This window comes from Streptomyces sp. 1222.5 (genome assembly GCF_900105245.1).
GTDB classification, from domain to species: Bacteria; Actinomycetota; Actinomycetes; order Streptomycetales; family Streptomycetaceae; genus Streptomyces; species Streptomyces albidocamelliae.
Genome location: NZ_FNSZ01000001.1, coordinates 5963149 through 6018282 on the forward strand (window position 1 = coordinate 5963149; position 55134 = coordinate 6018282).

The 55134-nt window shown below is 73.0% G+C and carries 55 protein-coding genes, 1 other RNA gene, 1 pseudogene and 1 riboswitch (2 of these 58 cut by a window edge); of the genes and pseudogenes, 27 read left to right on the top strand and 30 right to left on the bottom strand.

Features of this window, described 5'->3' with window-relative positions; genetic code table 11:
* The 3 genes from BLW57_RS26865 to BLW57_RS26875 form a co-directional block, all read right to left on the bottom strand.
* Positions 1-331 carry the start of a DUF2330 domain-containing protein gene (locus tag BLW57_RS26865; RefSeq protein ID WP_256339600.1) on the bottom strand. The gene continues 788 nt to the left of window position 1, outside the view, so the window shows 331 of its 1119 coding nt (coding positions 1-331); the start codon lies at positions 329-331; its stop codon lies off the left edge, out of view.
* 103 nt (positions 332-434) lie between these two features.
* Entirely contained in the window at positions 435-1808 is a 1374-nt protein-coding gene (gene proP / locus BLW57_RS26870; RefSeq protein ID WP_093477999.1) for a glycine betaine/L-proline transporter ProP, read from the bottom strand.
* Positions 1809-2094: 286 nt separating this feature from the next.
* Positions 2095-2496: an ATP-binding protein gene (locus BLW57_RS26875; RefSeq protein WP_256339601.1), complete on the bottom strand. Its 402-nt coding sequence runs from the start codon at positions 2494-2496 to the stop codon at positions 2095-2097.
* A 90-nt stretch (positions 2497-2586) separates the two neighbouring features.
* On the opposite strand from BLW57_RS26875, the gene BLW57_RS26880 reads away from it, so the two are divergent.
* Both BLW57_RS26880 and BLW57_RS26885 read left to right on the top strand, forming a co-directional pair.
* Positions 2587-3414, top strand: a complete 828-nt coding sequence (locus BLW57_RS26880; protein ID WP_093478001.1) for a helix-turn-helix domain-containing protein — start codon at positions 2587-2589, stop codon at positions 3412-3414.
* Positions 3395-3583, top strand: coding sequence for a DUF397 domain-containing protein (locus BLW57_RS26885; protein WP_093478002.1), 189 nt, complete (start codon positions 3395-3397; stop codon positions 3581-3583). The genes BLW57_RS26880 and BLW57_RS26885 overlap by 20 nt, the downstream gene beginning before the upstream one ends.
* Here the strand turns inward: BLW57_RS26885 and BLW57_RS26890 are convergent.
* Positions 3567-4736 carry a steroid 3-ketoacyl-CoA thiolase gene (locus BLW57_RS26890; protein WP_093478004.1) on the bottom strand — a complete coding sequence of 390 codons (1170 nt, stop codon included), beginning with the start codon at positions 4734-4736 and terminating at the stop codon, positions 3567-3569. The two genes, BLW57_RS26885 and BLW57_RS26890, sit on opposite strands and share 17 nt — an antisense overlap.
* Before the next feature lie 238 nt (positions 4737-4974).
* Here BLW57_RS26890 and BLW57_RS26895 point away from each other — a divergent pair, with 238 nt between their 5' ends.
* Positions 4975-6210, top strand: a complete 1236-nt coding sequence (locus BLW57_RS26895) for a cytochrome P450 (RefSeq protein WP_093478005.1) — start codon at positions 4975-4977, stop codon at positions 6208-6210.
* Between the two features lie 114 nt (positions 6211-6324).
* Here BLW57_RS26895 and BLW57_RS26900 read toward each other — a convergent pair whose 3' ends face one another.
* The 7 genes from BLW57_RS26900 to BLW57_RS26930 form a co-directional block, all read right to left on the bottom strand.
* Positions 6325-7011 (bottom strand): YoaK family protein, encoded by a 687-nt coding sequence (locus BLW57_RS26900; protein WP_093478007.1) that lies wholly within the window; start codon positions 7009-7011, stop codon positions 6325-6327.
* 249 nt (positions 7012-7260) lie between these two features.
* Positions 7261-7674 (bottom strand): aggregation-promoting factor C-terminal-like domain-containing protein, encoded by a 414-nt coding sequence (locus BLW57_RS26905; protein WP_093480904.1) that lies wholly within the window; start codon positions 7672-7674, stop codon positions 7261-7263.
* Between the two features lie 364 nt (positions 7675-8038).
* Positions 8039-8860: an ECF transporter S component gene (locus BLW57_RS26910; RefSeq protein ID WP_093478008.1), complete on the bottom strand. Its 822-nt coding sequence runs from the start codon at positions 8858-8860 to the stop codon at positions 8039-8041.
* Positions 8857-10575, bottom strand: a complete 1719-nt coding sequence (locus BLW57_RS26915) for an ABC transporter ATP-binding protein (protein WP_093478010.1) — start codon at positions 10573-10575, stop codon at positions 8857-8859. Before BLW57_RS26915 ends, BLW57_RS26910 begins: the two co-directional genes overlap by 4 nt.
* Positions 10572-11726: a CbiQ family ECF transporter T component gene (locus BLW57_RS26920; RefSeq protein WP_093478012.1), complete on the bottom strand. Its 1155-nt coding sequence runs from the start codon at positions 11724-11726 to the stop codon at positions 10572-10574. Before BLW57_RS26920 ends, BLW57_RS26915 begins: the two co-directional genes overlap by 4 nt.
* 31 nt (positions 11727-11757) lie before the next feature.
* Positions 11758-12420, bottom strand: coding sequence for an SCO2322 family protein (locus BLW57_RS26925; protein ID WP_093478013.1), 663 nt, complete (start codon positions 12418-12420; stop codon positions 11758-11760).
* The gene (locus BLW57_RS26930) at positions 12417-13628 is read right to left on the bottom strand and encodes a prenyltransferase/squalene oxidase repeat-containing protein (protein ID WP_093478015.1); all 1212 of its coding nucleotides are present in this window, start codon (positions 13626-13628) and stop codon (positions 12417-12419) included. The genes BLW57_RS26925 and BLW57_RS26930 overlap by 4 nt, the downstream gene beginning before the upstream one ends.
* 114 nt (positions 13629-13742) lie before the next feature.
* Positions 13743-13871: riboswitch (cobalamin riboswitch) on the bottom strand.
* A 402-nt stretch (positions 13872-14273) separates the two neighbouring features.
* Between BLW57_RS26930 and BLW57_RS26935 the strand changes: the two genes are divergently transcribed.
* On the top strand, positions 14274-14867 hold the full coding sequence (locus BLW57_RS26935) for a transcriptional regulator (protein ID WP_093478016.1): 594 nt from the start codon (positions 14274-14276) through the stop codon (positions 14865-14867).
* A gap of 49 nt (positions 14868-14916) precedes the next feature.
* Here BLW57_RS26935 and BLW57_RS26940 read toward each other — a convergent pair whose 3' ends face one another.
* Positions 14917-15945, bottom strand: a complete 1029-nt coding sequence (locus BLW57_RS26940) for an MBL fold metallo-hydrolase (protein ID WP_093478017.1) — start codon at positions 15943-15945, stop codon at positions 14917-14919.
* A gap of 174 nt (positions 15946-16119) precedes the next feature.
* Here BLW57_RS26940 and BLW57_RS26945 point away from each other — a divergent pair, with 174 nt between their 5' ends.
* The 3 genes from BLW57_RS26945 to BLW57_RS26955 all read left to right on the top strand — a co-directional run bounded on the left by BLW57_RS26945 (position 16120) and on the right by BLW57_RS26955 (position 18289).
* A complete protein-coding gene (locus tag BLW57_RS26945) occupies positions 16120-16449 on the top strand; it encodes a FliH/SctL family protein (protein ID WP_093478019.1) in 330 nt (109 codons plus the stop codon).
* A 152-nt stretch (positions 16450-16601) separates the two neighbouring features.
* Complete coding sequence (locus tag BLW57_RS26950; protein ID WP_093478020.1) at positions 16602-18053, top strand: aldehyde dehydrogenase; 1452 nt, start codon at positions 16602-16604, stop codon at positions 18051-18053.
* Positions 18054-18055: 2 nt separating this feature from the next.
* Positions 18056-18289 carry a ferredoxin gene (locus BLW57_RS26955; RefSeq protein ID WP_093478022.1) on the top strand — a complete coding sequence of 78 codons (234 nt, stop codon included), beginning with the start codon at positions 18056-18058 and terminating at the stop codon, positions 18287-18289.
* Between the two features lie 32 nt (positions 18290-18321).
* Here BLW57_RS26955 and BLW57_RS26960 read toward each other — a convergent pair whose 3' ends face one another.
* A complete protein-coding gene (locus tag BLW57_RS26960) occupies positions 18322-18942 on the bottom strand; it encodes a TetR family transcriptional regulator (RefSeq protein ID WP_073894128.1) in 621 nt (206 codons plus the stop codon).
* 220 nt (positions 18943-19162) lie between these two features.
* On the opposite strand from BLW57_RS26960, the gene BLW57_RS26965 reads away from it, so the two are divergent.
* From BLW57_RS26965 to BLW57_RS26975, 3 genes are read left to right on the top strand one after another with little or no spacing between them, the layout of a single operon-like run.
* On the top strand, positions 19163-20626 hold the full coding sequence (locus tag BLW57_RS26965) for a glycosyltransferase family 4 protein (protein ID WP_093478023.1): 1464 nt from the start codon (positions 19163-19165) through the stop codon (positions 20624-20626).
* Complete coding sequence (locus BLW57_RS26970; RefSeq protein WP_093478025.1) at positions 20620-21372, top strand: class I SAM-dependent methyltransferase; 753 nt, start codon at positions 20620-20622, stop codon at positions 21370-21372. Before BLW57_RS26965 ends, BLW57_RS26970 begins: the two co-directional genes overlap by 7 nt.
* Positions 21369-22439, top strand: a complete 1071-nt coding sequence (locus BLW57_RS26975) for a prenyltransferase/squalene oxidase repeat-containing protein (protein ID WP_093478026.1) — start codon at positions 21369-21371, stop codon at positions 22437-22439. Before BLW57_RS26970 ends, BLW57_RS26975 begins: the two co-directional genes overlap by 4 nt.
* A gap of 46 nt (positions 22440-22485) precedes the next feature.
* On the opposite strand, the gene BLW57_RS26980 is transcribed toward BLW57_RS26975, so the two are convergent.
* The gene (locus BLW57_RS26980) at positions 22486-22776 is read right to left on the bottom strand and encodes a hypothetical protein (RefSeq protein ID WP_093478028.1); all 291 of its coding nucleotides are present in this window, start codon (positions 22774-22776) and stop codon (positions 22486-22488) included.
* A gap of 142 nt (positions 22777-22918) precedes the next feature.
* On the opposite strand from BLW57_RS26980, the gene BLW57_RS26985 reads away from it, so the two are divergent.
* A complete protein-coding gene (locus BLW57_RS26985; RefSeq protein ID WP_093478029.1) occupies positions 22919-23491 on the top strand; it encodes a hypothetical protein in 573 nt (190 codons plus the stop codon).
* Here the strand turns inward: BLW57_RS26985 and BLW57_RS26990 are convergent.
* The 5 genes from BLW57_RS26990 to BLW57_RS27010 form a co-directional block, all read right to left on the bottom strand.
* Positions 23488-24498, bottom strand: a complete 1011-nt coding sequence (locus BLW57_RS26990; RefSeq protein WP_093478031.1) for an LLM class F420-dependent oxidoreductase — start codon at positions 24496-24498, stop codon at positions 23488-23490. The genes BLW57_RS26985 and BLW57_RS26990 overlap by 4 nt on opposite strands.
* A gap of 107 nt (positions 24499-24605) precedes the next feature.
* Positions 24606-25391, bottom strand: a complete 786-nt coding sequence (locus BLW57_RS26995; protein WP_093478032.1) for a DUF5336 domain-containing protein — start codon at positions 25389-25391, stop codon at positions 24606-24608.
* Positions 25392-25507: 116 nt separating this feature from the next.
* On the bottom strand, positions 25508-26482 hold the full coding sequence (locus BLW57_RS27000) for an N-acetylmuramoyl-L-alanine amidase (protein WP_176985732.1): 975 nt from the start codon (positions 26480-26482) through the stop codon (positions 25508-25510).
* A 203-nt stretch (positions 26483-26685) separates the two neighbouring features.
* Positions 26686-27336, bottom strand: a complete 651-nt coding sequence (locus BLW57_RS27005; protein WP_093478034.1) for a class I SAM-dependent methyltransferase — start codon at positions 27334-27336, stop codon at positions 26686-26688.
* Between the two features lie 110 nt (positions 27337-27446).
* Positions 27447-29189, bottom strand: a complete 1743-nt coding sequence (locus BLW57_RS27010) for an MFS transporter (RefSeq protein ID WP_093478035.1) — start codon at positions 29187-29189, stop codon at positions 27447-27449.
* 161 nt (positions 29190-29350) lie between these two features.
* Between BLW57_RS27010 and BLW57_RS27015 the strand changes: the two genes are divergently transcribed.
* The 4 genes from BLW57_RS27015 to BLW57_RS27030 all read left to right on the top strand — a co-directional run bounded on the left by BLW57_RS27015 (position 29351) and on the right by BLW57_RS27030 (position 33732).
* Positions 29351-30538, top strand: coding sequence for a thiolase C-terminal domain-containing protein (locus BLW57_RS27015; RefSeq protein WP_093478037.1), 1188 nt, complete (start codon positions 29351-29353; stop codon positions 30536-30538).
* Between the two features lie 344 nt (positions 30539-30882).
* Entirely contained in the window at positions 30883-32322 is a 1440-nt protein-coding gene (locus BLW57_RS27020) for an MFS transporter (protein WP_093478038.1), read from the top strand.
* A 52-nt stretch (positions 32323-32374) separates the two neighbouring features.
* On the top strand, positions 32375-32914 hold the full coding sequence (locus BLW57_RS27025) for a SigE family RNA polymerase sigma factor (protein ID WP_093478040.1): 540 nt from the start codon (positions 32375-32377) through the stop codon (positions 32912-32914).
* Entirely contained in the window at positions 32914-33732 is an 819-nt protein-coding gene (locus tag BLW57_RS27030) for a hypothetical protein (RefSeq protein ID WP_176985733.1), read from the top strand. Before BLW57_RS27025 ends, BLW57_RS27030 begins: the two co-directional genes overlap by 1 nt.
* A gap of 22 nt (positions 33733-33754) precedes the next feature.
* Here BLW57_RS27030 and BLW57_RS27035 read toward each other — a convergent pair whose 3' ends face one another.
* Positions 33755-34396, bottom strand: a complete 642-nt coding sequence (locus BLW57_RS27035) for a response regulator transcription factor (protein ID WP_093478043.1) — start codon at positions 34394-34396, stop codon at positions 33755-33757.
* Between the two features lie 121 nt (positions 34397-34517).
* Positions 34518-35762 (bottom strand): sensor histidine kinase, encoded by a 1245-nt coding sequence (locus BLW57_RS27040; protein ID WP_093478044.1) that lies wholly within the window; start codon positions 35760-35762, stop codon positions 34518-34520.
* A gap of 324 nt (positions 35763-36086) precedes the next feature.
* Here BLW57_RS27040 and BLW57_RS27045 point away from each other — a divergent pair, with 324 nt between their 5' ends.
* Genes BLW57_RS27045 through BLW57_RS27055 form a run of 3 tightly spaced genes read left to right on the top strand, consistent with a single transcriptional unit; the run spans position 36087 to position 39001 of the window.
* Positions 36087-36944, top strand: coding sequence for a MaoC/PaaZ C-terminal domain-containing protein (locus BLW57_RS27045; RefSeq protein WP_093478046.1), 858 nt, complete (start codon positions 36087-36089; stop codon positions 36942-36944).
* Positions 36945-36974: 30 nt separating this feature from the next.
* On the top strand, positions 36975-38051 hold the full coding sequence (locus BLW57_RS27050) for a Zn-dependent alcohol dehydrogenase (RefSeq protein WP_093478047.1): 1077 nt from the start codon (positions 36975-36977) through the stop codon (positions 38049-38051).
* Between the two features lie 11 nt (positions 38052-38062).
* A complete protein-coding gene (locus tag BLW57_RS27055) occupies positions 38063-39001 on the top strand; it encodes a 3-oxoacyl-ACP reductase (protein WP_093478049.1) in 939 nt (312 codons plus the stop codon).
* A 65-nt stretch (positions 39002-39066) separates the two neighbouring features.
* Here the strand turns inward: BLW57_RS27055 and BLW57_RS41525 are convergent, their stop codons facing one another.
* A complete protein-coding gene (locus BLW57_RS41525; protein ID WP_093478050.1) occupies positions 39067-39222 on the bottom strand; it encodes a hypothetical protein in 156 nt (51 codons plus the stop codon).
* Positions 39223-39318: 96 nt separating this feature from the next.
* A complete protein-coding gene (locus BLW57_RS27065) occupies positions 39319-40506 on the bottom strand; it encodes a hypothetical protein (protein WP_093478052.1) in 1188 nt (395 codons plus the stop codon).
* A gap of 186 nt (positions 40507-40692) precedes the next feature.
* Here BLW57_RS27065 and BLW57_RS27070 point away from each other — a divergent pair, with 186 nt between their 5' ends.
* Genes BLW57_RS27070 through BLW57_RS27080 form a run of 3 tightly spaced genes read left to right on the top strand, consistent with a single transcriptional unit; the run spans position 40693 to position 43726 of the window.
* Positions 40693-41532, top strand: coding sequence for a Nif3-like dinuclear metal center hexameric protein (locus BLW57_RS27070; RefSeq protein ID WP_093478053.1), 840 nt, complete (start codon positions 40693-40695; stop codon positions 41530-41532).
* A gap of 14 nt (positions 41533-41546) precedes the next feature.
* Complete coding sequence (locus tag BLW57_RS27075) at positions 41547-42290, top strand: zinc ribbon domain-containing protein (protein WP_093480906.1); 744 nt, start codon at positions 41547-41549, stop codon at positions 42288-42290.
* 20 nt (positions 42291-42310) lie between these two features.
* Positions 42311-43726: a bifunctional RNase H/acid phosphatase gene (locus tag BLW57_RS27080; protein WP_093478055.1), complete on the top strand. Its 1416-nt coding sequence runs from the start codon at positions 42311-42313 to the stop codon at positions 43724-43726.
* Here BLW57_RS27080 and eda read toward each other — a convergent pair.
* Both eda and yaaA read right to left on the bottom strand, forming a co-directional pair.
* Positions 43698-44360, bottom strand: coding sequence for a bifunctional 4-hydroxy-2-oxoglutarate aldolase/2-dehydro-3-deoxy-phosphogluconate aldolase (gene eda / locus BLW57_RS27085; protein WP_093478056.1), 663 nt, complete (start codon positions 44358-44360; stop codon positions 43698-43700). The genes BLW57_RS27080 and eda overlap by 29 nt on opposite strands.
* 72 nt (positions 44361-44432) lie before the next feature.
* A complete protein-coding gene (yaaA, locus tag BLW57_RS27090) occupies positions 44433-45215 on the bottom strand; it encodes a peroxide stress protein YaaA (RefSeq protein WP_093478058.1) in 783 nt (260 codons plus the stop codon).
* A gap of 74 nt (positions 45216-45289) precedes the next feature.
* On the opposite strand from yaaA, the gene BLW57_RS27095 reads away from it, so the two are divergent.
* The 6 genes and pseudogenes from BLW57_RS27095 (at position 45290) to rnpB (ending at position 50092) form a co-directional block, all read left to right on the top strand.
* Complete coding sequence (locus BLW57_RS27095) at positions 45290-46723, top strand: RNB domain-containing ribonuclease (protein ID WP_093478059.1); 1434 nt, start codon at positions 45290-45292, stop codon at positions 46721-46723.
* Between the two features lie 114 nt (positions 46724-46837).
* Positions 46838-47254 (top strand): DUF4260 family protein, encoded by a 417-nt coding sequence (locus BLW57_RS27100; RefSeq protein ID WP_093478061.1) that lies wholly within the window; start codon positions 46838-46840, stop codon positions 47252-47254.
* 115 nt (positions 47255-47369) lie between these two features.
* Positions 47370-47921, top strand: coding sequence for a TetR/AcrR family transcriptional regulator (locus tag BLW57_RS27105; RefSeq protein WP_093478062.1), 552 nt, complete (start codon positions 47370-47372; stop codon positions 47919-47921).
* A gap of 26 nt (positions 47922-47947) precedes the next feature.
* Positions 47948-48769 carry an AraC family transcriptional regulator gene (locus tag BLW57_RS27110; RefSeq protein WP_093478064.1) on the top strand — a complete coding sequence of 274 codons (822 nt, stop codon included), beginning with the start codon at positions 47948-47950 and terminating at the stop codon, positions 48767-48769.
* Positions 48770-48854: 85 nt separating this feature from the next.
* Positions 48855-49571, top strand: a pseudogene (locus BLW57_RS43145) (DMT family transporter); the annotation flags it as partial.
* A gap of 118 nt (positions 49572-49689) precedes the next feature.
* Positions 49690-50092: RNase P RNA component class A (rnpB, locus tag BLW57_RS27125), an RNA gene on the top strand.
* A gap of 203 nt (positions 50093-50295) precedes the next feature.
* On the opposite strand, the gene BLW57_RS27130 is transcribed toward rnpB, so the two are convergent.
* The 5 genes in view from BLW57_RS27130 to BLW57_RS27150 are tightly spaced (at most 36 nt apart) and all read right to left on the bottom strand, a layout consistent with a single transcriptional unit that may run on beyond the window.
* Positions 50296-51045: a hypothetical protein gene (locus BLW57_RS27130; protein ID WP_093478067.1), complete on the bottom strand. Its 750-nt coding sequence runs from the start codon at positions 51043-51045 to the stop codon at positions 50296-50298.
* Positions 51046-51081: 36 nt separating this feature from the next.
* Positions 51082-51555, bottom strand: a complete 474-nt coding sequence (locus BLW57_RS27135; RefSeq protein ID WP_256339602.1) for a hypothetical protein — start codon at positions 51553-51555, stop codon at positions 51082-51084.
* Positions 51552-52841, bottom strand: coding sequence for an MCE family protein (locus tag BLW57_RS27140; protein WP_093478070.1), 1290 nt, complete (start codon positions 52839-52841; stop codon positions 51552-51554). Before BLW57_RS27140 ends, BLW57_RS27135 begins: the two co-directional genes overlap by 4 nt.
* A complete protein-coding gene (locus BLW57_RS27145) occupies positions 52838-54130 on the bottom strand; it encodes an MCE family protein (protein WP_093478071.1) in 1293 nt (430 codons plus the stop codon). The genes BLW57_RS27140 and BLW57_RS27145 overlap by 4 nt, the downstream gene beginning before the upstream one ends.
* Positions 54127-55134 carry the 3' portion of an MCE family protein gene (locus BLW57_RS27150; RefSeq protein WP_176985736.1) on the bottom strand. It continues 102 nt past the right edge of the window, so only the last 1008 of its 1110 coding nucleotides appear in the window; the start codon falls outside the window, past its right edge — the gene reads right to left on this strand; its stop codon occupies positions 54127-54129. Before BLW57_RS27150 ends, BLW57_RS27145 begins: the two co-directional genes overlap by 4 nt.

Sequence of the window (55134 nt, forward strand, 5' to 3'; positions counted from 1 at the left end):
GCCAGAAGTGGTAGCGGGTGCGGTGCACGGGGGCGACGGCCTGGGCGAGCTGGTCGAAGAGGGCCGCGTCGCCCAGCCGGACGGTCGCCCGGTGCGGAACCGGCATGATCCAGGCGGCGTGCGCGGCGTCGCCGTCCACCGTCAGCCGCATGACGATCTGTTCGCGCCGGCCGTCCCAGCGCAGGACGGACTGCTCGTCGGACACGGCGATCCGCCGGGACGCATCCGGGATCATCGCGCCGCATCCGCAGGCGTACGCGGGGGCGATGAACCAGCTCAACTGGATGCCGAGCAGGGCGAGAACGGCGACGAGTATCCGGGCACGAGTCACAGCGCTACAGACGGTGCGCGTGGGGGAACGGTTCCGGCCCGTCCGACGACGACGGGCCCGCGGCCGGGGTACGGCCACGAGCCCGAAAAACGCTCGTCGTTGCCTACCGCTGTTCCACGGACGGCGCCGAGCCGGGCAGCGGACGGCCCGCCGACTCCGACATGCGCCACACCGCGAACCCGCCCACGACGGCCGCGGCCATCATGTAGTACGCGGGCATCATCATGTTGCCCGTCGCGCCGATCAGCGCGGTGACCACCAGCGGAGTCGTACCGCCGAACAGCGACACGGACACGTTGAAGCCGATGGACAGGGAGCCGTAGCGCACCCGGGTCGGGAAGAGCGCCGGCAGCGCGGCCGGCATGGCCGCGGTGAAGCAGACCAGCAGCAGACCGAGCGCGCCCATGCCGAGCGCGACCGCGACCAGGCTGCCCTGGCGGATCAGCAGGATCGCCGGGACGGACAGGAGCAGGAAGCCCGCACAGCCGGCCGCGATCACCGGACGGCGGCCCACCCGGTCGGTCAGGGCGCCCGCGAACGGCTGGACGATCATCATCAGCGCCATCACACCGAGCACGACCAGCAGCCCGTGCGTCTCGTCGTACTTCAGCTCGCTGGTGAGGTAGCTCGGCATGTACGACAGCAGCATGTAGTCGGTGACGTTGAAGACCAGCACCAGGCCCATGCACAGCAGCAGCGCCTTCCACTGGCCCGCCACCATCTCGCGCAGCGGCACCTTCGGCCGGGAGGCCTCCGCCTTCTCGACCTCCGCCGCGAACGCCGGGGTCTCCTCCAGCCGCATCCGCAGGTAGAGGCCGATGATGCCCATCGGGCCCGCGATCAGGAACGGGATGCGCCAGCCCCAGGAGAGCAGGTCGTCCGTGGACAGCAGCGCCGTCATCAGGGTGACCAGGCCCGCGCCGCCGATGTAACCGGCGAGCGTGCCGAACTCCAGCCAGCTGCCGAAGAAGCCGCGCTTCTTGTCCGGCGCGTACTCGGCGATGAACGTCGAGGCGCCCGCGTACTCGCCGCCGGTGGAGAAGCCCTGCACCAGCCGGGCGGCCAGCAGGAGCAGCGGCGCGCCGACGCCGATCGTCGCGTACGACGGGATCAGGCCGATGGCGAACGTGCCCGCCGCCATCGTGATCATCGTGAGGGCGAGCACCTTCTGGCGGCCCACGCGGTCGCCCAGCGGACCGAAGACCATGCCGCCCAGCGGGCGGACGAGGAAGGCCGCGGCGAAGGCGCCGAACGTCGACAACAGCTGGGCGGTCGGGTTGCCCGAAGGAAAGAAGACCTTGCCCAGGGTGACCGCGATGTAGCTGTAGACACCGAAGTCGAACCACTCCATCGCGTTGCCGAGCGCGGCCGCCTTCACGGCGCGCTTGACCAGCGCGGGGTCGGTGACGGTGACGTCCTGGGCGTTGCGGGCCCGGGGGATCTTCAGGGACGGGGAGACGGCTGTGACGGTCGCCAAAACGAGGCTCGCCTACCTTTCGACGGGGACAGGTACGCGGCCCGGACGGCGGCGATGACGTGCGACGGGCCGAAAATCGACCATAGGCCGACTTGCGCCCCTTACGTCGTGTATGCACATCGATGCATAGTGCAGCTAAAGGGCGTGTATGCAGGTACGTCTGCCCATCCGCGCGGCGGTATGCCATCCGCTTCCTGTGATCCTTGTCGCGCCGCCGCCGTGGAACCGCAGCGCCTGCGCGCTGCGGTTATCCGGGCAGACTCGCATATAAGGGACGGGACTCCCGTCAGAGGTTCCCGCACTCGAACCACACCGTCTTGCCGCCCCCGGCCCACGGTGTCACCCCCCACTTCCCGGTCAGGGCGTCGAGCAGGGCCAGTCCCCGCCCGCTCTCCGACTCAGGGTCCGGCGCGTCCGGCATCGAGGGGAGGCGGCGGAAACCGTCGGTGACCTCGACTCGCACCCCCGCCGTCCGCCGGGCCACCACGACCGTGCAGCGGCGGTCCGGGACGTGCCGCACGACGTTGGTCACCAGTTCGCTCACGCCCAGCTCCACGGCGAACGTCAGCTCCGCCAGCCCCCACTCGCGCAGCAGCGAGCGGACGATCCGGCGGATGTGGTGCACCGAGTGCTCGCCGACGGTGAGGTGCAGGCGGTACTGGGGGGTGCGCGGAATGTTGAGTTTCACGGTACGAGGCTGACCTCGCCTCACTACTCTCGGCTACAGATCGGATACAACGCGTCCGGCTGTGGACCGAGTTGTCTGGGAGGACCGTCCGTGGCCCACATCAACACCCTCGACCCCGGCGCCTCACCGCTCGACTACTACGGCTTCGAACTCCGCCGCCACCGGGAGGCGGCGGGGCTGACGCAGCGGCAACTGGGGGACATCGTCAATTACACGGGGTCGCTGGTGGGGCAGGTGGAGACGGCGCGGAAGGTGCCGACGCCCGAGTTCAGTGAACGGGTGGATATGGCGCTGGGGACGGGTGGCTTGCTATCGCGGCTGGTCGACCTGGTGCTGCGCAGCCAGCTTCCGGCATGGTTCCGGGAGGTGGCGGAGCTGGAGGCGCGGGCGATCGAGATCTGCACGTTCCAGACTCACGTGATCCATGGCCTGCTTCAGTCCGCGTCCTACGTTCGCTCGGTGCTCGGAGTCCTCGATCAGGTCAACCTCGGTGACCGTTCCGCTGTTCGGCTGGCTCGCCAGCGCATCTTTGAGAAGGGAGAGCCACCAGTCTTCTGGATGGTGCTCGGCGAGGCCGCGTTGTACCAGGAGATCGGCGGCCGCGAGGTCATGCGCGAGCAACTGGCCAAGCTGTTGTCCTTGGAGGGCGACCCTCGGATCAACGTGCAGATCCTGCCGTTCACAGCTGGGGAACACGCCGGACTGCAAGGCCCGTTCACCGTCTTCCGCTTTGCTGGCGATCCCCCCATCGTCTACACGGAGAGCTACAGCAGCGGGCATCCGACCGCGAATCCAAGCACCGTCAAGGACTGCTCGCTCCGATACGATCATCTTCGAGCCGCCGCGCTCTCGATCAAGGACTCGGCGGGGCTGATCCGGCGCGTGATGGAGGACCGCTATGGAGAGCAAGTGGCGTAAGTCCAGCTACAGCGGAGACCAGGGCGGCGAGTGCGTCGAGGTCGCCGAGTTGGCGGAAGCCGCTGTCGCCCTCCGCGACTCCAAGAACCCGGCGGGACCGATCCTCACGATCGCCCCCGCCACATTCACCCGCTTCGTCGACTGGGCGTCCGCTACATCCGCTGAATGATCGTCCCGGTGGCCAGGCCGCCGCCCGCGCACATCGTGATGAGCGCGAACTCCTTGTCGGTGCGCTCCAGTTCGTGGAGCGCGGTGGTGATCAGGCGGGCCCCCGTCGCGCCGACGGGATGCCCCAGCGCGATCGCACCACCGTTGACGTTGACCTTCTCCAGGTCCTGCTCGAAGACGCGGGTCCAGCTGAGCACGACGGACGCGAAGGCCTCGTTGATCTCCACGAGGTCGATGTCCTTGAGGGACATGCCCGCCTTGCCGAGCACGGCCTTCGTCGCGTCGATCGGCCCGTCCAGATGGAAGTGCGGGTCGGCGCCCACGAGGGCCTGCGCCACGATCCGCGCCCGCGGCCGCAGTTTCAGCGCACGCGCCATCCGCTTCGACGCCCACATGATCGCCGCCGCGCCGTCGGAGATCTGCGAGGAGTTGCCGGCCGTGTGCACGGCCGTGGGCATGACCGGCTTGAGCCCGGCCAGCGCCTCCATGGACGTGTCCCGCAGTCCCTCGTCCTTGTCCACCAGGCGCCACATGCCCTGCCCCGCGTGCTGCTCCTCCTCGGTGGTGGGGACCTGTACGGCGAAGGTCTCCCGCTTGAAGCGCTCCTCGGCCCAGGCGTGGGCGGCACGCTCCTGGGAGCGCAGGCCCAGCGCGTCCACGTTCTCCCGGGTCAGGCCGCGGTGCCGGGCGATCCGCTCGGCCGCCTCGAACTGGTTGGGCAGGTCGACGTTCCACTCGTCTGGGAACGGCTTGCCCGGCCCGTGCTTCGAGCCCGAGCCCAGCGGCACCCGGGACATCGCCTCGACCCCGCAGCTGATCCCGACGTCGATCACGCCCGCGGCGACCATGTTGGCCACCATGTGCGAGGCCTGCTGGGAGGAGCCGCACTGGCAGTCCACCGTCGTCGCCGCGGTCTCGTACGGCAGGCCCATGGCCAGCCAGGCCGTGCGGGCGGGGTTCATGGACTGCTCGCCGGCGTGGGTCACCGTGCCGCCGACGACCTGCTCGACCGCGTCGGCGGGGATGCCGGTACGGCCGAGGAGTTCACGGTAGGTCTCGCCCAGGAGGTAGGCGGGGTGCAGATTGGCGAGCGCACCGCCGCGCTTGCCGATCGGGGTCCGTACGGCTTCGACGATCACGGGTTCGGCGGCCATGGGCGCGGGTCCTCTCCGAGGCTCGGCTCCAGAACTAGTACGCGTTCTAGTTCTGCCTGAAGTCTGCGGAGGCGGCGCCCGTCACCGCAAGGGTCTTGCAGGTCTTGAAGTCGCCATCTGCACGAGTTCCGCACGCAATTGGGGCGGCGGAATGTCTTGCCACTTGTAGAACCCGTTACTACCTTCACGGCAGCCTGTATTCCTGATGGGCCGTCAGACCGGACGACGGGAGCCGCCGATGCACTGCCCCGCGCTGCCCGACGGGTTCGACTTCACCGACCCCGACCTGCTGCACCACCGCGTGCCCCTCCCCGAGTTCGCCGAGCTGCGCCGCACCGAGCCGGTCCGCTGGATCCCGCAGCCGCACGGCCTCGCGGGGTTCGCCGACACCGGCTACTGGGCGGTGACCCGGCACGCCGACGTCAAGTACGTCTCCACCCACCCGGAGCTGTTCTCCTCCACCCTCAACACGGCGATCATCCGGTTCAACGAGCACATCGAGCGCGACGCGATCGACGCGCAGCGGCTGATCCTGCTCAACATGGACCCGCCGGAGCACACCCGCGTGCGCCAGATCGTGCAGCGGGGCTTCACCCCGCGTTCGATACGCGCTCTGGAGGACCGGCTGCGCGCCCGCGCGGAGGCGATCGTGGCCGGTGCCCGCGCCCGCTCCGGGCCGTTCGACTTCGTCACCGAGGTCGCCTGCGAACTGCCCCTTCAGGCCATCGCCGAGCTGATCGGCGTCCCCCAGGAGGACCGCTCCAAGATCTTCGACTGGTCCAACAGGATGATCGCCTACGACGACCCCGAGTACGCGATCACCGAGGAGGTCGGCGCGCAGTCGGCCGCCGAGATCATCGCCTACGCGATGAACATGGCCGCCGAGCGCAAGAGCTGCCCGGCGCACGACATCGTGTCGACCCTGGTGGCGGCGGAGGACGAGGGCAACCTGAACTCCGACGAGTTCGGCTTCTTCGTGCTCATGCTCGCGGTGGCCGGCAACGAGACCACCCGCAACGCCATCACCCACGGGATGCACGCCTTCCTCACCCACCGCGACCAGTGGGACCTCTTCACCCGGGAGCGGCCCGCCACCGCGGCCGAGGAGATCGTGCGCTGGGCCACACCCGTCAACGCCTTCCAGCGGACCGCCACGCAGGACACGGAACTGGGCGGGGTGGAGATCAGGAAGGGCGACCGGGTCGGCCTCTTCTACGCCTCCGCCAACCACGACCCCGAGGTCTTCGCCGATCCGGACGCCTTCGACATCACCCGGGACCCCAACCCCCACCTCGGCTTCGGGGGCGGCGGCCCGCACTACTGCCTCGGCAAGTCCCTCGCGATCCTGGAGATCGACCTGATCTTCCACGCGATCGCCGACGCGATGCCCGGCCTGCGGCTCGCGGAGAACCCGCGCCGCCTGCGCTCGGCCTGGATCAACGGCGTCAAGGAACTCCAGGTCACCACCGGCTGACCGCACGGCCGGGGCCGACGGAGCCGGTGCCGTCGGCCCACCCCGAGGGAGGCAGGAGCACCCTCGTCCCTGCGCCCGTTCCTGCCTCCCCCGAGGTCCGCCGTTCCCGGCCGGCTACTCCCGGCCCGAGGCCGTCAGCGCCAGTACCGCCGACGCGAGCGCCGCGACCAGCAACGGGATGCCCAGACCGTGGTGGAGCACCAGCCAGGCGCCCAGGCAGGCGCCGGCCAGCATGGCGATCGCGGAGGCCGTCCGGCGCGGGGAGCGGTGGCCGGTGCCGTCGCCCAGACGGGATTCCGCGGCGAGACCGGTCAGGGTCATGGTCAGCACCGTGGTCGTCAGGTCGGAGACGCCCAGTCTGCGCACGGTGGCGTTGCGCAGGCCCATCGCGTAGGCCGTGAGGGCGATGAGGGCGTAGACCGTGCCGGTGGTGCCCGGCCGGATCAGGGCCACCGCCGCCGAGACCCCGACCAGCAGGGCCTCCGCGGCCAGGGTCAGCCGCGCCCACCTGCGGCGCGAGCCGGAGCCGAGGCGGGCCGCCACCCTGCCTCCCGTCGCCGCGCCGAGCAGGAAGCAGACCAGGGAGGTGGCCGTGTGGAGGACGGAGAAGCCGGGCGCGCCGGCCGCGGCGAAGCCGAGGACGACGACGTTGCCGGTCATGTTGGCGGTGAAGACCCGGCCCAGCCCCAGATAGCTGACGGCGTCGATCAGCCCGCTCACCACGGTCAGCACCAGGAGTACGGCCACCAGGCGGACCCCGCGCACCTCCGGGTCCGGCGCCGATGCCTGCGCTGTCGTCATGGTTGCTCCCGCTGGCCCGACGGACGAGTCGGTGACCACTCCACCATGCCGGTGGGCGGGGCGCCGGGTGGTCGCGGCACCGGCGTGTGCCCGGCGGCCGGGGGCCGGACACGCGCGCGCACCCCCGCCCGGCGGGGCGAGGGTGCGGAAGCGTGGGGGGAGGCTCGGAGGGGGCGAGCCGGGTGGAGCGCTCGGCGGAGGGACGCGGCTCGGCAGCGAGCGCTCAGGTGGAGCTCAGTGGCGTGCTGCTCAGTACCAGCCGTTGGCCTGCCAGAAGCTCCAGGCCTGGGCCGGGCTGCCGTAGCGGGACTTCATGTAGTCCAGGCCCCACTTGATCTGGGTGGCAGGGTTGGTCTTCCAGTCGGCGCCGGCGGAAGCCATCTTCGAACCCGGCAGGGCCTGGACCAGGCCGTAGGCGCCGGACGAGCTGTTGGTGGCGCTGGCGTTCCAGCCGCTCTCGTGCTCGACGATCTTGCTGAACGCGTTGAACTGCGCGGCGTCCGGGATCATCTTGTGCGCGATCGCCTGGGCGGAGGAGGCGGAGCTCGGGGCGGCCTGGGCGGGCGCCGCGCTCAGTGCCATACCGGCGGTGGCGGCGGCCACGGCGGCGGCGGTGAGGGCCTTCTTCGGGGAAGCGATGCGGCGGATGAAGGAGACGGACACGGAGAACCTCTTGCGTCGGGGACGGTGGATCGCCCGCATGGATGGACCACGCGCTGTGGCCGTATGCGTCGGCGCCGCGGCCCGGGTGGGCTCGTGGCGCCTGGCGACGTCGTCCAGACAAGCAGGCCGGAAACCCGTCCGCAATGACCCCTTTTACTAGTTGTGGCCGGATCGGCGGTGAACGTCCGCCCTGTGGCGTGGCTCTCAATCAGCAGGCCAGAAGGGGTGCCGGAAGGGATGTATCGGGCAAAACGGGCTACGGCCCCGTGTAGTAGGTGATGTGCGTCATGTGGGGTGCTTCACCGACTCGCTCACGAAGCGGATTCGGCGCCTCACGCAGCGACGCGGCCGGATGTGCCGCCGGTCACGCGCCCGGACCGTCGAATGTGACCGCGGTCTCGAACGCGGCCCGCCGGGTGGCCCGGCGCAGCGCGCGCAGCACCGCCGGACCGAGGAACACGGTCAGCAGCACCGTGCAGACGGCCCGGCCCAGATCCCAGCCGAGGGAAGTGGTCAGGCAGTACGCGACGAAGCGGGCCAGGTTCGCGGGCACCGCCGCCTGCGGGTCGAAGGAGATGTTCGACGCCGCGGCCCCGAGGAAGGGCCAGCCGGCCAGGTTCATGATCGTGCCGTAGGCGAAGGCGGCCAGGAAGCCGTACACGGCCAGCATCAGCACTTCCCCCCGGCCGCGCAGCCGCACCGGGCCCGGGAGCAGACCGGCGCCCATCGTGAACCAGCCCATCGACAGCATCTGGAACGGCAGCCACGGTCCGACCCCGCCCGTGAGCAGCGCGGACGCGAACATCGTCACCGAGCCCAGCGTGAAACCGAATCCCGGTCCGAGCACCCGCCCGCTGAGCACCATCAGGAAGAACATCGGCTCGATGCCGGCCGTGCCCGCGCCGATCGGGCGCAGCGCCGCCCCGGTCGCGGCCAGCACCCCCAGCATGGCCACGGCCTTCGGTCCGAGGTCCGACTCCGAGATCGTCGCCGCCACCACCGCGACCAGCAGCAACAGCAGACCCGCGAAGAGCCAGGGCGCGTCCTGGGCGTGCGCGTTCAGCTGGGCGGTGGGCGGGGCCAGGAAGGGCCAGCCGAAGGCCGCCACCCCCACCGAGCTGACCAGCGCCAGCGCGGCGAGGGAGCGGGGGCCGAGGCGGACGGCGCGCACCCGGGTGGACGTCATGCCAGTGCCTCCCGCACCTCGGCCACCGTCAGCCAGCGCTGCGGGGCCAGGATCTTCGTCACCTGCGGCGCGAAGGACGGCGACGACACCACGATCTCGGCGGTGGGCCCGTCGGCGATCACCTCGCCCTCGGCGAGCAGCACCACCCGGTGGGCGATCTCCGCGGCCAGCTCCACATCGTGCGTGGCCAGCACGATCGCGTGCCCCTCGGCGGCCAGGTCCCGCAGGACGACGGCCAGACGGGCCTTCGCCGCGTAGTCCAGGCCGCGCGTCGGCTCGTCCAGCAGGAGCAGGGGAGGACGGGCGGTGAGCACCACGGCCAGGGCGAGCGCCAGGCACTGGCCCTCGGACAGGTCGCGCGGGTGCGTGCCGTCCGTGATGCCCGGCAGCAGCCCGGACACCAGCGCCCGGCAGGTGCCGGGCTCGGCACCCGCGTCCCGGTCGGCGGCCGCGCACTCGGCGGCCACCGTGTCGGCGTACAGCAGATCGCGCGGCTCCTGCGGGACCAGGCCGACGCGGCGGACCAGTTCGCGGGGCGCAGTGCGGTGCGGCGCGGCTCCGCCCACGTCGACCGTGCCGGTGGTGGGGGTGACCAGACCGACGAGCGAGTTGAGCAGGGTGGACTTGCCGGCGCCGTTGCGGCCCATGAGGGCGACGGTCTCGCCCGGGGCGACGGTCAGGTCCACGCGGTGCAGGGCCTCCGTCCGGTTGCGGCGGACGGTGACGTCGTGCAGGACCGCGATGTGCGGGGTGTGCGGTACCGGTGCGGCGGGGCGGCGCCGGAACAGGCCGCGGCGGGCCGGCCCGGCCGAGTCCTCCGGTACCCGCCGCCGCTGGGCGGGGAGCCGGGCCGCTCGCCCACGCTCGCCGGGTGCCGCCGCGCGGCCGTCCACGGCGGCCCCGGCCAGCCGGTCGCGCAGGGGAGCGGCGCGGCGGCGGGCGTCGCGCACCGTCAGCGGGAGCGGGGCCCAGCCCGCCAGCCGGCCCAGGGCGACGACCGGGGGGTACACCGGGGACGCGGCCATCACCTCGGCCGGGGCGCCGACCACCGGGGCGGCACCGGGCGCGGGCAGCAGGACGACCCGGTCCGCGTACTGCACCACGCGTTCCAGCCGGTGCTCCGCCATCAGCACGGTCGTCCCCAGGTCGTGCACCAGGCGCTGGAGCACGGCCAGCACCTCCTCCGCCGCGGCCGGGTCCAGCGCCGAGGTCGGCTCGTCCAGGACCAGCACCCGGGGGTGCGGGGTGAGGACCGAACCGATCGCGACCCGCTGCCGCTGCCCACCGGAGAGCGTGGCGATGGGCCGGTCCCGCAGCCCCGCCAGGCCCAGCAGATCCAGGGTCTCCTCCACCCTGCGCCGCATCACCGCGGGCGCGAGTCCCAGCGACTCCATGCCGTAGGCGAGTTCGTCCTCCACGGTGTCCGTCACGAAGTGGGCGAGCGGATCCTGCCCCACCGTGCCGACCACGTCGGCGAGTTCCCGCGGCTTGTGGGTACGGGTGTCCCGGCCGGCCACCGTGACCCGCCCGCCGAGGGTGCCGCCCGTGAAGTGCGGGACCAGGCCGCTGACCGCGCCGAGCACGGTCGACTTGCCCACCCCGGACGGGCCGACGAGCAGCACCAGTTCGCCCTCGGGCACCTCGAAGTCCACGCCCCGGACGGTGGGTCCGGCCGCGCCGTCGTAGGTGACGCCGACGTTCTCGAAGCGGATCACGACGGCTCCTCGGGGATTCGGGACACCTCGGGTGCCCGGGGGACGACGAAGGCGGGCAGCAGCGCCGGCAGCACGGCGACCGCGGGCCACAGCGGGAACACGGGCGCGACCAGGGGCACCACCCCCGGGTGCAGCGCGTCCGGGTCGCGGACCGAGGCGAGCGCGAGCAGTGCGGCGACCGCCACGCCTGACCCCGCGACCAGCCAGGCCCGTACGCCCCAGGGGTCCGGGCGGTACCGGGTGCGCAGGGAACGGCGGCCGCCCAGGCGCAGACCCGCGAGCGCGGCGGCCACACCGGCGAGCAGCACCGGCAGCCCGTACGTGCCGCCCTCGGCCGTGAGCAGCCCGTACGTTCCCGCGCACACCCCGAGCAGTCCGCCGAGGGTGAGCGCGGCGGTCGTACGGCGGACGCGGGCGGGCACCTCGGCGGTGCGGCCGTAACCGCGGGACTCCATCGCGGCGGCGAGCGCGACCGAGCGCTCCAACGCCCCCTCCAGGACCGGCAGTCCGACCTGGAGCAGGCCCCGCACGCCCCGGTCGGGGCGGCCCCGCAGCCGGCGGGCGGCCCGCAGCCGCCGTACGTCGGCGATGAGATGCGGCGCGAAGGTGAGGGCGACGACGACGGCCACCCCCGTCTCGTACAGCGCCCCGGGCAGCGACTTCAGCAGCCGGGAGGGGCCGGCCAGGGCGTTCGCCGCGCCCACGCAGATCAGCAGGGTGGCCAGCTTCAGTCCGTCGTAGCCGGCGAAGACGAGCGCCTCGGCGGTGACCCGGCCGCCCAGCCGGATGCCCTGCGCCCAGTGGGGGAGCGGGATCTCGGGGAGGGTGAACAGGGTGTGCGTGCCGGGGATGGGGGAGCCGAGGGCCACCGCGAAGAGCAGGCGGACCAGCAGGACGGCGAGGCCGAGCCTGACGAACGCGGCGTAGGAGCGGGCCCAGGGAGCCGAGGAGCGGTGCGTCGCCACGACGTAGGCGGAGGCGGCGACGAGGAGCGCGAGGAGGAGCGGGTTGGTGGTGCGAGTGGCGGCGGTACCGAGGGCGAGCGCCCAGAGCCACCAGGCACCGGGGTGCAACCGGGACCGGTACCGGTGCCGTGCGGTGGCCGGCGGCTTCGGCTTCCCGGCGGCACGGGGAACGGCGCGATCAGCCACGGCGCACCCGCTGTCGCAGGACGGCCCGCAGCTACACGGAGTCATCGCGCCGCCGCCGCGCCTGCCACACCGCGGCGCCCGCCAGCACGGCCACCACCCCCACGCCGACCGGCAGACCCAGCGACGGCCCACCGCCGGACCCGCCGTCCGGCCCGTGCTTCTCCGGTGCGGCGGCCGCGGGCTCGCGGTCCGCCGACACCTGTTCCCCGCACCCCTGGTGCGGATACCCGGCGATCGCGCACAACAGCGCGTTGGTGTCGTAGCGCAGGGGTCTGGCGACCGCGGCCACCGCGTCCGCGCTCGTCGCGTCCGGCGAGAGGCGGGCGCACGCGGTGCGGCGCGCGGGCGGCCGCTCGCCGGACGGGGCGTCGGCGGGCGTGCCGAAGTCGAGGACCAGCGCCACCCGCTTGGTGCCCGCCTTCGCGGGCGTTTCCGCGCAGATCGTGGTGAAGTCCGCCGTACCGCGCGGCCGGGTCGCGTCCGCGGAGTCCGCGCTCACGGCGAACCGGAAACCCTGGACCGCGCCGTCGTCCGGGCGCACCATCGACGGGCCCTGGGTGGCGTACGTCCAGTGGCCGCCGGAGCGCTCCCAGAACGACCAGTAGCGGTAGCCGGTGGCGTGGGCCGCGGTCGCGGGAAGCAGCAGGACGAGCGCGGCGACCAGCAGGGTCGCGGCACGGCGGACGGGGGTCACGGCCGGTTCTTCTTCCGGCCGCTGAGCAGGAAGCCGATGCCGATACCCGCCACGAGGCCGACGCCGACGATCCACCACACGCCGGTGTTCGAGTCGTCGTCGGACGCCTCGGCCTTCTTCCCGGCGGCCTTCTCCGCCTGCGGGGCCGGGCCCTGGGCGTTGAGGGAGCGGACCAGGCTGGTGCCGCCGAAGTCGTCCGGCTGCGCGCCCACCGCGTGCGCGGCGAGGATCAGCTGCGCGTACGCGGCCGGGCCGCTCTGCGCCGCCCACTGGGTGGCGTTCTTCTCCAGCCAGGCGTACACCTTCTTCGCCCGGTCGGTGCGGCCGTCCGCGGCGAGCGCGACGACCGCGTCCGCGGTGTTGCCGAAGTCGGGCTGGTCCTTGGCGCCGGGCAGGGTCGACTTCAGGTGACCGGTCTCGGCGACGGCCGATGCCAGGTAGGCGCCCGCGTTGTCCGCGAGCTGGGCCGGGGTGGGGTGGGCGGCCTTGACGCAGTCGTCCTTCGCGGGCGCCTTGCCCACCTCCGCGGCGAAGCCCTTGCCGAGCGAGCCCAGCAGGCCGGCCGCCGTCGCGTCCGCGTTGGCGAGCAGCTTGCCCTTCTTGTCCGGCTGGTAGGCGAGGGCGCCACCGCCGTCCTGGTCGCAGGGGACGGCCTGCGCGGCCAGCAGGTCGTAAGGGGTCCTGCTCCTGTTGTGCAGCTTCGCGACGTCCTGGCCGACCGCGGCGAACGCGCCGATGACGACGCTGGTGGAGTTGGTGTCGCTCGGGCCGCCCGGCGTGTACCCCCAGCCGCCGTCCTTGTTCTGCACGGTGGTCAGCCAGACCAGGGCCTTGCGGGTCTCGCGGTCGTGTCCGCCGACGGCGGCCAGGGCCTGCACGGCGGCCGCCGTGCTGTTGGTGTCCACCTGCGTCTTGTCGTCGCAGGCCTTGCCGGGCGCGGCACGGAAGGCGGCGAAGGAGCCGTTCGCGCACTGCTGCCCGGTGAGCCAGTCCACGGCCTTCGGGGTCGGCCGGTAGCCGAGGGTGCGCTGGGCGAGCAGCGTCAGCGACTGCCGCCACACGCCGTCGTACGTCGGGTCCGCCTTGCCGTACAGGCCGTCCGGCACCGCCACCTTGGGGGACGGGGACGCGTCGGCGGCCGTGGCGGGCGCGGCGGCGGCCAGCACGCCTATGGCGGCGAGAGCCGCGGCGCTGCGGCGAACGTTCATGGTCGGCGACTGCCTCTCCTGCGGGGAGCCTGCAGCGCACGGGAACACCCGGGCGGCTCGGCCCCGTGTACCTCGACGGTGCCGTGCGCGGCGGGCCGCCGACGCACGTGAGCCGGTCAACGTCCCGCCCGGGGCGGTCCGGCTCACCGCCCGCCGGGCGGCTCACGGTTGCGGGTCAGCGCCGGAATTGCACCGGCTTCCCCCCGTACGGGTGTGATGACGACTCCGCCACTTTACCGGCAGCCCCGCGCGGCCCGAGGGGTGGCCGTGGGCACACCGGCCCGGTGACCGGCGTCACGCTCTTGACGGGCTCGGGCCGTACGGCCGACGCGCACGGGATCGACGACGCGTGGGTGCCGCGCCGGGGACCGCGAGGGCCGGCCGGCGCGTCGTCGACCGGTCCGCCGCCGAGGACGGCCGAGGCGATCGGGTGTGGTGCACCCCGGGTGCCGCTCCCCCGTGACCGGCACCCGGGGCGGTCGCATCTCGCTCTCCGTGCCGTGATCCTCACCCACCGCTCCGGCAACTGTCAACGATTGCTGCCCCTTTGGGTAGGAAGCGCTGTCACCCCTGGTCGGTCACCGACCGACCCGGTAGCCTCGCGTCAGCCCGACACCGAACGGACGACAGCCCAGGGAGAACTCGGTGAGTGACGCGTACGCCGACCTGGCCGATGTCCTGCGCCGGCTCGGCGAGTTGACCGGCCGGCCGGGTCGGCTGCCGGAGGCCCTCGACGTGGCCGATCTGTCCCGCCGCACCGGAGTTCCCGTCGCCGTCGTCGCCGAACTCCTCGACGGCGGCCGGGCTCCCGAGACCATGCTGACCCAACGGGTGCGCCAGCGCCTCGACTTCATCCGCGAGAACCGGCGGAGGCCCGACGGAAAGCGGTACTCCCTGGGCGAGCTGGCCGCCATCGCCGGCACCAGCCGGCAGTGGCTGAGCGAGTGGCGCAAGAGCGGGATGCCGAGCCTCGCGCACACCGACCGGCTGCGCCGCTTCTTCGGCCTGCCCGCCGGGTTCTTCACCGCCGACGAACCGGAAGCGCTGCACGAGGCGCTGCAGCCCGTGCTGCAGAACCTGGAGGCCGAGGCCGACCCGCTGCTGCGGCTGCGCCAGAACGGACTGGTCCGGCTCGCCGCCCGCGCCCCGCAGATGAACGCCCACCAGCTCGCCACCCTCGCCGACCTGGCCGAGATGATCATCTCCGCGGAGCGGGTGGAGGACGCCGGGCGTACCTGACCCCGCGTCCAGGACGGGGGCGGGACGGTCCCGCCACGGCGCACGTCGCTCACACGGCCACGTACGCCACCGGCTCGCTCCCGGCGAGCGGTTCGGCCCGCCCCTGCTTCACCAGGCGGCGCAGATGGGACTCGGCCTCGGAGACGGCGATGTTCCGGGAGCCGTAGGGGATGTCGGCCCAGGGGCGGTTCCACTCCATGCGCTCCGCGAGCTGCCAGGGTGTGAGGGGCTCGCGGAGCAGCGCGAGCAGCCCGGCCAGCCGCTGCTCGTGGTGCTCGAGCAACTGCCGTACCCGGGCGGGCGCGTCGGTGAACGCGTACTGGTGGGCGGGGAGCACCTCGGCCGGGGTGAGCCGGCCCACCCGCTCCAGGGAGTCGAGGTAGTCGCCGAGCGGGTCGGTCACCGTGGCGTCGTCGGGGTCCTCGTACAGGCCGATGTGCGGGGTGATCTCCGGCAATAGGTGGTCGCCGCTGAACAGGCGCCCGCGACCCGCGCGTCGCGCGGGATGGTCCTCCTCCAGATGCAGGCAGACGTGGCCGGGGGTGTGTCCCGGGGTCCAGACGGCGCGCAGCCGGCGGCCGGGCAGGTCGAGGAGTTCGCCGGGCGCGACGTCCCGGTCCGGCAGGGCGGGGGAGAGACCGGGCAGGGTACGGCGGCCCCGGGCGGCCCGCAACGGGGCGATGTGCTCCTCGGGTGCCCCGGCCGCCGCGAGCTTGTCCGCCATGTACGCGTACCAGCGCTCGGGCCGGGTCTCCCGGGCCCGACGGACGATCGCCGCGTCGGCCTCGTGCATCGCCACCCAGGCGCCGGACGCCTCGCGCACTCGCGCGGACAGCCCGTGGTGGTCGGGGTGGTGATGGGTGACGACCACGCCGTACACCTCGGACACCGCCGTGCCGCAGGCCGCCAGGCCCGCCGCGAGCACGTCCCAGGACGCCGGATCGTCCCAGCCGGTGTCGACCAGCACCGGTCCCCGGCCGGTGTCCACGACGTACACCAGCGTGTGGCCGAGGGGGTTGTCAGGGATGGGGACCTGAAGGGACCGTACGCCCCCGCCGTGATCGAACGTCTTCGTCATCAGGCTCCTCCGCCCACCGCCCGCAGCCTTTCGATCCTGTTCACTATAACCAGACCTGACGCAACGTCAGTTAGGGGCGGCATAGGGGACGTGCGGGCGGGCACCCCGATTTGCGTCACGCTTTCGGCCCATTAGAGTGGAAACATCCCATATGGGCGTATCTGGGGAGAGCTCATGCAGCGAAGGACGATCAAGAGGGCCGCGGCCCTCAGCTCCGCTCTGGTGGCGACCGGTGTCGCCCTCATGCCGTTGAGCGTGCAGTCGGCGTTCGCGTCTCCGGCCCCGACGCAGGTGAGTTCCGCGGCGGTTGCTCCCGAGCAGAACCACTACCAGCAGGGCTTCCGGCAGGGCTTCCGTGACGGCTTCTCCGACGCGCGCTCCGACTGCGACCGCGACGGCTACGGCTCCGGCTACTCGTCCGGCCATGACTCCTCGTGGGCGCACGGTTACGTCGACGGCTACAACCGGGGCTACAGCTCGGCCTACAACCGGTACTGCGACTGAGTCCGCTTCACCGCGCGACGTTCGGGGCCGCACCGGCGGGTGATCCGCCGGTGCGGCCCCGGCCGGTGTCGGCCATTGCCCGCTGTAACTAGAACTGGTATCAGTTCTGAAACGGCGTCAGATACGCGCGGTGCGGCGGGAGGCAGTCGGCCATGACCGAGCTCGTGGAACACGGACAGCTGTTCATCGGCGGGGAGTTGACCGATCCCCTCGGCACGGACGTCATCGAGGTGGTCTCCCCGCACACCGAGGAGGTCATCGGCCGGGTGCCGCACGCCTCACGGGCGGACGTCGACCGGGCGGTGGCCGTCGCGCGCCGCGCCTTCGACGAGGGGCCCTGGCCACGGGCCACGCTCGAGGAGCGGATCGAGGTCGTCACCCGCATCAAGGACGGCATCGCCGCCCGGCACGAGGAGATCGCCCGCGTGATCTCCTCCGAGAACGGCTCCCCGTACTCCTGGAGCGTCCTCGCCCAGGCGCTCGGCGCGATGATGGTGTGGGACTCGGCGATCCGGGTCGCGCGGGACTTCACGTACGAGGAGCGCCGCGCCGGCGTCCTCGGCCCGCTCCTCGTCCGCCGCGAACCGGTCGGCGTGGTCGCGGCCGTCGTCCCGTGGAACGTCCCGCAGTTCGTCGCCGCGGCCAAGCTCGCCCCGGCGCTGCTGACCGGCTGCACGGTCGTCCTCAAACCGTCCCCGGAGTCCCCGCTGGACGCCTACCTCCTCGGTGAGATCGCGCGGGACGCCGGGCTGCCGGAGGGAGTGCTGTCCATCCTCCCCGCCGACCGGGAGGTCAGCGAGTACCTGGTCGGCCACCCCGGCGTCGACAAGGTCTCCTTCACCGGCTCGGTCGCGGCCGGCCGGCGCGTGATGGAGGTCGCCGCCCGCAACCTCACCCGGGTCACGCTGGAACTCGGCGGCAAGTCGGCGGCGGTCGTGCTCCCGGACGCGGACCTGGGGACGGCGGTGGCGGGCATCGTCCCGGCGGCCTTCATGAACAACGGCCAGGCCTGTGTGGCCCAGACCCGCATCCTGGTGCCGCGCGCCCGGTACGCCGAGTTCGCCGACGCCTTCGCGCAGGCGGCGAGCGCCCTGACGGTCGGCGACCCGCTGGACCCGGCCACCCAGGTCGGCCCCCTGGTCGCCCGGCGCCAGCAGCAGCGCAGCCTCGACTACATCCGCATCGGCCAGGAGGAGGGCGCCAAGATCCTCACCGGCGGCGGCCGGCCGGCGGCCCCGGACCGGGGCTGGTACGTCGAGCCGACCCTCTTCGGCGACGTGGACAACTCCATGCGGATCGCCCGCGAGGAGATCTTCGGCCCGGTGATCTGCCTGCTCCCGTACGGCGACGAGACCGAGGCCCTGAAGATCGCCGACGACTCCGACTACGGCCTGTCCGGCAGCGTGTGGACGGCCGACGTCGAACGCGGCATCGAGGTGGCCCGCCGCGTCCGCACCGGCACGTTCTCCGTCAACACCTTCAGCCTGGACATGCTCGGCCCGTTCGGCGGCTACAAGAACTCGGGTCTCGGGCGGGAGTTCGGCCCGGAAGGGTACGGCGAGTACCTGGAGCACAAGATGATCCACCTGCCGGCGGGGGCGTGAGGATGGGCGACCGCTGGCACGTCGAGGTCGACCGCTCCGTCTGCATCGGCTCGGCCCAGTGCCTCCACCACGCCCCGACCGCCTTCCGCCTCGACACGGCCCGCCAGTCCCACCCGGCGGACCCGGCCACCGACGCGAACGAGGCGATCCTGGCGGCCGCGGAGAGCTGCCCGGTGGAAGCGATCACCCTGACCCTCCTGGACACGGGGGAGACGGTGTTCCCACCGGAGGAGTAACGGGGCGGGGGTCCGGCGGCCGGGGGCGTGCCCTAGCGCGAAGCCCCCGGCTCCGTCAGGTCGATCAGGCGGCAGACCGTCTCGATGTCTATCTTGACCTGGGCGATGGAGGCGCGGCCCGAGAGCCAGGTGGTGAGGGCCGAGTGCCAGGTGTGCTCGATGACCCGGACGGCGGAGAGCTGCTGCGGCGTCGGATCCGCCAGGCCCATCGCGTCCAGGATGATCGCCGTCGTCTGCCGGGAGACCTGGTCCACCTCGGGGGAGACGCTGCGGTCGGCGAAGGTCAGGGCCCGGACCATCGCGTCCGCCAGGTGCGGCTCGCGCTGGAGGGCGCGGAAGGCGCGCATCAGCGTCTCCGCCACCCGCTCGGCCGCCGTGTCCCCCGCCGGCGGCTTCTTCCGCAGCGTGCCGTGCATGTGCTCCAACTGGTCCTGCATGGTGGCGACCAGCAGGTGCACCTTCGACGGGAAATAGCGGTACAGCGTGCCGAGCGCCACCTGCGAGGACTCGGCCACCTCACGCATCTGCACCGCGTCGAAACCGCCCCGGCTGGCCAGGTGGGCGCTCGCGCGCAGGATCCTGCGGCGGCGGGCCTCCTGCCGCTCGGTGAGCGGCGGCGACGCCGGCCGCGACGTACTGGCTTCCGCAGGCATGGGTCCCGTTCCGTGACAGTCGGTGAGGGTGTCGGTGGGGCATGTGATCATCCGGCGCGGAGGGGGCCCGTGTCGTGGCGTGAATCACCTGATCCACTGCTCACAGCGCCCCTACCTGCCGGTAGATTCAGAGCCTCTTGAACGATCAAGTCTGAAACTTGTTCTAGATTAGCGTCCCGTCGTAGTCTCGCGGGACAGTGCATGCAGAAGGGGGCACCGAGTGACCGCCGAGGCCCGGGAAGCGGGTGCCCAGGAGGACTCCGCAGCCGACGGCAAGCGACCGCTCCACATCGCACTCCTCACCTATAAAGGGAACCCGTTCTGCGGCGGCCAGGGTGTCTACGTACGGCATCTCTCGCGTGAGCTCGCCCGCCTCGGCCATCGCGTCGAGGTCATCGGCTCGCAGCCGTACCCCGTCCTCGACGAGGGCTGCCCCGCGCTCACCCTGACCGAGCTGCCCAGCCTCGACCTGTACCGCCAGCCCGACCCCTTCCGCACCCCCGGGCGCGACGAGTACCGGGACTGGATCGACGCCCTCGAAGTGGCGACGATGTGGACCGGCGGCTTCCCCGAGCCCCTGACCTTCTCGCTGCGCGCCCGCCGCCATCTGCGCGCCCGCCGCGGCGAGTTCGACGTCGTCCACGACAACCAGACCCTCGGCTACGGCCTGCTGGGCGACATCGGCGCACCCCTGGTGACCACGATCCACCACCCCATCACCGTCGACCGGCAGCTGGAGCTGGACGCCGCCGAGGGCTGGCAGCGCCGCTACTCGGTGCGCCGCTGGTACGCCTTCACCCGCATGCAGAAGCGCACCGCCCGCCGGCTGCCCTCCGTCCTCACCGTCTCCGGCAGCTCCCGGCAGGAGATCGTGGACCACCTCGGCGTCCGCGAGGAGCGCGTCCACGTCGTCCACATCGGTGCCGACACCGACCTGTTCGCGCCGAATCCGGCCGTCCCCGAGGTGCCCGGCCGGATCGTCACCACCTCCAGCGCCGACGTCCCCCTCAAGGGCCTGGTCTTCCTGGTGGAGGCGCTGGCGAAGGTGCGCACCGAGCACCCGGCCGCCCACCTCGTCGTCGTCGGCAAGCGCCCCACCGAGGGCCCGGTCGCCCAGGCCGTCGAGCGCTACGGCCTCGAAGGCGCCGTCGAGTTCGTCAAGGGCATCTCCGACGCCGAACTCGTCGACCTGATCCGCTCGGCCGAGGTCGCCTGCGTGCCCTCCCTGTACGAGGGCTTCTCGCTGCCCGCGGCCGAGGCCATGGCCACCGGCACCCCCCTGGTCGCCACCACCGGCGGCGCGATCCCCGAGGTCGCGGGCCGCGACGGCGAGACCTGCCTGGCCGTGCCGCCCGGCGACGCCGGAGCCCTGGCCGCCGGCCTCGGCCGGCTGCTCGGAGACCCGGAACTGCGCGCCCGGCTCGGCGCCGCGGGCCGCGAGCGGGTGCTGAGGAACTTCACGTGGGCACGCGCCGCCGAAGGCACCGTGGCCCGCTACCGCGAGGCCATCGCACGCTCCGCGGGCGGCGACGGCGCCCACGCCACGGCCGGCGGCGCGACGGCCCCCGTTCCCGGCCGTTCCGCGGCTTCACCGAGTGTCGCGGTCACGGCGTCCCGGAGCGACGCGTCCACGACCTCGGCCAGTGACACCGGCGTCTACACCGAAAGCAGGGCCACGTGCTGACCGTCGACTTCTCCCGGTTCCCGCTCGCCCCGGGCGACCGTGTCCTGGACCTCGGCTGCGGGGCCGGCCGGCACGCCTTCGAGTGCTACCGGCGCGGCGCCCAGGTCGTGGCTCTCGACCAGAACGCCGAGGAGATCCGCGAGGTCGCCAAGTGGTTCGCGGCGATGAAGGAGGCCGGCGAGGCCCCCGAGGGCGCCACCGCCACGGCCATGGAGGGCGACGCCCTGGCCCTGCCCTTCCCCGACGAGTCCTTCGACGTCGTCATCATCTCCGAGGTGATGGAGCACATCCCCGACGACAAGGGCGTCCTCGCGGAGATGGTCCGCGTGCTCAGGCCGGGCGGCCGGATCGCCGTCACCGTGCCGCGCTACGGCCCCGAGAAGGTCTGCTGGGCGCTGTCCGACGCCTACCACGAGGTCGAGGGCGGCCACATCCGCATCTACAAGGCCGACGAGCTGGTCGGGAAGATCCGCGAGGCCGGCCTGAAGCCGTACGGCAGCCACCACGCGCACGCCCTGCACTCGCCGTACTGGTGGCTGAAGTGCGCCTTCGGCGTCGACAACGACAAGGCGCTGCCGGTCCGGGCGTACCACAAGCTGCTGGTCTGGGACATCATGAAGAAGCCCCTGGCCACACGGGTCGCCGAGCAGGCTTTGAACCCGCTGATCGGCAAGAGCTTCGTGGTCTACGCGACCAAGCCGCACCTGCCGCGTCTCGCCGGGACCGACGGGGCGGCCGCCAAGTGACGACGCCCCGGACGGAACACCTGGTCCTGCCCGGGGTCCTCACCGCCGGGCAGGCCGCCGCGACCGTACGCGGCATCCTCGCCGCGCAGCGGGAGGACGGCGCGATCCCGTGGTTCCGCGGGCACCACCTCGACCCCTGGGACCACACCGAGGCCGCCATGGCCCTCGACGCGGCCGGCGAGCACGAGGCGGCCGAGCGGGCCTACGACTGGCTCGCGCGGCACCAGCTCGAGGACGGCTCCTGGTACGCGGCCTACGCCGACGGCGCCCACGACGACGTCAGCGACCGCGCCCGCGAGTCGAACTTCGTCGCCTACATAGCCGTCGGCGTCTGGCACCACTACCTGTCCACGGGGGACGACACCTTCCTGGACCGCATGTGGCCCTGCGTCTACGCGGCGGTCGAATGGGTGCTGCGGCTCCAGCGGCCCGGCGGGCAGATCGGCTGGCGGCGCGAGGACGACGGCACCCCCACGGCCGACGCCCTGCTCACCGGCAGCTCCTCCGTCCACCACGCCCTGCGCTGCGCCCTCGCCATCGCCGAGCAGCGCGAAGAGCCTCAGCCCGACTGGGAGTTGGCGGTCGGTGCGCTGCGCCACGCGATCCGCCGGCACCCCGAGCGGTTCCTCGACAAGGACCGCTACTCGATGGACTGGTACTACCCGGTCCTCGGCGGTGCGCTGACGGGGTCGGAGGCCAAGGCCCGCATCGAGGAGTCCTGGGACCGCTTCGTCGTCCCCGGCCTCGGCGTGCGCTGCGTGATCCCCAACCCGTGGGTGACCGGCGGCGAGTCCAGCGAACTCGCCCTGGCCCTCTGGGCGGTCGGGGAGTCCGACCGCGCCCTGGAGATCCTGCAGTCCATCCAGCACCTGCGCGACCCCGCGACCGGCCTGTACTGGACCGGCTACGTCTTCGACGACGACGCGATCTGGCCCCGCGAGCTGACCACCTGGACCGCGGGTTCGCTCCTCCTGGCCGTGGCCGCGCTCGGCGGCCACGACGCCACCTGCGCGGTCTTCGGCGGCGACCGCCTGCCGACCGGCCTGGACCCCGACTGCTGCGCCTAGCCGACGCGAGCGGCACGGCCCCCCGGGGACCGTGCCGCGTGTCGCCTCAGTGCCGCTGCATCCGGTTGGCGATGGCGTGGCCGACGAACAGGTAGACCACCGCGGCGAGGCCGTAGCCGGCCACCACCCGGGCCCAGGCCTCGTCGAACGTGAAGAGGTCGTGGGACCAGCCGGCCAGCCAGGCGGCGGCGTCATGGACGAACTGCACCAGGCTGTTCGCCCGGTTCGCGTCCAACAGGTACATCAGAATCCAGAGGCCGAGTATGAAGGCCATGACGTCGGCGACGATCGCCACGACCGTCCCGGCCTGATTCGCGCCCGTGCGATATCGAGACATGTTCTTCGGATTGCCGCTTCCGGGCCCGTGAAACAGGGCCGGGCGCGCCGACGGCGTTCCTCCCCGAGTGGCGGGACGCGGCCGTTCGGGTGAACCTGCCGGAGGAAGCAGACCGCTCGGGGAAACACGTCCGGAGGACCTTGTGCCCGTACCGATACGGCGCCTCTTCGTGGCGCTCACCCTCTGCTGCGCACTGGTGGCGGGCGCCACCGCCTGCGGCAGCAGTGAGAAGACCAGCAGTACGAAGACAGCCGCTTCGGCGGTGGCCGCCGCGCAGGAGGCCACTCCCAGCCCGTCCACGTCCGCCGAACGCCAGAAATTCGCCAAGACCCGCTTCGTCGCGAACGCGGGCCTCGCCGCCGGCGCCACCTACCAGTGGATCGTGAAGCCCTGGAAGGCCGGCAAGTTCAAGAAGGGCGCCCACGGCCGCAAGCTGTCCCTGGTGAAGGCCGGTCTCGCCGGTGCCTTCGCCTACAACCGCCTCAAGGCCGCGCAGAAGAACGCCCAGGGCGATCCGTTGCTGTCGAAGGCAGTCGCGCCGCTCACCGCGGGCATCGCGTCCCTCAAGAGCCTGCCGTCCAAGCTGCGCAAGGGCGACGAGGGCGCGGCGAGTTCCTTCGACGACATCATCAACCAGGTGAAGGACGCAGGGAAAAGCGCCGGCGCCGAGGTCAAGAACAAGGTCCCCTCGACGTCGCAGCTCACCCAGGGCTAGGAGTTCAGCTCCGCCAGCACCCTGAGGGTGTGCGGGTCCGGTGACAGGACCAGCAGGTCCGTCACCGGGCCCTTGCGCCACAACTCCAGCTTTTCCGCGATGCGTTCGCGCGGGCCGACCAGGGAGATCTCGTCGGCGAAGGCGTCCGGGACGGCCAGTACGGCCTCCTCCCGGTGTCCGGCGAGGAACAGCTCCTGGATCCGCCGGGCCTCCGCCTCGTACCCCATGCGGGCCATGAGGTCGGCGTGGAAGTTGCGGGCCGCGTGCCCCATCCCGCCGATGTAGAACCCGAGCATGGCCTTGACGGGCAGCAGTCCCTCCGCGACGTCGTCGCACACCTTCGCCCGTGCCATCGGAGCCACCAGGAACCCCTCGGAGAACTCCCGCACGACGTCCCCGTACCCCTCCGGCCGGCTCGGCGACCAGTACAGCGGCAGCCAGCCGTCGGCGATGCGGGCCGTCTGCGCCACGTTCTTCGGCCCCTCGGCGCCGAGCAGCACCGGCAGCTCGGCCCGCAGCGGATGGGTGATCGACTTCAGTGGCCTGCCGAGCCCCGTCCCGTCCGGCCCCCGGTACGGCAGCGGATGGAACCGCCCGTCCACCTCCACCGGCGCCCGGCGGCGCAGCACCTGCCGTACGACGTCCACGTACTCCCGGGTCGCGGTCAGCGGGGACTTCGGGAACGGGCGGCCGTACCAGCCCTCCACCACCTGCGGCCCGGACAGGCCCAGCCCGAGCAGCGTCCGCCCGCCGGAGAGGTGGTCCAGGGTGAGCGCCTGCATCGCGGTCGCGGCAGGCGAGCGGGCGGCCATCTGGGCGACGGCCGTACCCAGCCGGATCGTCGAGGTCCGCGCGGCGATCCAGGTCAGCGGGGTGAAGGCGTCCGAGCCCCAGGACTCCGCCGTCCACACCGAGTGGTACCCGAGCCGCTCCGCCTCCTGGGCGAGCGCCACGTGCCCGGGGTCCGGACCGCGTCCCCAGTAGCCGAGTGCGAGACCGAGCCGCATACGCCTACCTCCTGACGGAGCGTCAGTTCATCGACCGGGAGGCGACTGTACGACAACGGCCCCCCGCCCGGAAGGGCGAGGGGCCGGAGTACGGCGAGATGCGGGACTCAGCCTCGCTGGATGCCGGAGGTGTCCTGGAGGACACCGCGGCGGCCGTCCTGGGTCTGCGCGACCAGCGCGGCACCGCGCTGCTCGACGGCCAGGTACCAGGTGCCGGGCGCCAGTTCGGCGATCGGGTTCGTCGAGCCGTCCTCCGCGAACAGCTGGCGCGGCACCGGCACGGCGAACCAGAACGGCGAGAAGTCCCCGCCGCCGGAGGTCTGCGGCGCCGGAGCGGCGGGACCGGCGGGCGGCTGCTGCCCGGCCGGCGGGTGCTGTCCGAACGGCTGCCCCGGCTGCGGCTGGGCACCGTACGGCTGCCCCGGCTGCGGCTGGGCGCCCGGGTAGCCGTAACCACCCTGCGGCTGGGCGCCGTAGGGCTGCGGGGCGACCGGCTTGGGGGCCGAGACGAGCGGGGCCTGGAGGGCGGGCACCAGCGGGGTGGCGACGGCGGCACCCGCGAGAACGAGTGCGGCGATGAAGCCGAGGATGAGGCCGGCGCCGGCGTCCAGACCGTCCGGAACGTCGATCAGCGACCACAGCAGCGTCCAGGCCGCGAGGACGCCGAACGCGGTGCCGGTGGCGCCGAGGTCGAGTCCGAGGACCTTCCGCGGCTGGGGCAGGCAGCGGTTGACGACGATGAGGACGGCACCGATCACCGCGCCCATGTAGATGCCCAGACCCATGCCGAGGTCTTCCCAGGCGTTCCGGGACTGCGTGGTGCCGAAGCCGGAGTAGCTTTGGTAGGTCAGGAACGACGCGATGAACAGCACCACCGCTGCTCCGATCACCACGCCGTCGCCTCTAGTGAGGGAGCGGATATTCACTTCAGGTCCTTCGTAAGTCGTCTCGTCGTCGGTAGACACTATCGTCCGCAAGATCCGGCTGTCCGGCCGGTTCCGCATGCCGGTCAGGACCGACGCAGGAAACTCACCATTCCCTCGGAGATCCCCCGCGCCGCCTTCTGCCGCCAGGCGCCGCTGGTCAGTAGTGCCGCGTCCTTGCTATCGCGCATGTTGCCGCACTCGATGAACACCTTGGGGACTGTTGACAGATTGAGACCACCCAGGTCCGTGCGCGTGACGAAACCGGTACCTCCGCCGAGGTAGTTGGAGGGCGGTTCACCGGTCTCGCGCACGAAGTTGCCCACGATGCGCACCCCGAGGTCGTGGGAGGGGTCGACGATCTTCCGGGTGTCCGCGGCGCCGGAGTGCACCGATCCCGGCATGATGACGTGGAAGCCGCGGTTGCCGGGTGCCGAGCCGTCGGCGTGCAGGGAGATGGCCGCGTCGGCGTGCGCCGCGTTGCCGATCCGGGCCCGCTCGTCCACGCAGGGCCCCCAGGCCGGGCTGTCCCCGTCGTGGGTCAGCTTCACCGTGGCGCCCTGCTGTTCCAGGAGCGTGCGCAGCCGGTGCGCCAGATCGAGGGTGAACCGGGCCTCCGGGTAACCGGCGTTGGTGGACGTCCCGGTGGTGTCGCACTCCTTCCGGTTCGTCCCGATGTCCACCGTGCGGTTGATCTGGGCCGTGTGCTGGAAGTTGCCGAGGTTGTGCCCCGGGTCGATGACGACGACCTTGCCCTTGAGCGGTCCCGAGGCGGCGGCCGTCGGCGACTTGGCGGGCCGCTTGCCGTCGTCGTCCGAGGAACTGGGCGAGGCGGACCGGGCCGACGGCGAGGAGGGGGACGCCGGGGCGGTGCGCGAGGGCGAGCCCGAGGCAGGGGCCGCCGTGCGGTCGGAGCCTTCCGGACCGCCGCCGCCCACCGCCTCGTACACCAGCCAGCCGAGCAGTGCTCCGGGCACCAGCGCGGCGAGCGCCACGGTCAGCGGTCCGCGCCGGGACCGGCGCGGCTGCGGGGGATCGAAATCCGGGCCTACGTACGACACGCTGCCACCTTACGGTCCGACGCGCCCCGCCCGCACAGACTCCGACCGGTGCTTCGGCCGGCCGGCCGCGGCGGGGAGGGGCTGACGCGCCGCGTGCCGGCCGGGTACGGCGGGCGAGGAGGCGGAGCGCCGTGCGCCGGACCGCTGTTGTGCGGGTGAGCGGTCGGCGGCGGACGCGCCGTCCGGCACGCTGCCGGCGGAGGTCAGATGCCTGTGCCGGTCCGGCGGAGTACGCGCAGGGAACCCGTCGCCGAGACCTCCGTGAACGCGCCGGAGTCCAGGGCGCGCAGGTAGACGCGGTACGGGGCCTGGCCGGTGAACTCGTCCTCGGGGTGCGGGAAGACGTCGTGGATGACCAGCAGTCCGCCCTCGGCGACGTGCGGCGTCCAGCCCTCGTAGTCGGCGGTGGCGTGCTCGTCGGTGTGGCCGCCGTCGACGAAGACGAAGCCGAGCGGGGAGTTCCAGATCGCCGCGATCTGCGGGGAGCGGCCGACCAGGGCGACCACGTGGTTCTCCAGGCCCGCCCGGAACAGCGTGCGCCGGAAGGCCGGGAGCGTGTCCATCAGGCCGATCTCCGGGTCCACCGTCTCCGGGTCGTGGTAGTCCCAGCCGGGCTGCTGCTCCTCGCTGCCCCGGTGGTGGTCGACGGTCAGCGCCGTGACCCCGGCCGACCGGGCCGCGTCGGCGAGCAGCACCGTGGACCGGCCGCAGTACGTGCCGACCTCCAGCAGTGGCAGCCCCAGCCCGCCGGCCTCCACGGCGGCCGCGTACAGCGCCAGGCCCTCGTCCACGGGCATGAACCCCTTGGCCGCCTCGAACGCGGCCAGGATCTCGGACTTGGGTGCGGCGGACATGGGTGGCCTTCCGGTCGTACGGCTGTCTGGCCGCCCATGCTGCCGTACCCCCTGGCCGTCAGCACGACCAGGGGGTACGGGAGGAGGCCGGAAGGGGCGCGCGGCCCGCGCTAGACGTCGACCGTCTCACCCGGCAGGGCGAGGTCCAGGTCCACCGCGTGCTCGGCCCCGGAATGGCTCGCGGACGAGGCCAGCGGCCCGTGCCCGGCGGCCCGCGCGGCCAGCACGTACGCACCCTCGGCCGGCACGGCGAGGGTGTAGAAGCCGTCCTCGGTGGAAAGGGTGGCCCCCGCCTGCCGGCCGCGCCGGTCGATCAGCGTGACCTTGGCCCGGGCGACCGGAGCGCCGCCGGCGTCCAGGACCCGCCCCCGGAAGCCGCGCAGCACCTCCTCGGCGCGCAGCAGGTTCGCGTCCTCCTCGCTGCTCGCCCGCAGCTGCGCGTGCTGGGCCGGCCGCGGGGCCTTCGGCAGGAAGACGGCCAGCAGCAGGCCGACCGCGACGGCGGCGGCGGCGATGAGGAAGGAGACCCGGAAGCCGTGCATGGTCGGGATCTCGACGCCGCCCACGGTGTTCGCCGTGTTGGCCAGCACCATGCCGATGACGGCGCTGGAGACGGACGTGCCGATGGACCGCATCAGCGTGTTGAGGCCGTTGGCCGCGCCGGTCTCGGACGCCGGGACCGCGCCGATGATCAGCGCGGGCAGCGAGGAGTAGGCGAGGCCGATACCGGCGCCGAGGACGACCGACGTGACGATGGTCTGCCAGGCCGCGTCCATGAGGCCGAGGCCGCCGCCGTAGCCGAGGGCGATGACCAGCAGGCCGATGATGAGGGTGACCTTGGGGCCGTACCGGGCGGACAGCCGGGCGTAGACCGGCGCCGTGAACATCATGGTCAGGCCCAGGGGGGCCACGCACAGACCGGCGACGACCATGGACTGGCCGAGACCGTAGCCGGTGGCCTTCGGCAGCTGGAGCAGCTGGGGCAGGACCAGCGAGACGACGTAGAAGCTGACGCCGACCATGATCGACGCCAGGTTGGTGAGCAGCACCTCGCGGCGGGCGGTGGTGCGCAGGTCGACCAGGGGCGCCTGGACGCGCAGTTCGAACAGGCCCCACAGCAGGAGCACGACCACGGCCGCGGCGAACAGGCCCAGCGTCGTACCGGAGGACCAGCCCCAGTCGCTGCCCTTGGTGACCGGCAGCAGGAGCAGCACCAGTCCGGTGGACAGGCCCACGGCGCCCGGCAGGTCGAAGGAGCCCTCGGCGCGCATCGGGGACTCGGGCACCACGAGGAGGGTGAGGACGATCGCGACCACGCCGAGGCCGGCGGCGCCGTAGAACAGGGAGTGCCAGTCGCTGTGCTGGGCGACGAGGGCCGCCGCGGGCAGCGCGAGACCGCCGCCGACGCCGATCGAGGAGCTCATCAGGGCCATGGCCGAGCCGAGCCGCTCGCGCGGCAGCATGTCCCGCATCAGGCCGATGCCGAGCGGGATCGCGCCCATGGCGAAGCCCTGCAGGGCACGGCCCACGATCATGGTGAGCAGCTGGCTGGTGAGCGCGCTGACCAGGGCGCCTGCGACCATCACGGCGAGGCTGAGGATCAGCATGCGCCGCTTGCCGTAGAGGTCGCCGAGCCGGCCCATGATCGGGGTGGCGACGGCACCGGACAGGAGGGTCGAGGTCAGGACCCAGGTGGCGTTGCTGGGGGCGGTGTCCAGCAGCTGCGGCAGGTCCTTGATGACCGGCACGAGCAGCGTCTGCATCACCGCGACCACGATGCCGGCGAAGGCGAGCACCGGGACCACGGTCCCGCCGGCCTTCCGGGTCGGTTGATCGGTCGTCGTACGGGTCATTGAGTGAGGCCTCCCCTGAACATAAGTGCTCGGTAAACCTCGTATCCACAGGCAACTATTCCGTTGCTTCGGGCCTCTAATGAAGTCTTGACCTCCTCATGGGTTTCTGATCTGCCGTCAGGGTCTGGTGAGATGATGGAACACGTTCTAGTCTGCGCGCCATGAAGGCCTATGTCGCCGGGGTCGGGATGACCAGGTTCGAGAAGCCCGAGACCCGTGAATGGCAGTACTGGGACATGGTCCGGGAGGCCGGGGGTGCGGCGCTCGCGGATGCCGGGGTCGCCTACCACGAGGTGGAACAGGTTCCTGTCGGCCACTGTTTCCAGCCCTCCACCGCCGGCCAGCGCGCCGCGTACGAGCTGGGACTCACCGGCGTCCCCGTCTACAACGTCGACAACAACTGCGCGACCGGCGCGACCGCGCTCATGCTCGCCCGGCAGCTCGTCGAGGGCGGCGCCTGCGACTGCGCGCTGGCACTCGGCTTCGAGAAGATGAAGCGAGGAGCGCTCGGCACAGGGGGCGACGGCGGCGACTTCGCCACCTCCCCGGTCGCCCGGCACTACGGGATCATGGCCGCCCGGCACGGGTTCGAGGCGACCCCGCCCACCGCCCAGATCTTCGGCGACGCGGCTCGCGAGCACATGGAGCGGTACGGCACGACCGAGGCGCAGCTCGCCGCGGTCGCCGCCAAGAACCACCGCCACTCCGCGCACAACCCCTACGCCCAGTTCCGGGACGTGTACGACGTGGCCGCCGTGCTCGCCTCGCGCACGGTCCACCGGCCGCTGACCAAGCTCCAGTGCTCGCCGACCTCGGACGGCGCGGCGGCGGCCGTGGTGGTCTCGGAACGGTTCGCCGAGGAGCGGTCCCTGACCGGGCTGGTCGAGATCGCCGGGCAGGCCATGACGACGGACACCGAGGAGTCCTTCGCGTCCGGCTCCTGCATCGACGTCGTCGGGCAGCCCATGTCCCGGCGGGCGGCCCGGCAGGCGTACGACCGTGCCGGGCTCGGCATCGAGGACGTCGACGTGATCGAGCTGCACGACTGCTTCTCGGTCAACGAACTGCTGACGTACGAGGCGCTCGGCATGTGCGCCCCCGGGGAGTCGGGGAAGCTGGTCGAGTCGGGCGCGACGACGTACGGCGGCCGCTGGGTGGTGAACCCGTCCGGCGGGCTCATCTCCAAGGGCCATCCGCTGGGCGCGACCGGCCTGGCCCAGACGGCCGAGCTGGTGTGGCAGCTGCGCGGCGAGGCGGGCGACCGGCAGGTGCCGGGGGCGCGCACGGGACTCGCCCACAACATCGGACTGGGCGGCGCGGCGGTGGTGACGGTGCTGCGGGCGGCGTAGGACCTCGGCGGCGGGCGGTGGCGGGGCTCGGTGGCGGGCCCGGTGGCGGGGCCCGGTGGTGGAGTGGTGGCCCGGCCCGGCCCGGTGGGGTGCGGTGCGGTGCGGTGCCGGCTCGGCGGTGAGGCGGTGGCGTCGCCGGGGCACCGGGGCGGGCCCACTGGTGCAGGGCGCCGCCGGAGGCCGCGGGGGCCTGGCCGCCGTCCGGACGCCTGGAGCCCGGGCCGCCGTCCGGGCGCCGTGGCGGGCCGTCGTCCGGGTGCCGTCGTAGGTCGCGGGGCCTAGGCCGCCGCCCGGGCGGGGCTGGGCCGAAATGCCGATGCAAGGACCGTAACCGGGTTGAGAGCATGACCCCCATGCTGGAAGCCACCCCTACCTCGCCCCGGACACTCCGCCGCGCCGCACCCCCGGCCTGGCTGGTGGTGGCACTCGCCTGCGCCGGTCAGTTCCTCGTCGTGCTCGACGTGTCCGTCGTGAACGTGGCCCTGCCCTCGATGCGGGCCGACCTCGCGCTGAGCCCGTCCGGCCTGCAGTGGGTGGTGAACGCGTACGCCATCGCCTTCGCCGGGTTCATGCTGCTGGGCGGCCGGGCCGGCGACCTGTACGGCCGCAAGCGGATGTTCCTGGTGGGGCTCGCCCTGTTCACGCTGGCCTCCCTGGGCGGCGGCCTGGCCCAGGAGGGCTGGCAGCTGCTGCTGGCACGGGCCGTGCAGGGGCTGGGCGCGGCGGTACTGGCCCCGTCGACGCTGACCCTCCTCACCTCGGCGGTGGCGGAGGGACCTGCGCGGGCCCGGGCGATAGCCACCTGGACCGCCGTGGGCGCGGGCGGCGGGGCGGCGGGCGGACTCGTCGGCGGGGTCCTGGTGGACACACTGTCCTGGCGGTGGGTCCTGCTGATCAACGTGCCGGTCGGCGCGGTGGTCCTGGCCGGCTCGGTGCGGTGGCTGACGGAGAGCCGGGCCGGGGACCGGCGCCGGCTCGACCTGCCCGGCGCACTGCTGGTGACGGCGGGCCTGGCGACCCTGGCCTACGGCATCTCGCAGACGGAGGCCGAGGGCTGGACGGCGGCGGCCACGCTGCTGCCGCTGCTCGCCGGGCTGCTGCTGATCGCCCTGTTCCTGCTGGTCGAGGCGCGTACGGCGGCCCCGCTGATGCCGCTCGGCGTGCTGCGGCTGCGCTCCGTGGCGTCCGCGAACGCCGCGATGTTCCTCTCCGGCTCGGCGATGTTCTGCATGTGGTACTTCATGACGCTGTACGTCCAGAACGTGCTCGGCTACACCCCGCTGGAGGCCGGATTCGCCCTCGTGCCCAGCTCGCTGTCGGTGGTCGCCGGCTCCAAGGTCGCGCCGCGCCTGATGCGGCGGGCGGGCGCGCGGAACGTGGCGGTGCTCGGCACGCTGGTGGCCGCGGCCGGCTTCGGCTGGCAGTCCACGATGACCGCGCACGGGGCGTACGTGACCGCGATCATGGTCCCGGGGGTCCTGATGATGCTCGGCGCGGGCCTGGCCGCGACCCCGCTCGCGTCGCTGGCCACGTCCGGGGCGGCGTCCGGGGAGGCGGGCGTGGTGTCCGGACTGGTCAACACCTCGCGCACGATGGGCGGTTCGCTCGGCCTCGCCGTGATGTCGACCGTCGCCGCGGCCGGCACGGGCGGCGGGGCGGGCCCCGAGGCGCTGACGGACGGCTACGCGCTGGCCTTCCGGACGAGCACGGCGGTCCTGCTGGGCGGGGCGCTGCTCATGCTGCTGTGGCTGCCGCGGAGAATTTCCGCGAGTTCCGCGAACTGAGGCAACGGTCCGGGCGGCCCGTGGACTCCTTCTGACATCAAGGAGGTAATCCATGGGGGACGGGAAGAGGGCTCGGAACGAGGAGTTCCAGAGCTTCGTCGTCGGCCGCTGGCCGCGGCTGATGCGTACGGCGTTTCTCCTCACGGGGCAGCAGCACGCCGCGGAGGACCTGGTCCAGTCGACGCTCGAGCAGGTCTATGTGCACTGGCGCAAGGTCGGCTCGGCTGACGATCCGGAGGCGTACGTACGGCGCGTGATGATCAACGCGCACGCACGCAGGCACCGCAGGCGGCTCAAGGAGTTCCTGGCGCCGAAGGACGACTCGGGGCTGGTGCGCGAGGTGGCCGACACCGGCGACCGGATCGCGCAGGCCGACGACCGAAGCGCGCTGCTGAAGGCGCTCGCCCAGCTGCCGGCGCGGCAGCGGGAGGCGGTGGTCCTGCGCTACTGGGAGGACCTGACGGAGACGCAGACGGCCGAGGCGATGGGCTGCTCGGTCGGCACGGTGAAGAGCAACGCGGCCAAGGGCATCGCCAAACTGCGGGCCATACCGGGGCTGCTGGAGACGGTGACGCAGGGAGGGCGGAAGTGATGAGCGCGGACCGGGAGAACCACGAGATGACACAGTCGGACATCGCCTTCCTCCTCGCGGACGCCGCGGACGAGGTCGAGATCGGCATAGCCCCGGTGCAGGCGGTCATCCGCGGCGGCCGCCGCCGCAGGGCGCGCCGCTGGGCCCTGGCGGCGACGACGGCCCTGGTCCTGGCGGGGTCGACGGGCGCGACACTGGCGGTCGCCGGGCTGCCCGGGGGGCACGGGGACCGGGGTGCGCACGTGGCGACACGGCCGGCGTCTCCCGAGGCACGGCATGTGTACGAGCCGCAGGAGACGGAGCTGTCGCGGGGCACCTACCGCGGCAAGCCCTGGTACGTCGACATCCAGGTGTGGGGAGCGCCACGCGACGAACACGAGGCGGACCGGCAGTTCGACGCCATGGCCGAGCTGGGACTCAAGCCCGTCGTCACCACACCGGCCGGCCTGATCGGCAAGACCTCGCACTTCGTGACCCGGAAGTACGGTGCCGGCCTTCCCCAGCAGCTCACCTTCGACACGGTGAAGAACCCGGACCACCTGCGGGGCACGGACCTGGAGGCCGCGGCCGCCCCCATCGAGTCCAGCGGCGACGAGGTGTCGCGCCTCGTGGTCGGCAAGGTCGCCACCACCGCGCGGGAGGTCACCTGCACCTGGCGGGACGGCCGTACGACCGTCGTCCGGAGCGGGCCCGTGAACTACCGGCACAATGTGCCGGACCCCGCCATCGTGCCGGTGGACGGTTACCCCGCCGCGAACTGGTTCGTGTGTGCCGCCCCCGACGGGACGGCCTACAAGGACGTGAAGGTGACGAAGTGACTCGCCGCCGAAGAAACCCCGGTCACAACCACCCCCGCTGCCGGGCCTCCCGTACCGCCTCCGTCCGGTTGCGGGTGCCCGTCTTGCCGATCGCCGCGGACAGGTAGTTGCGGACGGTGGACTCGGACAGATGGAGCCGGCCGGCGATGTCGGCGACCGTCGCCCCGTCCACCGACGCCGTCAGCACCTCCCGCTCGCGAGCCGTCAGCGGATTCGGCCCGGCACTGAGCGCGGCGGCGGCCAGCGCCGGATCGACCACCGTCTCCCCGGTGAGCACGCGCCGGATCGCCGCGGCCAGTTCCTCCACCGGCCCGTCCTTCACGAGGAACCCGGCCGCCCCGGCCTCCATGGCCCGCCGCAGATAGCCGGGCCGGCCGAAGGTGGTGAGGATCAGCACCCGGCAGTCGGGCGCCTCGGTCCGCAGCTCCGCCGCGGCGTCCAGCCCGCTCATGCCCGGCAGTTCGATGTCCAGCAGGGCCACGTCCGGGCGGTGGGTGAGCACGGAGTCCACGATGACGTCGCCCGAGGAGAGCTGGGCCACGACCTCGATGTCCGCCTCCATGCCGAGCAGCAGGGCGAGCGCGCCACGCATCATGCCCTGGTCCTCGGCGAGCAGTACCCGGATGCACTTGCCGGGCCGGTGGTCCCGGGGCGACTCGTTCATGGGCTCAGCCTAGGGCCGGGGGAGGAAGGGGGATCCTGCCGCGCCGAAGCCTTCCGCGCGGGTGCGCCGGGGCCCGTGGGGGAGCGCCCCGGCCCGGTGCGGCCGGGGCGCCACCGGCTGGTCAGCCCGCCGCGGGGGCGGTGGCCGCCACCGCCCTCGACTCGGCCGATCCGACGGGCAGTTCCGCGGTCACCGTGAAACCCCCCTGCGGTGACCGGCCGGCACTGAGGGAGCCGCCCGCCGCCGCGAGGCGCTCGGTGAGGCCCGTCAGGCCGGTGCCGCCTATGCCCGCCGCGGGCCGGCCGGCGGCCTGGCCGCCGCCGTTGTCGGTGACCCGGAGCCGTACGTGCTCCGCGGCGCCCTCGACGGTGATCTCGCAGCGGCCGGCGTCGCTGTGCCGGACCACGTTGGTGACCGCCTCGCGCACCACCCAGCCGAGCAGCACCTCGGCCTGCGGGGCGAGCGGCGCCCCGCTCCGCCGCACCACCGGTTCCACGCCCGCCGCGGACAGGGCCGAGCAGGCCCGGGTCAGCTCGGTGGCCAGACTGCCCTCGCGGTAGCCGGTCACCGCCTCGCGGATCTCGGTGAGCGCCTGCCGGCCCACCGACTCGATGTCCGTGATCTGCGTCAGCGCGGCGTCCATGTCCCCAGGAGCCAGCCGCCTGGCCGCCTCCGACTTCACCACGATCACCGACAGGGTGTGCCCGAGCAGGTCGTGCAGATCGCGGGAGAAGCGCAGCCGCTCCTTCTCCACCGCCCGCCGGGCCAGCTCCTCGCGGGCGGCGCGCAACTCCCGTACGGCCTCGGACAGGCCGAGGATCGCGGCGGTCACCATGCTGGAGATGAACGTGGCGTACCCGATGGTCGACGCGTCGCCCCAGCCGCCGCGCACATAGGCGACGGCGCCCGCGTACACGGCGAGCAGCAGGCCGGTGCGTCCCAGCCAGGGGCCGCGCAGACAGGCGCCCGCCGCGAGGCCCAGCAGCGGGAAGAACGTCAGCCAGTCACCGCCGTACCCGAGGGCCAGACCGGTGGTGAGCAGGCCCATCAGGCCGAGCGCCACCCGGGTGGAGGTCGCCTCGCGCCGGCAGCGGTCGAAGGACCGGAAGGTGACGTAGATGTACAGCGAGTTGAAGGCCAGCAGGCCCACGCCGCCGATCCACGGGTTGGGCGTCCTGCCCTGGAGCAGGTTGGAGAAGGACCCGAGGCCCAGCAGCAGCCAGGGCAACAGGGAGAAGCCGGTGGGCGGCGGTCCCGGATGGTCGGCGTCCGGCGTCCCGCCGCCCTTTCGGGCGGCCCGCTGTGCGGCCTCGAACCGCCGGTGCTCGGTGCGCCACTGCTTCCCCTCGGCCTGCCAGGCCGCCATCCGGCACCTCATCGCCCGCCACCTCGTCATCTTCGTCTCCCCCGGTCGGTCGCCCCGCACCACGGCGCGGCGACGGCACTGCGTACGGAGTCGACGGTACGGAACCGGGCCCGTCCTCGGCAGAGGCGGTTGTACGGATCCCGGCAGTACAAATGTCACCGTCCACGTCGCCTGACACAGCGTCAGGAGCCTTCACAACTGTGGAGCGCTCGGCTATACAGGGGGCGCCGGACTGGAACGCGTTCTAGATCGGCCCGTGGCGACCTCGGTGCGGCCGACGGTGCGGACGGCCGTGCCGGGGTCTTGAGACCTGTCAGGAGCCCCATGCCCATCGACGCAGCCAAGGCCCTCGCCGCCGAACCCCGGACCGGCGAGATCAGCTGGAACCAGAAGGACGTGCTGCTCTACCACCTCGGCATCGGCGCCGGCACCCCCGCCACCGACCCCGACGAGCTGCGCTACACCCTGGAATCCCGGCTGCAGGTCCTGCCGAGCTTCGCGACCGTCGCGGGCGCCGGCGCACCCGGTGTGATCAGCGGGCTGTCCATGCCGGGCATCGAGGTCGACCTCGCGCGCGTCCTGCACGGCGGCCAGACGCTGACCGTCCACCGTCCGATCCCGGCACAGGGCACCGCCACCATCACCCACCGCGTCGCCGCCGTCCACGACAAGGGCAAGGCGGCCGTGCTCGTGCTGCGCACCGACGTCGCCGACGCCGACGGGCCGCTGTGGACCAACGACGCCCAGATCTTCCTGCGCGGAGAGGGCGGCTTCGGCGGCGACCGCGGCCCGAGCACCCGCCTCGACGCGCCCACCGGCGAGCCGGAGCGGACCGTGGAGCGGCGGATCCGCCCCGACCAGGCCCTGCTCTACCGCCTCTCCGGCGACTGGAACCCGCTGCACGCCGACCCCGAGTTCGCGAAGGTCGCCGGGTTCGAACGGCCCATCCTGCACGGGCTGTGCACCTACGGCATCACGCTCAAGGCGGTCGTGGACACGCTGCTGGGCGGGGACGTCAGCCGCGTGCGGTCGTACACCACCCGGTTCGCCGGTGTCGTGTACCCGGGGGAGACCCTGCGGATCCGCATGTGGCGGCAGGCCGGGAGCGTCCGGGTGGCCGTGAGCGCCGTCGAGCGGGACGACGCGCCCGTCCTCGCCGACACCGTCGTCGAACACTCCTGAGCCAGCCCACCGCCAGAGGGGAGCCGCACCATGCGCGCAGCCGTACTGCACGAGATCGGCCAGGAAAAGCTGGAGGTCCTCGACGACGTCGAGGCGACGGGCTTCGGCCCCGGCAGGGTCAGGGTCCGGGTGCGCGCCGCCGGACTGTGCCACTCGGACCTGTCCGCGATGAACGGAGTGCTGCCCCAGCCGGCCCCCTTCGTCCCCGGCCACGAGGGCGCCGGCGAGGTCCTCGAAGTGGGCGAGGGCGTACGGCACCTGAAGCCCGGCGACCGGGTCGTCATCTGCTGGCTGCCCGCCTGCGGCGCCTGCCCGGCCTGCAAGCGGGGACAGACCGAGCTGTGCCTGGCCGGCTTCATGAACGCGGGCACCCCCAACTTCCGGCGCTCCGGCGGTGACGTCTTCGGCTTCGCCGGCACCGGCATCTTCGCCGAGGAGGTCGTGGTCGACGCCGGCTGCGCCGTCCCGATCCCGGACGACGTGCCCTTCGACATCGCCGCGCTGATCGGCTGCGGTGTCACGACCGGACTCGGTGCCGCGCTCAACACCGCGGACGTGGAGGCCGGTTCGTCGGTCGCCGTCATCGGCTGCGGAGGCGTCGGCATCTCCGCGGTGCAGGGCGCCCGGCTGAAGGGCGCCGCCGAGATCGTCGCCGTCGACCCGGTCGCCTCCCGGCGCGAGTCGGCACTGCGGTTCGGCGCCACCCGGGCGGTCTCCCCGGAGGAGCTGGCCGGCGCCAAGCAGGAGGTCACCGGCGGCGAGGGCTTCGACTACGTCTTCGAGGTCGTCGGCAGGTCCGCCACCGCCCGCACCGCCTACGAGAACACCCGGCGCGGCGGCACCCTCGTCGTGGTCGGCGCGGGCGCCATGGACGACTTCCTCCAGCTCAACATGTTCGAGCTGTTCTTCGACGAGAAGCGCATCCTGCCGTCCATGTACGGCGGCGGCGACGTCCTGCGCTCCTACGAGCGCACGATCGCCCTGTGGCGGGCCGGCCGCGTCGACCTGGCCGGCCTGATCACCCACCGGGTGCAGCTGGCGGAGATCAACGAGGCACTCGACCAGATGCGTACCGGGACCGCCCTGCGTACCTGCATCGAGATCTGAGGACACCGCGCATGTCACTGCCACTTCAGGGGCTCTCCGCGATCGTCACCGGTGCCGGGCGCGGGCTCGGCCGGGCCGAGGCACTGGAACTCGCCCGGCTCGGCGCGGCCGTCGTCGTCAACGACTACGGACAGCCCGGCCGCGACGGCACCGGAGAGGCCTCCGCGGGCCCCGCCGAGGAGGTCGCGGCCGAGATCCGCGAGCGGGGCGGCCGGGCCGTCGCGCACACCGGGGACGTCGCCGACCTCCGGCAGGCCGGCGAACTGGTCGGGCTGGCGGTCGCCGAGTTCGGCGCCCTGGACGTGCTCGTCAACAACGCCGGCATCCTGCGCGACCGCATGGTCTTCTCCATGACCGAGGACGAGTGGGACTCGGTGATCCGCGTCCACCTCAAAGGACACTTCAACACCACCCGCTTCGCCGCCGCGCACTGGCGGGAGCGGTCCAAGGCCGCCGGCGGGCCGGTGTACGGGCGGATCGTGAACACCTCCTCGGAGGCGTTCCTCGCCGGATCCGCCGGGCAGCCCAACTACGCGGCGGCCAAGGGCGGGATCGTCGGCCTGACCACCTCGACCGCCCTCGCCCTCGCCAAGTACGGCGTCACGGCCAACGCGATCTGCCCGCGCGCCCGGACCCGGATGACCGAGGACGTCTTCGCCGGGTTCGGGCGGCCGGACGAGGGCCTGGACCCGCTGGCCCCCGAGCACGTGGCCCCGCTCGTCGGCTACCTGGCCTCACCGGCCGCCGCGCGGATCAACGGCCAGCTGCTCGTCGTGCACGGCGGAATGATCGCCGCCATGGAACGGCCGCGGGTGCAGGCCAAGTTCGACAGCAAGCAGGAGACGTTCACCTACGACGAACTCGACGCGCTGCTCACCCCGCACTACGCGGGGCGGCCGCCGGGCGAGACCTTCGCGGCGGCCGAGGTGCTGGGTCTCAAGAGGACCTGACGGCGGGGAGGGAAAAAGACGAGGGGGGCGCCCGGCGGGCACCCCCCTCCTCACTGGTACGACCGTCAGGCAGCCGCCTCGGCCTTCTCCTGGACCGGCTTGCGGTGCCGGCCGTGCGGAGGCGTCTCGTTCTCCTGGGCCGCGACCGGGCCGCGGTGCCGGCCGTGGCCGGTCCCCTGAGAATCGGCGGACAGCTGCTCCGTCGTGCTGGTGTCGCTCATCGGACGTATTCACCCCGTCAACATGATCTTTCGTACAGCCGGGCGAGTGTAACCGGCACACCACGGGCCGAATCCAGGCGCACACGCCGACCGGCACTACTTCGTTACAAGACGCCCCAGGGGTGCCTGCTGCAACGGAACCGGACGGGCCGTCACCGGCTCCGGAGGGCCCGGTTCCGGCGCCTGGCGGGACGCCTCGGGCACCCCGCCGGCCGTGCCGTCCCGGACCGGACCCGCCGGACCCGTGTCCCCCGGTCCCCCCGCTTCCCCCCTGGGCACCGTCAGCTCCGCGACACCGCACGGCGTCTCCTCCGTGACGTACGGCAGCCGCAGCACCCCGTCCCGCGTCCACACCCCGGCGTCGGCCAGCCACCCCTCGGGGGCCGGGAGGTGGCACATCCGCCGCTCGGCCGGCCGCCAGACGCCCACCCAGCCGCCGAACTCGCCGTCGATGCGCAGCGCCACCGCGCAGTTCTCCGGCATCAGCACCTGCCCCGGCTGGATCGCGAACGGCGTCAGCGTGCAGTCCGGCACCCGCAGGCACTCCGGGAAGCGCACCGGCAGCGTGCTGCCGAGCACCCCCCAGCCCAGCCGCCGCCGCCCCGGCGAGGGCGCGTCGGAGGAGATCAGCAACAGCCCGCTGTCGAGGTCGGCGAGCAGCAGCCGGTCGTCGCTGCCCTCCGCGATCTGCAGCAGGGGGGAGACCTCCGCGCGCTCCAGGTCGACCACGACCGTCTTGGTGCGCCCGCCCAGCTCCCGGTCCAGCGCCAGCATCCGCCCGGCGCCGTCCAGCCACACCCCGCCCGAGCAGCGACCCGGCACCTCGGCGAGCCGCTCGGGACCGAACGCCCCGCCCGCCACCAGCCACACCACGCTGGAACGCGCGCCGACGGCCAGGGCGTACGCCCGCGTGCCCCCCGGCGCCGCCGGCAGCAGCGTGAACCGGGTGCCGGGCTCGGGGCACTCCACCGCGCCCAGCGGCAGCTCGCCCGTGCCGGGCCCGGTCGGGTACAGCAGCGCGAAGTCGTGCCGCCGCTCCATCAGCCGGTGGATCAGCACCCGGCCGTCGCCCATGGGCTGCACCTGGGTGCCGGGCTCCTCCGGCTGGTTGCCGGGCAGCGGGACGGCGTACGGCTCCGGGCCGTCCAGCGTCCAGCGCTCGGGGAACCAGGAGTCACCGTCCAGCGCGAGACGGGCGGCGTACGCGCCGTCCGCCGTGAGAGCGCATCCCGTCCCACCGTCTTCCGCGCCGGTCGACGGGGTTTCGATCGCACAGGCCGTCATGGTTCGGTCACCTCCGGCGACGAAGCTAGTTTTCGCACGCACAGACGTGGGACGGGCCGTCCCCCCTTCACACATACGGGTGGTGCAGAAGCGATTCGCCTGAGGGAACCGGGGGCGCTGTGCTGAGAGGGGCCGGACCTGGCGCATGCGGTACGGCCGCGCCGAACAGCCAGGTAGCCTTTTCCCGTGCCCCGTCTGTCTGAAGTCATCGCCGCGCTGGAGAACCTGTGGCCCGCCGAGCGGGCCGAGTCCTGGGACGCGGTCGGCACGGTCGTGGGCGACCCCGACCAGGAGGTCACCCGGGTCCTGTTCGCCGTCGACCCCGTCCGGGAGATCGTCGACGAGGCGCTGAAGCTCGGCGCCGACCTGCTGGTCACCCACCACCCGCTCTATCTGCGCGGGACGACCACGGTCGCGGCCACGCACTTCAAGGGCCGGGTCGTGCACACGCTGATCAAGAACGACATCGCGCTGCACGTGGCCCACACCAACGCGGACACCGCCGACCCGGGCGTCTCCGACGCCCTCGCCGGCGCCCTCGACCTCCGCGTCGTACGGCCCCTCGTGCCGGACCCGACGGACCCGGACGGCCGCCGGGGCCTCGGGCGCGTCTGCGAACTCGACCACCCGCTCACCGTCCGCGAACTGGCCGCCCGGGCCGCCGAGCGGCTGCCCGCCACCGCGCAGGGCATCCGGGTGGCCGGCGACCCCGAGGCCGTCGTCCGCACGATCGCCGTCAGCGGCGGTTCCGGCGACAGCCTCTTCGACCAGGTCCGCGCGGCCGGTGTGGACGCCTTCCTCACCGCCGACCTGCGCCACCACCCGGTGAGCGAGGCCGTCGCCCACAGTCCTCTCGCGCTGCTCGACGCGGCGCACTGGGCCACCGAGTGGCCCTGGTGCGAGCTGGCCGCGAGCCAGCTCGACGAGATCTCCGACCGTCACGGCTGGGACCTCAGGGTCCACGTCTCCAAGACGGTCACCGACCCATGGACCGCCCACGCGGCGTCCTCCGTCCCCAACCAGTAACCGGGAGCCCCCAACTGAACGCCGCGCCCGCCGACCAGATCCGACTCCTCGACGTCCAGGCCCTCGACGTCCGCCTGCAGCAGCTGGCGCACAAGCGGAAGTCCCTGCCCGAGCACACCGAGATCACGTCGCTGAACAAGGACCTCACGCAGTTGCGCGACCTGCTGGTCGCCGCGCAGACCGAGGAGAGCGACACCGCCCGCGAGCAGACCAAGGCCGAGCAGGACGTGGACCAGGTGCGCCGGCGCGCCGCCCGCGACCAGCAGCGGCTGGACTCCGGCGCGGTCACCTCGCCGAAGGACCTGTCCAACCTCCAGCACGAGATCGCCTCCCTCGCCAAGCGGCAGGGTGACCTGGAGGACGTGGTCCTGGAGGTCATGGAGCGCCGCGAGAGCGCGCAGGAGCGGGTGACCGAGCTGACCGGGCGGGTCGCCTCCGTGCAGGCGAAGATCGACGACGCGACCGGCCGCCGGGACGCCGCGTTCGAGGAGATCGACGGCGAGGCGGCGTCCGCGGCCAAGGAGCGCGAGGTCGTCGCGGCCTCCGTCCCGGCGGACCTGCTCAAGCTGTACGACAAGCTGCGCGAGCAGCAGGGCGGCATCGGCGCGGCGAAGCTGTACGCCCGCACCTGCCAGGGCTGCCGCCAGGAGCTGGCCATCACCGAGCTGAACGAGGTCCGCTCGGCGGCGCCGGACACGGTGGTCCGCTGCGAGAACTGCCGCCGCATCCTGGTGCGCACGGCCGAGTCGGGTCTGTAGGGGCGTTGGGGGCGTTGGGCGTGCGGGAGTTCATCGTCGAGGCCGACGGCGGTTCGCGGGGCAACCCGGGGCCGGCCGGCTACGGCGCCGTGGTGAGCGACGCGGCGACGGGGGAGACCCTGACGGAGGCGGCCGAGTACATCGGCGTCGCCACCAACAACGTCGCCGAGTACCGCGGTCTCCTCGCGGGACTGCGCGCCGCCCACGCCCTCGACCCCACCGCGACGGTGCACGTCCGGATGGACTCCAAGCTCGTCATCGAGCAGATGTCGGGCCGCTGGAAGATCAAGCACCCCGCCATGAAGCCGCTGGCGACCGAGGCGAGATCCGTCTTCCCGCCGGACCAGGTCGCCTACGAGTGGATCCCCCGGGAGCGCAACAAGCACGCCGACCGGCTGGCCAACGAGGCGATGGACGCGGGCGCCAAGGGCGGACAGTGGTCCCCGTCCGCGTCCCGGGCCGCCCTGGACACCCCACCGGCTGCCCTGGAGCCGGCGGGCCCGCCCGGAGACGCGACCGCGGGCGCGGCGAGGGCCCGGGCGGCTCTGGCGGAGGGCCGGACCACCGGCCCCGCGACTCCGGCACAGCCGACGCCCGCCGAGACAGCGGGCAGCGGCGCCTCCCATCCGGCCCCGGCCGCCGCCCGGCAGCCGGCGTCCGCCGCGGCCGCGGGCAGCGGTTCCTCCGAGACGGCGACGACCGCCCGGCAGCCGGCGTCCGCCGCGGACGCGAGCGGGGGACCCGCCGAGGCGCTCGCCGTCAGTGGGCGGCAGCCGTCCGCGCCGGGGTGGAGCAGTGCCCCCGATCTCGGCGCCCCCGCCACCTTCGTGCTGCTCCGGCACGGTGAGACCCCGCTCACCCCCCAGAAGCGCTTCTCCGGCAGCGGCGGCACCGACCCCTCCCTCTCCGACGCGGGCCGCGAGCAGGCACGGCGCGTCGCCGAGGCCCTCGCGCGGCGCGGCACCGTCCAGGCCGTCGTGGCGTCCCCGCTCGCCCGCACCCGGGAGACCGCCGGTATCGTCGCGGCCCGCCTGGGCCTGGACGTCGCGGTCGACGACGGCCTCCGCGAGACCGACTTCGGCGCCTGGGAGGGCCTGACCTTCGGCGAGGTCCGCGAGCGCCACCCGGAGGACCTGAACGCCTGGCTCGCCGACCCGGAAGCGCACCCCACCGGCGGCGGCGAGAGCTTCGCCGAGACGGCCGGCCGGATCGCCGCCACCCGGGACAAGCTGGTCGCGGCCCACGCCGGCCGCACGGTCCTGCTGGTCACCCACGTCACGCCGATCAAGACCTTCGTCCGCCTCGCCCTGGGTGCACCGCCCGAGTCACTGTTCCGGATGGAGCTCTCGGCGGCGTCCCTGTCGGCGGTGGCGTACTACGCGGACGGCAACGCGAGCGTACGGCTGTTCAACGAGACGTCCCACCTGCGCCCCTGAGCCCGGCCGCGGTCCGCGCCAGCTCCTCGATCCGAGCCCAGTCCCGGGCGGCCACCGCGTCCGCCGGGACCATCCAGCTGCCGCCCACGCAGCCGACGTTGGGCAGCGCCAGGTACTCCGGCGCGGTCGCCGCGCCGATCCCGCCGGTCGGGCAGAAGCGGGCCTGCGGCAGGGGCCCCGCCAGCGACTTCAGGTAGGCCGTGCCGCCCGCCGCCTGCGCGGGGAAGAACTTCATCTCCCGCACCCCGCGCTCCAGCAGTGCCACCACCTCCGAGGTGGTCGACACCCCCGGCAGGAACGGCACCCCGGACCCGCGCATCGCCGCCAGCAGCGCCTCGGTCCACCCCGGGCTCACCAGGAACCGCGCCCCGGCGGCCACGCACGCGTCCACCTGATCCGGCGTGATCACCGTGCCCGCCCCGACCACCGCGTCCGGCACCTCGGCGGCGACGGCCCGGATGGCCTCGGGCGCCGCCGGGGTCCGCAGCGTCACCTCGATCGCGGGCAGCCCGCCCGCCACCAGGGCCCGCGCGAGCGGTACGGCGTCGGCGGGATCGGAGAGCACCACGACGGGCACGACGGGCGCGAGATCGAGCACGGAGGCAGGGGAGGGGGAGGGCAACGGCGAGGTCATGCCCTCATCGTGCCCAGCGGCTGCACTACTCGCAACGATCGTTGCGCATGTTGCAACGCCCCTGCGGTCGGCTCAGTGGATCTCCTCCACCAGCACGTCCAGGGACCACGCCTTGCCCGCCTTCCCGGGCGCTTCCACCTCCACGACGTATCCGAGCCCCCGCAGCGTCTCCACCAGCTCGGCGGGGTCCCGGGGCGCGGCCCCGGCCGTCAGCAGGCTCCGTACCATCCGCCCCTTGGTCGCCTTGTTGAAGTGGCTGACCACCTTCCGGGTCGGCGCGTGCAGCACCCGTACGGTCGCCGTCCGCCCCGCCACCTCGCCCTTGGGCCGCCAGGCCGCCGCGTACGCCGAGGACCGCAGGTCCAGCACGAGGCCGTCGCCCGCCGCCTCGGGCAGCACCTCGGCCATCGGCGCCCGCCAGTGCCCCGCCAGCGCGCCGAGCCCGGGCAGCTTCACCCCCATCGAGCAGCGGTAGGAGGGGATCCGGTCCGTCACCCGCACCGCGCCCCACAGACCCGAGAAGACCAGCAGCGAGGCCGCCGCGCGCCGCCGTGCCGTCGCGTCCAGCGTGGCGAGGCCCAGGGCGTCGTAGAGGACCCCGGTGTAGACCTCCCCGGCGGGGCGGGCGCCGGCCGCCGGAAGCCCGGCGTTCTTCGCGACCTCGCCGCGCAGGCCCTCGCTCAGCCCGAGCACCTCGCGCGCCTTCTCCTCGTCGCCGGAGCAGAGCTCGACCAGCTCTGTGAACACGGCCTCCCGCGCGGCAGAGAGCCCCGGCAGGGACAGCGACCCGATCTCCAGCGGGGCGCCCCCGCCCGCACTCGCCTTGCCTTCCGAGGGCGGCAGCAGGACCAGCAACACGTACTCCTCACGTAGACCTCCGCGCCAGCGTACGGCGTGCCGGGGGCCCCACCCCGACCTACGCTCGCTGTATGCCCTGCCGCAGGATCCGCGTGACCGGAGCCCCCGAGGCACCCCTCCGGGCGGCCCTCGCCGCGCTGCGCGCCGGACTCGGCGTTCCCGAGGACTTCCCGCCGGAGGTCCTGGCGGAGGCCGAACGCGCGGCGAAGGCGCCCGCGCCACCGCCGTACGACGCCACGGACATCCCCTTCTTCACCCTCGACCCGCCGACGTCCACCGACCTCGACCAGGCCACCCACCTCTCCCGGCGGGGCACCGGCCACCGGGTGCGGTACGCCATCGCCGACGTCGCCGCCTTCGTCGCGCCCGGCGGTGCCCTGGACGCGGAGGCGCACCGGCGGGTGAACACCATCTACTTCCCGGACGAGAAGGTCCCCCTGCACCCCGTCGTGCTCAGCGAGGGTGCCGCCAGCCTGCTGCCGGACCGGACCCGCCCCGCCGTGCTGTGGACGATCGACCTCGACGGCGAGGGCCGCACTCTCGCCGTCGACGTACGCCGGGCCCTCGTGCGCAGCCGCGCCAAGCTCGACTACGCGGGCGTGCAGCGGGCGATCGACGCCGGGACGGCCGAGGAGCCCGTCGCGCTGCTCCGGGAGGTCGGCACGGCGCGGGAGCGGCTGGAGGTCGAACGCGGAGGGATCTCCCTCAACGTGCCCGAGCAGGAGATCACCGAGCACGACCACACCTACGAACTCGGCTACCGCGCCCCGCTGCCCGCCGACGGCTGGAACGCCCAGCTCTCCCTGCTCACCGGCATGGCGGCCGCCGAGCTGATGCTCGCCCACGGCACCGGCATCCTGCGCACCCTGCCCGCCGCCCCCGACGGCGCCGTGGCCCGCCTGCGCCGCACCGCGACCGCCCTGCACATCGACTGGCCGCACCACGTCTCGTACGCGGCCCTGATCCGCACCCTCGACCCGCGCGAACCGCGCCACGCGGCCTTCCTCCAGGAATGCACGACGCTCCTGCGCGGCGCCCGCTACACCCCCTTCCGCGACGGCGTTCTGCCCCCGATCACCACGCATTCCGCCGTCGCCGCCCCCTATGCCCACTGCACCGCCCCGCTGCGCCGCCTCGCCGACCGCCACGCCTCCGAGATCTGCCTGGCCACGGTGGCCGGCCAGGCCCCGCCGGACTGGGTGCTGGCCGCGCTCGACGCCCTGCCCCGCCGGATGGCCGAGGGCGCGCAGCTGGCCGGCACGGTCGAACGGGAGTGCGTCGACATCGTCGAGGCGGCCCTGCTGAAGGACCGGGTCGGGGACGTCTTCGACGGCTGCGTGGTGGACGTCGACGAGCACCGGCCGACCGTGGGGACCGTCCAGCTGGAGTCCCCGGCGGTCGTCGGCCGCATCGAGGGCGAGCGCCTCCCCCTCGGCGAACGCCTGCGCGTACGCCTCACCCAGGCCGACCCCCGCACGTCGAAGATCCTCTTCGCCCCGGCCTGAGCGCCCCGCCGCCCGTGCCTCGCCCGGCCCTTGACGGCTAACGCTGTTAGCCGTACCGTCGTGGCTAACGGCGTTAGCCAGTCGGGTGGACGCCGTACGACCTGGGAGGCAGCCATGGCGGCAACGGTCACCACCACCGCACTCCGTTCCACCCGCACCGTCCTGCGCCGCGCCGCGTGGCTGGCCGGCGCACTGTTCTGGTCGGCGTTCGCCGTGCTGGAGGGCGTGAACCACGGCTGGCTCGCCGGCGGACTCGCCCTGCTCTTCCTCGTGGCGCCGGACCTGACGTTCCTGGTGGGCCTGGGCGACGCCCCCCGCATGGCCAAGGGCCAGCTGCCGCCGCGCGCGGTGCCGTACTACAACGCGATGCACCGCGCCCTGGTCCCGTTCGCGCTGATGGTCGCCTACACGGTCCTGCCGATCGACTGGCCGCCCGCCTTCGCGGCCCTGTGCGGCTGGATCGCCCACATCTCGTACGATCGCGCCTTCGGCTACGGACTGCGGACCGAGGCGGGCTTCCAGCGTGGCTGAGCGAGGACCGGGGAGGGCTTCCGCAGTGGTCGACCCAGATTCCGGGCGAGAGCCGAGGAGGGTTTCCGGCGTGGCCGAGCGAGAATCCGGGCGGGAGCCGAGGAGGGTTTCCGGCGTGGCCGAGCGGGCGACGGCCGACGGGGCGACGGTCCCGCGGCTCACCCCGAGGGCGCGGGAGATCGCGGCGGCCGCCCGCGAACTCCTGGAGGAGTCCGGGCCCGACCGGCTCACCATGCGCACTCTCGCCGACCGCCTCGGCATCAAGGCGCCGTCCCTCTACAAGCACTTCCCCGACAAGCACGCCGTCGAGGTGGAGCTCACCGCGCAACTGCTCACCGAGACCGCCGAGGCGCTGGAGGCCGTCGAGGCCCGCACCCCCGGCTCCCTCGACGCACTCGCCGACGCCTACCGCGACCACGCCCTCGCCCACCCCCACCTGTACCGCCTCGCCACCGAACGCCCGCTGCCCCGCGCCGAACTCCCCGCGGGCCTGGAGGACCGGGCCGCGATGCCCCTGCTCCGCGCCTGCGGCGGCGACATCGACCTGGCCCGGGCCACCTGGGCGTTCGCCCACGGGATGGTGATCCTGGAGATCCACGGCCGGTTTCCCGACGACGCCGACCTGGGCGCGGCATGGAAACGGGGCCTGAAGGCGTTGCACCCTTAGGGCTGCACGAGGCGAGGGGGAGCCCGATGGCGGAACAGGCGCTGTGGACGAGAGCGCGGCTGGGCCGCTGCGGCCCCCCGCTCGACCTCCTGACCGCGAGTTTCCGGCAGCACGTCTACGCCCCGCACGCCCACGAGGAGTACACCGTCGGCGTCTGCGTCGGCGGCTCCGAGGTGATCGACTACCGGGGCGGCCACATCCGCACCGGCCCCGGCACCATCGTCGTGCTCGACCCCGGCGAGATGCACACCGGCGGCCCCGGAAACCGCACCGACGGCTACGCCTACCGCGCCCTCTACGCCGAGCCGTCGCTGCTGGCCGACGGCACCCTGTGCGGCCTGCCGTACTTCCGTGAACCGCTCCTTGACGACCCCGAACTCGCCGCCGCTCTCCGCCTGGCCCACACCGAGCTCAGTGCCTGCCCCGACCCGCTGGAGGCCGAGTCCCGCCTGCCCTGGCTGCTGACCGCGCTGGCCCGCCGGCACTCCACGGCACGGCCCGTCTCCGACCTGATCCCCGGCGCGAGCACGATCGCCCTCACCGTCCGCGACCGCCTGGCCGACGAACTCACCGCGCCGCCCACGCTGGCCTCCCTCGCCACCGACCTGGGCCTGTCCCGCTACCAGCTCCTGCGGGCCTTCCGCACGACGATGGGGATACCGCCGTACGCCTGGCTCGCGCAGCACCGGGTGACCCGGGCCCGCGCGCTGCTCGCCGCCGGGCTGCGCCCCGCCGAGGTGGCGTCGCTCGTGGGCTTCGCCGACCAGGCCCATCTGACGCGCTGGTTCCGCCGCGTGCTCGGGGTGACCCCCGCGGCCTACCGCAACAGCGTTCAAGACACCCGCTGAGGCGGCGGCCGAAACTCGGCGCATGACTGCACGCGGCTGGTTCCTCTTCTCCCTCATGGGAGTGGTGTGGGGCATCCCCTATCTGATGATCAAGGTGGCGGTGGGCGAGGTCTCCCCGCCGGTGGTGGTGTTCACGCGCTGCGCGCTGGGCGCGGCGCTCCTGCTCCCGTTCGCCCTGCGCCAGGGCGGTCTGCGGGAATCCGTAAGCGCCCACTGGCGTCCCCTGCTCGCCTTCGCGGGTCTGGAGATCGTCGTGCCCTGGTTCACCCTCACCGACGCCGAACGGCATCTGTCCAGCTCGACGGCCGGCCTGCTGATCGCGGGGGTGCCGATCGTGGGTGTGATCGCGGCCCGCCTGCTGGGCGACACGGAGCACCTGGGGGCGCGCCGCGTCACCGGACTCGCCCTGGGCCTCGCCGGTGTGACGGTCCTGACCCTGCCGCATCTGACCGGCGGCGACGCCCGCTCCCTCGTTGAGGTCCTGCTGACGGTCGTCGGCTACGCGACGGCGCCGCTGATCGCCGCCCGCCGGCTCAGGGACGTCCCCTCGCTGCACCTGACCGCGGCCTGCCTGACCCTGGCGGCCCTGGTCTACGCCCCCGTGGCCGCGGTCACCCGCCCCGCCTCCGTCCCGTCCGCGCAGGCGCTGGCCGCGCTGGCCGGGCTGGGCGTGGTCTGCACGGCGGTGGCCTTCGTGGCCTTCCTGGAGCTGATCAAGGAGGTCGGCCCGACGCGGTCGACGGTCATCACGTACGTCAACCCGGCGGTGGCGGTGGCGGCCGGTGCGCTGTTCCTGAGCGAGTCGCTGACGCCGACGGTCCTCGCGGCCTTCGCCTTGATCCTGACGGGCTCGGTCCTGGCGACGGCCGCCGCCGGTCCGCGGCGCGCCGGGCGCCCGGTACCATGGTCGACACGGCAGACGAGCCGGGCGGGCGGCCGCGTGGAGTCCCCCTAGGGGGCTTCCCGAGGAACGTCCGGGCTCCACAGGGCAGGGTGGTGGCCAACGGCCACCCGGGGTGACCCGCGGGACAGTGCCACAGAAAGCAGACCGCCGGGGACCTCGGTCCTCGGTAAGGGTGAAACGGTGGTGTAAGAGACCACCAGTGCCCAGGGCGACCTGGGCAGCTAGGTAAACCCCACCCGGAGCAAGGTCAAGAGGAGACACCTCGGTGTCTCTGCGCGGACGTCAGAGGGCTGCCCGCCCGAGTCCGCGGGTAGACCGCACGAGGCCGACGGCAACGTCGGTCCTAGATGGATGGCCGTCGCCCCGGGCCCCGCGAGGGACCCGGGGAACAGAACCCGGCGTACAGCCCGACTCGTCTGCCGCCATCTGCGGCTTTACCTCGGAAAGGGCCTCTGACCTGCGTCGGAGGCTCTTTCCGTTCTTTCGGGGTGAGCGACGCATCCGGGCCTGTCCCTTCGACAGGCAGGTTGATCGACCTGGAGAGGGATACTTCCCGAGACATCGACAGCGTTGCCGAGCTGCCGCCCCCCGAGACTCCGCGAGGGCACTTACGGAGGCCCGGTCAGAGAGCGTCGACGCCGCTCACCTTCCAGCCGTCGGAGGCGCGGGTGAGCGTCATCCGCACCCGGTTCAGGTCCAGCCGGGGCTCCGGTACCTGGGTGCTCTCGGTGACCTGGTTGACGAAGAGCAGCACGACGGCCTTGTCCGGTGTGGCCGACACGACGGAGACGGCCGGGGCGCCGCCGTCTGCGGGTGTGGCCACGGTCGCCTTCACCACGCCGTGATATTTCGTCGCGGTCGGCGCGACCACCGCCTTCGTGGTCCTGCCGTACTGGTCGCGGAAGTGCCCGGTCAGCAGGGCGCGGGCCCGGGTGAAGTCCCGGTCCAGGTGCCGGTAGTCGTACGACAGCACGACCGGCGCCGCCTTCCGCGCGGCCGCGAGGGCTTCGCCGCGGGCCTGCTCCGCCTGCCGCCCCTGCCGGTACTGCCACCCGAGTACGGCGGCCACGACCAGGGCCGCCACGAGGACGACGCCCAGCACCGCGGTGAGCACGCTCCGCCCGGCCTTGCGCGGGGGCGAGCTGCCCTCCGGCTCCTCCTCGAACGACTCTGGCGACACGGGCTCCGGCGGGTCCTCCCAGCCGTCCGCCGGGGGCTCGATGAGCAGGGTGCGCCCGGAGAGGGTCTGCTCTTCCTGGCGGGCACCGCGCTCGGCGCGCCCGGCGCGTTTGGCCGCCGCGCGAGCGGCCGCGGTCAGGGCGCGGCGCGCCGGGGCGCCGGTGCCGCGGGTTCGGGTGGTCGGGTTCGCCACGGTGTCTCTCCTTACTGGTGGGGGCAGCCCGGTGGGTCAGCCCACGAACGCGACGTCGGAGGTCAGCCAGCGGCCGTCCACGCGCACGAGGTCGAGCTGGAGCCGGTAGGTGCGCGCCTGGCCCTCGGGCGCGGCGGTGTTGGTCACCTTGCTGTCGGCCACGACCAGGACCCGGGCCGAGCGCGCGTCGGACCGCACGATGCCCGCTTCCAGGACCTGCCCCTCGGACACCGACTTGTTCTGGGCGACGAGCTTCGTCAACTGCTCGGTCTGCGCGGCGAACTGCTTCTTGAAGTCGCCGGTGGCGCCCTTCAGCACGTTGCCGCTGTCCCGGTCGTAGTGCCGGTAGTCGAGCGAGGTGAAGTTCAGCGCCGACTGGCGGGCCGCCGACAGGACGTCCTGACGGCGATGCTCCGCCGCGCGCTGGTCGGCCAGCTTCAGGCCCAGCCAGACGGACAGCATGGTCGTCAGGACGGTTGCGGCGACGAGCCCCGCCGACAGCAGCCTCATGCGTCCTCCTCCCACGCCATCGGTCCCACGAGCAGCCATTGCCACGACTCCTTTCCGAACACGGTCTGTTCGCCGCCCGTCGAGCCGATCTCGACAGGCGTGCCGTCCGGGCCGGTCAGGGTGCCGGTCTCCGGGTCGTACGGGGCCACGAACGCGGCCTGGTCGGCGCTGTACCGACCGGTCGTCGCGCCGGGCGCGTTCTGCGCGCCGCGCACCGAGGTCTTGCTGCCGCGTGGTGCCGTGCAGCGCGCTTCGGTGTTCGCCGGGCGCGTGCCGGTGTCGGCGGGGTCGCGCCGCCGGGTGCCGTAGCCCTGGGTGCACGCGGGCGGGTCGTCGGCGTTCACGGTCAGCCCGAAGTGGGTCGTGCCGTCGCCGGGGATGACCGTGTAGCTGCCCGCGACGGTGAGCGGGAGCGTGACCAGGGCCTGTTCGACGCCGGGCAGCCGGGCCACGGTGACCTGGCCGCCGCTGATGAGGTTGGCCAGCAGGACCGGCACGTGCGGCCGCGTGGACTTCAGCAGGGAGTCGACCTCCTGCGTGGCGGGCAGGGTGTTGCCGATCAGCCGGCGCAGATCGCCGTCGCTCGACTTCAGCTGCTCGGTGAGCGTGGCCAGGTCGCGGGAGAACGACTTGATGGCCGAGCCCTGCTCGGCCTGTGTCTTGAGGACCTTCCGTGAGTCCTCGATCAGCGACACCGTCTGGGGGAGCGACTCGGATGCCGACTCCACCAGCGCGTTGCCGGAGTCGACCAGTCGGCTCAGGTTCGGTCCGGTGCCGGAGAACGCCTTGCCCAGCTCGTCGACGGTGACTCGCAGATCGTCCTTGCCGACCGAGTTGACCAGCCGGTCGAGGCTGAGCACCAGGTCGGTGACCGGCAGCGGGGTCCGGGTGCGGCTGCGCGGGATCGGGCTGCCGTCCATGAGGTACGGCCCGCCCGACCGCCGTGGCTGGAGGTCGACGTACTGCTCGCCCACCGCCGAACGGTTGGCGATCACCGCGAGCGTGTCGGCAGGGATCCTCGAGGCGCCGCCCTCGATCTTCAGCGCGATCGAGACCCCGGACCCGGTCAGCTGGAGATCGCCCACGCGGCCCACCGGCACCCCCCGGTAGGTGACCTCGGCGCCGGGGAAGACGCCCCCGGACTCGGCGAAGTCGGCACGCACGGTGTACCCGCGGTGCAGGACGTCGTCCACCAGGCCCGTGTACCGGGCGCCGACGTACGACACCCCGAGGGCGGTGACGGTCGCGAAGGCGAGCAGCTGGGCCCTGACCGTACGTGTGATCACGGCAGTATCCCCTTCAGCATCAGCTCGGCGAGGCCGAGATCGATCCCGGGCGGGAGGCGACGCGAGCCGCCCCCGGTGCCGTAGGCAGCGGTGCACACCGGCGGGCACAGCAGGGTGCTGCCGTCGGAGGGCGTCGAGGGCACGGCGGGCGCGGAGGGCACGGCGGGCGCGGAGGGCACGGACGGGGTGCCCGGCAGGGACGGGGCGGACGGGAGAGGGGTGGGAGTGGGGACGCCGGGAAGATGGGGTGTCCCGGGGGCCGGGGACTTCCCGCCCTTGCCCGGCCTGTCGGTGACGTTGCCGTAGAGGCCCGCCAGGTCGAGGTCGGCGGTGATCTTCAGGTTGACGTAGTCGCCCTTGACGGCGTCCGTCGCGTTGCGCGGGAACGGGTAAGTCGTGAGGATCTCCAGGGAGTTGGGCAGGTCGTCGCCCGCCTTGTTCAGCTCCTGCAGGATGGGCCGGAGCTTCTTCAGGTTGGCGACGCTGTCGTCGTGGGAGGCGTTGACCACCTTGGTGCCGGTCTTGCCGAGGCCGGCGAGGGCGGTGAGCATCTTCGTCAGGTCCTTGCGCTGGTCGGCGAGGGCCTTCAGGGCGGGCGGCATGGTGTCGACGGCCAGGGCGATCGTCTTCTTCTCCTTCTTCAGCCGCCCGGCCAGCCGGTCGACGCCCTTCAGCGCGCGCACGATCTCCGCCCGCTGGTCGTCGAGGCCGCCGAGGAACGTGTCGAGTTGCTTCAGCAGGGACCTGACCCGGTCCTCGCGGCCGTTCAGGGCCTTGTTCAGCTCGACTGTGATCGTCTTCAGCTGGGCCACCCCGCCGCCGTTGAGCAGCGCGGACAGGGCCGACAGCACCTCCTCGACCTCAGGGTTGCGGCCGCTGCGGGACAGCGGGATGCGGTCGCCGTCGCGGAGCCGTCCGACGGGCCGCGTGCCGGCCGGCGCGGACAGGGCGACGTACTTCTCGCCGAGCATGCTGGTCTGCCGCAGATCGGCGACCGCGTTGCCGGGCAGCTTCACCGAGTCGGCGATCCTGAGCCGCACGCGCGCGTGCCAGCCGTCCAGCTCCACCTTCTCGACCGTGCCCACGGTGACGTTGTCGACCTTGACCGCCGACTGGGGCACCAGGTCCAGGACGTCCCGGAACGCGACGGTGACGTGGTAGGCGTGGCCGTCCGAGGCGGCGCCGCCGGGGAGCGGGACGTCGTACCAGCCGTTGAACTCGCAGCCGGTCAGCAGCAGCGAGCCGACCGCCGCCCAGGCGGCCACCTGCCCCTTGCGCAGCACGCTCATGCCGGTGCCCCCAGGATTCCGCCGAGGGTCTTGTCGACCGTACCCGTCGACGCCGGAGTCGACGGCACCTTGGGCAGGGCGTCGAAGAGCTTCTTCAGGCCCGCACACTTGTCGTGGTCGTCGCCGGTCGTCTTCAGGATCGAGCAGAGCAGGGATGACGGATCCTGCGAGGTCTGCGCGTTGTTGCGGGTGTCGAGGGTGCCGGCGGCGGGGTTGTAGGCGTTCTGCAGGTTCGACAGGCCCGTGGGGGCGACGGTCAACAGCTCCTCCAGTGCGGCCCGTTGGGTGACGAGGACCTTGGTGACCTTGGCCAGGCCCTGCACGTCCGAGGTCAGTGCCTTCTTGTTGCCCTTCACGAAGCCGGACACGTCACCGAGCGCGGCGCCCAGGTACTTCAGCGCGGCCGCGAGATCCTTGCGCTCCCCGGCGAGCTGCCCGGACACGTCGGCGAGGTCGGTGTTGAACGACCGCACGCTGGTGTCGTCCGCCGCCAGCGCGGCCGTGAACACCTGAAGGTTCCGCACGGTCCCGAACAGGTCGCCGCGCCCGTCGGACAGCGTGGTGACCGCCTGGGACAGGTCCTCCACCGTCTGGTTGAGGTTCCGGCCCTGCCCCTGGAGGTTGTCCGCGCTCACCCCGAGCAGCCGGGACAGCGAGCCCTTCTTGTTGGCGCCGTTCGGGCCGAGCCCCTCGGCGGTGCTGTGCAGGCTGTCGAAGATCCGGTCCAGCTCGACCGGGACGGCCGTACGGGACTCGGGGACGACGTCTCCGTCCCGTAGCACCGCACCCTTGCGGTACACCGGCAGCAGCTGCACGTAACGGTCGCTGACCACCGAGGAGTTGACGATGGCGGCCTGTGCGTCGGCGGGGACCTTGCGGCCCCGGTCGTACTCCAGCTCCACCCGTACCCGGTCGCCCTCCGGCGTGATCTTCCTGACCTCGCCGATGCGGACGCCGAGGACGCGGACGTCGGAGCCCGGGTAGATGCCGACGGTGCGCGGGAA

Coding starts and splice junctions, on each gene's coding strand:
- BLW57_RS27135 (WP_256339602.1), bottom strand. CDS start 51,555: ATGAGGCTGCTGTCGGCGGGGCTCGTCGCCGCAACCGTCCTGACGACC.
- BLW57_RS27015 (WP_093478037.1), top strand. CDS start 29,351: ATGAAGGCCTATGTCGCCGGGGTCGGGATGACCAGGTTCGAGAAGCCC.
- BLW57_RS27055 (WP_093478049.1), top strand. CDS start 38,063: ATGTCACTGCCACTTCAGGGGCTCTCCGCGATCGTCACCGGTGCCGGG.
- BLW57_RS26960 (WP_073894128.1), bottom strand. CDS start 18,942: ATGCCTGCGGAAGCCAGTACGTCGCGGCCGGCGTCGCCGCCGCTCACC.
- BLW57_RS26980 (WP_093478028.1), bottom strand. CDS start 22,776: ATGTCTCGATATCGCACGGGCGCGAATCAGGCCGGGACGGTCGTGGCG.
- BLW57_RS26885 (WP_093478002.1), top strand. CDS start 3,395: ATGGAGAGCAAGTGGCGTAAGTCCAGCTACAGCGGAGACCAGGGCGGC.
- BLW57_RS27020 (WP_093478038.1), top strand. CDS start 30,883: ATGACCCCCATGCTGGAAGCCACCCCTACCTCGCCCCGGACACTCCGC.
- BLW57_RS27030 (WP_176985733.1), top strand. CDS start 32,914: ATGAGCGCGGACCGGGAGAACCACGAGATGACACAGTCGGACATCGCC.
- BLW57_RS27050 (WP_093478047.1), top strand. CDS start 36,975: ATGCGCGCAGCCGTACTGCACGAGATCGGCCAGGAAAAGCTGGAGGTC.
- BLW57_RS26990 (WP_093478031.1), bottom strand. CDS start 24,498: ATGCGGCTCGGTCTCGCACTCGGCTACTGGGGACGCGGTCCGGACCCC.
- BLW57_RS26940 (WP_093478017.1), bottom strand. CDS start 15,945: ATGACGAAGACGTTCGATCACGGCGGGGGCGTACGGTCCCTTCAGGTC.
- BLW57_RS27095 (WP_093478059.1), top strand. CDS start 45,290: ATGCCCTGCCGCAGGATCCGCGTGACCGGAGCCCCCGAGGCACCCCTC.
- BLW57_RS27145 (WP_093478071.1), bottom strand. CDS start 54,130: ATGAGCGTGCTGCGCAAGGGGCAGGTGGCCGCCTGGGCGGCGGTCGGC.
- BLW57_RS27025 (WP_093478040.1), top strand. CDS start 32,375: ATGGGGGACGGGAAGAGGGCTCGGAACGAGGAGTTCCAGAGCTTCGTC.
- BLW57_RS26955 (WP_093478022.1), top strand. CDS start 18,056: ATGGGCGACCGCTGGCACGTCGAGGTCGACCGCTCCGTCTGCATCGGC.
- BLW57_RS26900 (WP_093478007.1), bottom strand. CDS start 7,011: ATGACGACAGCGCAGGCATCGGCGCCGGACCCGGAGGTGCGCGGGGTC.
- BLW57_RS26945 (WP_093478019.1), top strand. CDS start 16,120: ATGCAGCGAAGGACGATCAAGAGGGCCGCGGCCCTCAGCTCCGCTCTG.
- BLW57_RS26895 (WP_093478005.1), top strand. CDS start 4,975: ATGCACTGCCCCGCGCTGCCCGACGGGTTCGACTTCACCGACCCCGAC.
- BLW57_RS27100 (WP_093478061.1), top strand. CDS start 46,838: ATGGCGGCAACGGTCACCACCACCGCACTCCGTTCCACCCGCACCGTC.
- BLW57_RS27065 (WP_093478052.1), bottom strand. CDS start 40,506: ATGACGGCCTGTGCGATCGAAACCCCGTCGACCGGCGCGGAAGACGGT.
- BLW57_RS26890 (WP_093478004.1), bottom strand. CDS start 4,736: ATGGCCGCCGAACCCGTGATCGTCGAAGCCGTACGGACCCCGATCGGC.
- BLW57_RS27110 (WP_093478064.1), top strand. CDS start 47,948: ATGGCGGAACAGGCGCTGTGGACGAGAGCGCGGCTGGGCCGCTGCGGC.
- BLW57_RS27035 (WP_093478043.1), bottom strand. CDS start 34,396: ATGAACGAGTCGCCCCGGGACCACCGGCCCGGCAAGTGCATCCGGGTA.
- BLW57_RS26930 (WP_093478015.1), bottom strand. CDS start 13,628: ATGAACGTTCGCCGCAGCGCCGCGGCTCTCGCCGCCATAGGCGTGCTG.
- BLW57_RS27005 (WP_093478034.1), bottom strand. CDS start 27,336: ATGTCCGCCGCACCCAAGTCCGAGATCCTGGCCGCGTTCGAGGCGGCC.
- BLW57_RS26910 (WP_093478008.1), bottom strand. CDS start 8,860: ATGACGTCCACCCGGGTGCGCGCCGTCCGCCTCGGCCCCCGCTCCCTC.
- BLW57_RS27010 (WP_093478035.1), bottom strand. CDS start 29,189: ATGACCCGTACGACGACCGATCAACCGACCCGGAAGGCCGGCGGGACC.
- BLW57_RS41525 (WP_093478050.1), bottom strand. CDS start 39,222: ATGAGCGACACCAGCACGACGGAGCAGCTGTCCGCCGATTCTCAGGGG.
- BLW57_RS27040 (WP_093478044.1), bottom strand. CDS start 35,762: ATGGCGGCCTGGCAGGCCGAGGGGAAGCAGTGGCGCACCGAGCACCGG.
- eda (WP_093478056.1), bottom strand. CDS start 44,360: ATGACCTCGCCGTTGCCCTCCCCCTCCCCTGCCTCCGTGCTCGATCTC.
- BLW57_RS27045 (WP_093478046.1), top strand. CDS start 36,087: ATGCCCATCGACGCAGCCAAGGCCCTCGCCGCCGAACCCCGGACCGGC.
- BLW57_RS26950 (WP_093478020.1), top strand. CDS start 16,602: ATGACCGAGCTCGTGGAACACGGACAGCTGTTCATCGGCGGGGAGTTG.